The sequence below is a fragment of the Limosilactobacillus rudii genome (assembly GCF_014145455.1).
Taxonomy (GTDB): domain Bacteria; phylum Bacillota; class Bacilli; order Lactobacillales; family Lactobacillaceae; genus Limosilactobacillus; species Limosilactobacillus rudii.
On sequence record NZ_JACIVB010000061.1, the window covers coordinates 1 to 40843 of the forward strand.

Sequence of the window (40843 nt, forward strand, 5' to 3'; positions counted from 1 at the left end):
ATCCAACGACGGTAACACCGGATGAACCAGTACCAAGTGTTCCAGGGTACAAGCCAAGTGTACCAACAGTAACGCCAACTAACCCTGGAGTTGATACGCCAGTTAAGTACGTTCCAAATACGGTTACGCCAAAGCCGGCTGATGATCAAACAGCGATTGTTAACTACGTTGACCAAGATGAAAACAACAAGGTAATTACTACTTCTGGTAACCTCGTTGGTAAACCTGGCAACAAGATTGATTACAGTACGGCAACCACGATTGAAGAACTTGAAGCCCAAGGTTACGAATTAGTGAGCGATGGTTTCCCGGCTAACGCAACGTTTGATGATAATACGGACGTTAACCAAGTCTTCACAGTTGTCTTGAAGCATGGTCACGCTCCAGTTGGACCAAATAATCCACATGAGCCAGGTACGCCAGTCAACCCTGGTGAACCAAACGGACCAAAGTGGCCAGCTAAGGATAACTACACGAAAGACTACACATCTACTGTTCACTTCGTGGATAACAACGGTAACAAGATGCGTGATGATGATGTCCAAACTTCAACTTGGACACGGACGTTGATTATCGACAAGGTTACTGGCGAGATTCTTAACCCTAACGAAAACTGGACTTCTGATAAGGACAGCTATAACGAAGTTAAGGTACCAGTAATTAATGGTTACGTTGCGGACAAGGCTAATGTTCCAGCCAAGAAAGCAGTTCAACGAAACATTGAAGATACAGTAACCTACACTAAAGTTGGTAATATTGTCCCAGTTGATCCAAATGGTAACCCAATTCCAAATGTACCAGTTGTGCCATACACGAATGATCCAACGGATCCGACGAAGGTCGTACCAAACGAACCGGTACCAACAGTTCCAGGAATGACGCCAAATGTCACGACCGTTACACCGGATCGTCCAACAGTTGATACTCCAGTAGTCTACACGACGCCAACGCCGGTAACACCAACTACACCGACTAAGCCACAAGCTTCAACCACGCCAGAAACTCCTGCCCAGCCAGCAGAACCGGCAACACCGGCTGCACCAACAGCTGAAACGCCAGTACCGGCTAAGAAGGCACTAACTCAACCAGCAGCTAAGCAAGAAGCTAAGAAGTTACCACAAACTGGTAACGAAAATAGTAATTCAGCAGCAGCTCTTGGTTTGGCCGCCCTCGGATTGACAGGAATTTTGGCAGCAGGTAAGAAGCGGCGCAAAGAAGACTAAAAAGGTTTCGTTAAATAAAAACTAGTTATGCGGAGAGTTGTGGTTAATTTGAAGATGGTTTATTGCAATGACTTAACAAACAATGCAATGGATAGTGGCTTAACAGATTCATAGCAACAAACTCGAAGCAGAAGAAAAAGCTCACGGCAAAATGTCATGGGCTTTTTTGTTTGGCGTTGGAAGAATCTAGTTTGTTTTCCCGCTACCTTAATAAAAATATGCTGGAACTGTTTTCATTTATTGTGAAGTTAATCCAAGAGTGAATAAAAGCAACATTAAAATTTGATGAGCAAATATCATTGACTTTTAATATTAGCTCGATTAAACTAACAACAATCATTAAACAGAAATAAATTAAAGGAGGCGTTAATGATGGAAAATCAAGTTAGCAATACTAAAGCTAATGCAACATATCAAAATTCATCGAAAGTCAAGGAAGTGGCTTATCGAATTTTTGCGGCGGTGGCAAATGCTATTTTAGTCATTCTTGGTGGCGGCCTGTTAGTTCAAACAATTGGTAACTTGACGGGGATTCATGTACTGACATTAGTCGGTGCAGAAGCTCAAGTATTATTAGCGCCTGCGATTGGGGTTGCAGTCGCATCGCAAATGAATACTAATACATTGGTTACATTTGCATCCATGATATCTGCAACTGTTGGAGCAAACAGTGTTCACTTTACTACTGCAACGGTAAAAGGAGCAACGGCTACTGGGCAAGCCGCGGTAGCAGCAGTCGGTGCACCAGTTTTTACCACTGGACAACCCGTTTCGGCAGTTTTAGCCGCAGTTGTTGCCGTTTTAGTTGGTAAATACCTGACCGGTAAGACACCACTGGATATGGTATTGGTACCGTTTGGAGCTTTAGCAGTCGGCATTGGCTTTGGTTTAGTTGTTGCGGCGGTTGTAACCCCTGCATTATTAGCAGTATCTGCATATATTGCACATACAATGCAGGTATCACCGGTTTTAGGATCAATGGTAATTTCCGTTGTGTGGGCCCTATTTCTGATGACACCTGCCTCGTCAGCTGCCTTAGCGGTTGCTTTGATGCTTGATCCAGTATCATCAGCGGCAGCATTGATCGGGACCACTTCACAATTTGTTGCATTTACTGCGATGTCATTTCGGCAAAATAACCTTGGCGCAAATATTGCCCAGGGGCTTGTAACTCCTAAAGTTCAGTTTCCTAATTTATTGATCAACCCCTACCTATTAGTACCATCAGTTGTTTCAGCAGCTGTTTGCGCACCGGTTGCAACTGTACTATTTGGTTTTCGGTCGACTTATACGTTAGGGGGACTTGGACTTAACTCCTTGATTGCACCAATTGCTTACCTATCACGAGGATGGGCACAATTTGGCACGTATATGCTATTTGGCGTGCTTGTTCCGGCTATTCTCTCTGTTACTTTATACCTTTTCTTGAAGAAGACCGGTTTTATTGGTGAAAAACAGCTCCATCTAGAATTGGTATAGGTATTCTTATAATAAAAAAAGGTTGTCTTATTAACCCGCGTGGTGAAAAGGCAACTTTTTTAGTGCAAAATTTAATTTTTAACGTATTTAAATAATAGGGGGATATTATGTGTGAGGTGACCTATGAAAAGTAACAGCAAAGAGCGATTAGCAGTAAGAAGATGGCAAAAGGCAGGACTAACGAATGATTTCATATTTAATAAAGTATTTCTAGAACCAGATTTAACACAGGAATTACTCCAGCGGATATTTCCAAAGCTAAAATTAGGAGAAATTTCGTTATTGAACAGTCAACAGGAATTTAAGACGACCTTTGAAGCTAAAACAGCCCGGTTTGATATTTATGTCGAAAGTGGTAAAGATTATCGATTTGACGTTGAAATGCAGGTACGTAACTATCATGACCTTTATCAGCGTAATTTATATTATTTGTCTAGTATGATCAGTGATAGTATGGAGCATCGGCAAAACTATGCTGAGATGGGGAATTCATATGTTATTTTCTTTTGCGATTTTGATCCGTTTGGCGATGATGACCAATATACGGCATTTGAGTTTAGAAATTTGCGCCACTTAAAGCGCCACTACGGTGAAAATGCTAAAGTCCTATTTTTTAACATTAGTAGTAAAAAGAAAGAGGTGAATCCGGCGCTACAAAATTTTATTGATTTTGCGGCACAACGAGAATTTGAGAAAGAGGATGATTTTATCGTACAATTGAAGAGAAGGATAGCATATGTGAAGCAGAATCGAAAATGGAGGTTGGAGTTCATGAGACGTTCAATTTACGAAATGGATATTGAAAATGAGAAGAAATGGGCGGTTCGTGAAGGAATTCAAGAAGGAAAGAAAAAAGGGATAGAGGAAGGAATTCGTGAAGGAAAGCGTGAAGGAAAGCGTGAAGGAAAACGCGAAGGATTAAAAGAAGGAATGGAGAAAGGTCAAAAGCAAGAGAGAGTTACAGGTATCTTGACGTTAATTAAATCGTTGAAGAGTTTAAATATTGATGTAAATGTAATTAAGCAACAACTCGCGCAAAACTATAATTTAACTAATGATGAGATTCAAGATTATTTGAATAAAGTAAAGTAATTTCAAGGGCTTCATGAGTAGGGGAAAGGTGACTACTAATGGAGCTTTTTAGATTTAGCTTCATTCAAGGAACTGCTATTGTGGTGATTAATGAATGTGATACAATAGATAAGAATAAGATTATAGATAAGTCTGTCTATAATGATGGCGGAGAACGAAGCCAATCAGTAGAAAAGTTAGTATCAAGCTTTTCTATAAGATAGTTCAGATTTAGATGAAGGAGTTTTATGCTATGATTCAAACAATTGATTTGAAAAAAGGTATGGTTTTTGAACGTGACGGTAAGTTATTAAAGGTTCTTCAAATTAACCACCATAAGCCTGGTAAGGGTAACACTTTAATGCAAATGGACATCCAAGACCTTCGCTCAGGTTCAATTGTCCACACTACAATGCGTCCATCTGAAAAGGTTGAACAAGTTAACGTTGATAAGCGTTCTGCTCAATACCTTTATGATGAAGGTGACTCAGCCGTATTCATGGACCTTGAAAGTTACGAACAATACAGTTTAAGTCATGATTTACTCGGTGATGATAAGAATTACCTTGTAGAAAACATGAAGGTTATTTTAAACTTTGTTAATGGTGATATCATCGGAATTGAATTACCAACAACTGTTGAATTGACTGTTGCACAAACTGAACCAATGATTAAGGGTGCAACAATTGATGGTGGTGGTAAGCCAGCCACAATGGAAACTGGTTTAGTAGTTAACGTTCCGGCATTCATCAAGAACGGTGACAAGTTAATCATCAACACTACTGATGGTAGCTACAAGTCACGCGCTTAATTAATAAGCATGACTAATAATAAGCTGGGGAACTTCCCCGGCTTTTTGTGTACTATGGGAGAATAGAAATGAATAAGAAAATAGGAATGCTAATGGCAACCGGGATGAGTTTATTATTAGTGGGTTGTGGTAATCAAAATAATAAAAGTACTGCCTCTTCCTCTTCGTCAAGCAATAGTTTATTGACAGCAAAAAGTAGTGTTCAAATTAGCAGTAACAATTTAACGCCTCAAGAGACAGTTAGTTTAATTAGTACTTATTGTGGTTTGCGATATGGAGGAGAATGGGCGGCGATGGTTAAGCAGGCTCATGAAAATGGATTACAAGTAAATCTCTATCCAAGTTCAAAATATCGATTAAGTGATAATGGTCAGGGAGTAGCCTATGATGTGACGGCTGGTGGAAAATCACAAGGGCTTGTTTACACGGTGAATAATGATGATATCAATATTTACCAAAATGTCACAGCAAATCGGAAAAATACAAAAATAGCTACGGTATCAAAGGCTGCTATGGCAAGCTATGTTAATCAAAAGAAACAGGGAAAGTTGGTTAATGATTTAGCAGCCAAAGCCCAGGTTGTGGACAAGCGCAATAGTAATACATCGAGTGTAGATAATGATGAAAATGATCATAAGTATGGCCGGCTGGGGGTAACTAGTGTCCCGAGTGAAATGCAGGGAACGTGGTATTCAGCTGATAATGATGCTGATTCAACAGTGGTATTTAGTGCTCATTCTTGTACTTATCAAGATAAGGATAGTCAAGGGACAACTAATTTATACAAGCAAGATCCTCATTTCCTAGATAATGAGGACACTTATCTTAGTAAGCAGGTTCAAGACGCAACAAAAGATTGGGGCCGAACATCTTTCTTTAATCTTGATGGTTTGCGCTGGCTCAACATTAGGGGATGGACACAAACAGCTGGTGATGGCTCTTCATATGCTGTTAAAACTGAAACAGTTGATGGTAAACCAGTCAAAGTTTTAGTAGCCGCAGGTGGTGCTGGAAACTGGACTGAAGCTGTTTACTACCAGTCAAAGGAAATGGCACAGCAAAACGCCGATAAAAAGTTTGATGATCTTCATTACATGGATGATGAATAAAATGAAAAAATGCTGAAGAAAAGACAAGCAAGATTGCTACCTTTCTTCAGCTTTATTTGTTTAAAGTAAATCAATAAAGTGTTGAGTTACTGCTTTACGGTGTGCTTTTTTAGGCCAAACAAGTTGAACTTTTGAATGCCAAGGAGCATAGTTTACTGCCTTTACTGTTTGATTAGCGTATTGTTTAGCTATGGATAAAGGGACTAATGCAATTCCCATTCCACAATCTGCCCATAAAATTGCCGTTCGTGCGTCATCACACTTTACTGCATAGTAAGGGGTAATTCCGTGCTGGGCAAAAGTGTCATTAAATATTGATTCAAAGCGGCGGTAAAGAATAAGTGGCTGGTCAGTAAAGTCATTAATAGAAAAGTTTTCTTGTTTAAACTTAAATTTGTGGTGATTATATACAGCTGCCATTTCATCGGTAGCAAGGTCCTTTTTAGCGAGGCCCTGCATATTAAAGGGGGTCCGAACAATTGCGAAATCAACGAGGTTACTTTTGAGCTTATCAATCAGGCCAAGGGTGTTATCTTCAATAATCTCAAATTTAATATGTGGATAAAACGCAGTGAGTCCTGTTATCTTTTCGTTTGGGATAATATTGCCGGCAGAGGAAATCAGCCCCATTCTAATTGTTCCGCTAACTCCCTTCTTTTCATTAGCTAATTCTTCATTAGTCGCTTTAGTGAGGTTAACGACTTGTTGGGCGTAACGATAAAATATCTTTCCCGCTTCAGTAAGAGTAATTCCATGCGCTTCTCGGGTGAATAATTTAGTTCCCAGTTCCTTTTCTAGCTGCTTCATTTGATAAGAGAGGGGTGGCTGAGCGATATAAAGTAATTTTGCTGCTGAGGTTAATTGTCGTTCTTGGGCGACAACGATGAAATATTGAAGTTGTTTTAGATTCATATTTTCTCCAGATATTTAATTTTTTAATATCTCATATTTTAAAATGGTATTTTATTAATTACAAGCGAGTAGATAAAATGGAAACTAGAATTAACTAATTATAAAAAAGGGAGAAGCCGATGAAAATAAGAAATCACTGGTTATGGTATTTGTTAGCCTCAGTAGCAGCGTTGATCCTTGTCACATTAGGTTACGCATATAAAAGTTGGCATACAACAACGAGTTCGATTATGACGAATACAAGTTCAGCATCAGCGCAAAAAGTAAAGGATGGTCGTCCCTTTAGTGTGTTGATAATGGGAACCGATGTTGGGGCGCTTGGCCGGGGTACTAGCTATGCGGGAAATACGGATACGATGGAACTAATTACTGTTAATCCAAGCAAAAAGAAAATGACGATGATTGCAATTCCGCGAGATACCCTTGTTAAGGTTGATACTAAGAAAGGGGCTGACTATGTAAAAATTAACGCAGCCTATGCAATTGGTGGGGCAAAGCAGGCTAAGAAGCAGGTTTCTGAACTACTTGGGGTACCAGTCGATTATTATGCACTAATGAATATGGGAACCTTAGAGAAAGTAGTAAATGCTGTTGGCGGAGTAGAGGTTAATAATCCGTTTGCGTTTACCTATGAAGGACACCACTTTAAAAAGGGATATCAACATCTGGATGGAAAAACGGCGCTAAAATATTCGCGGATGCGTTATGATGATCCAGATAATGACTACGGGCGACAGCGACGTGGCCAACAGGTAATTCAATCGGCAGTTGACTCCTTTAAGAAGAAGGGTTCAGTTGCTGCAGCAAATAAAATTATGACAGCTGTTCAGGATGGTGTTCGGACAGATGTTCCAGTTAATGATATTGCAAGTTTATACCTTAATTATCATCAGGCAATGCAAAAAACAGATAAAGTCCAGTTTCGCGGAAAAAATGCAATGATTGAAGGCACATCATTTCAAATAGCAACGCCAAGTGAGATAGACCGTGTTTCAAAAATAACTCGTCAATCACTAGATCTTCCAGTAAAAGATAAGATAAATAATAATGAAACGGCAATGTATAACCTTCAAACAAATTGGAATGGAATTAATAACTTGAATTTCGTTTTACCACATCATGCAAAATATAATCAGCCAGGAAGCGGCTATTAATAAAAAACGCAGCTCTAGTAAATTACTAAAGTTGCGTTTTTTTATTTATTGAATTAACCAGCCAAGGGGCCAAGAGAACCATTCGAAAATCTTGTCTACTTTTCGTTGGCTGATTTTTTTATTTGTTGCTAATACTTGGAAAGTCACTTTTTCTTCTTTGAATAGTTTGGGAATTGGGAAAAAGCCGTTACGCTTGTAAAAATTAAGCCGCCGCAAACGTTGCTGGTTATTAGCAGCTGCTGGATCAGGTCGTTCGATATCAAGAACTAATGAATCTTGAGGATAAAGGGTCCGGAGTTCATTGATAATCCGTGTACCATACCCATGTGAACGAACCTGGTCATTTACTGCGAGATATAAAATATAGTGCATTCCGTGACTGTGAATAACGTAAGCAAAGCCAACAAACTGCTCGTGGTCAAAGAAGGCCATGAAGTCTGCACGTTGGTACTTACTCTTGAGGAGAAGCCACGTCCATGGTTCTCGCTCATATTTCGGAAATGCGTGCATATATAATTGTTTAACTTGTTTATATTCTTTTAAACTCAACCTCACGGGCTGTATGTCTAAATCCAAAAAATATCACTCCTTATGAATAAATAGTTTACCAGAAAATTTACTAATAGACAATTTGAAATCAAACGTTTGTTCTGGCATAATAGTAAAGTTAATTTATGAGGAGGGGGAAAATGACAAAAATAGTAGCATTAACACAGGCTGAACGGACTAACATTTTAAATCAGCTTTCACCAATGCAGGTTGAAGCGTTGAACGAATTTACCCGATATGCAATGCTGTCTAGGTTTCATACCCGTCACTATCTGCGACAAACCGATTGGGAATTTCAGGGGATGGTAATCGACCCTTGGTATGATCGTCGCCATGAGCATCGTGGCGATAATCTTTACTGCGATTGTGGTCGACGACTAAAGAATCAGTTTATCCTTCGATCGAAAACGACGGGGCATCATCTTTTTTTAGGAATTTCCCATTTTCAACAGCACGCAAGTATTCCGGCGAAGGTAGAAAGAGAAATTCGGGCGGGTATCAATGAGATAAATTTGTATATGGATGGCATTTTAGTGTTGTATCAGGCTAAAAGAGAGTTTCCGACAGCGATGTTTCAATACGTGGTTACTCATCATGGCTTTAAAAATCAAGAAGGAACGATTCTTTACCAACGTTGTAATTTGTTTCGCCATGTAAACCTGCCGCTTCACCCACGCGATTATGAAGAACTGAAAAAACGATATTTGCAATTAAAGGCCGGAAAAATACATCGGTTAACCAAGAAAGAAATTACCAATTTATTACAAGCTATCGCAGATGATTGGCGACAAGTAGATCAGCAAATTATTCTTTTTAATTATCAATTGCGCCAGGAAAGCATACCGCCTCAAAGCATTCAGCGGATTAAAAGTAATTCGATCAATTATGCTTTGCAACGCCGCCATACTCGTTTCTTTGTAACTAATTATAAGCATATAAAAGATTTAACTTTAACTAAGGCACGAGCGCAATTGGCAATAAAGCTTCGCCAGTTATCCTTTTATATTCAAATAATGGATGACCGACCACGTGCAAAATATCTTTGTGATCAGGCCAGACAGATAATGATCGCTCATGAGACATCGGTTAGCAATTCACACTTCTTTGGTATAAAAGAAGCAAAGAGTCTAATAAATGGAATGAATGTATGTTAGTAAGTCATTAAATTAACACATTATTTGTTAATGTATTTTTACTAATAAAATGATAAATGAATAGGTGGTATTGCTTTGTCCACAATTACGATCATGCTATAATCAACTACGAAAGTTGCATAAAAGATTTCATTGTGGGGTGAAACAATGCTAAATAATAATTATCGTCAAGGAATTGAATATCCGTTAAGCATTCTTCGAGAAAAAGAGTTTCCACAAATTTTATTCTGGTTAGGAATTAAGCCCTTAAATTTTGAAGACTTACAAGAGTTAGTGACTGGTGTTTCGATAAATCGATTGATAAGCGTGATTGAGGAATTACAGGATCATTATTTAATCAGTCCAATTAAGAAGGCTGAATGTTTTACGCTTACAAACGGTGGAGCAGAGTTGGCACGACTTGTTACCTCATTAGGTGTATGGGGACGGCAACAAATGGATGAGAACACAGGAAATGATTCACAAAGAGTTATTTTGCCCGATTCATCAATGAACCAAAGTGACCTGTTAAAGTATCGTAAAGAAATGAGTCAATATATTTAGTAACGAAACGCATTTCAGTGATTTTTCTTCCAATTAGACAATTTTTTGCTGGTGTTTTATATAATTAGACATTTAGCAAGAGAGGGTTCATAATAAAGGCGCATTTTGTACAAAAGGGAAGTAACGGATAATGGGAAAGCCAATTATAACGTTTGACCTTTATGGAACCTTATTGGACCCGACTAGTATCTATCAACACATTGATGACGTTTGTGATGATAATGACTTACCGGCAAATAAGGTAAAAAATTTGTATACAACTGATCTTATGCTCTTTGAAGGACAGGATGATTTTCTCCCCTTTGAATCGTTACTTCAACAGGTATTAGAGTATATGGATATGCAGTTGGATACGCATGTTTTTGCTTCAGAATGGGTTAATTTTTTGATTGAACATATCGGAATGAAACCATGTGCTGGTACCTTACCTGTTTTGACCAAATTGAAGCAGCATGGCTATCAATTAGTTGCTTTGGCAAATAGCAGTCAAAATTTAATAAAGCAGCAAAGTAAACAGTTTGCAGGGCTTATTGATGATTTTATTGTATCTGATGATTTAGGTTGCTATAAACCTTCACAGAATTTTTTTACTAAAACTAGTCAAAAGTTTGGCTTTGATAAACGATTGCATTACCATGTTGCAGTAAATTATTGGACTGATATCATTAGTGCACGTAAGGCAGGATGGCCTACTATCTGGATTAATCAAGATGATTTGGGCGCACCCCGATCACGAGAGCAGCCTTTAATTGTCATTAATACGCTGAGTGAACTTTTAACAATTCACTTATAAGTTTTTATATTATTTATTTTAAATAAAAAGATAGTTATAACTTGATTACTGAGATACCAAGGGTATACCCGTGGTATCTCTTTTTTGCTTTGAAAATATTTTTAAAAATATAAAACTTATTGCTTGTATTTAAATGTATAAATAGTATTATAAAAGTGAATATCAGCGGGCGTGATTAACAAAAATTATTCATGTGTTGATAATCTTATTTCAAGAGAGGAGGAAATAAATTGCATATAAATAGTGGTGATACAGCCTTTATGATGCTTTGCACAGCGATGGTTTGTTTGATGACGCCGGGCTTAGCATTCTTCTATGGCGGATTGGCGCGTAAACGGAGCGTCCTCTATATCATGATGCAATCATTTATTTCGATGGGGATCGTTACTTTAATTTGGGTTTATGGAGGTTTCGGTCTTGCATTTGGGAAAGATGAAGGTGGAGTAATCGGTCGCATATCTGATTACTTTGCACTTGTTCACGTTGGTCTGGTTCCTAATCCAGTCCATGCTGCATCGATTCCTTTTGCCTTATTTTTCTTATTCCAGTTAATGTTCTGTGTAATTACAGTTCCGCTTATTAGTGGGGCGTTTGCCGAACGACTGAATATGAAGGGATACATTCTCTTATTGATTTTTTGGACGTACCTTGTTTACATTCCAGTTTGTCACTGGGTATGGGGTAATGGTTTTCTTGCTAAGTGGGGCTTTGTTGACTTCGCCGGTGGAACCGTTATTCATACCACGGCTGGATTTGCGGCGTTAGCAAGTATCATTGTGCTTGGTAATCGTAAATTGAAGCATGCGGGAATGAAACCAAGTAACTTGATGGCGGCAGCTATCGGGACTGGCTTACTCTGGTTTGGCTGGTTTGGTTTTAATTCCGGTGGTGCATTAAAGGCCGGTGCTTTAGCAACTAAAGCCTTTACTAATACTGCAATCGGGTTAGCAAGCGGTATGGTTGTATGGATTCTTTATGCTAAATTTGTTCGTGGGAAATTTGACTTTATCGATGTTTTAACAGGATCAGTTGCTGGTTTAGCAACAATTACGCCTTGTGCTGGATACATTAATCCGGCATCAGCAGTCTTAGTTGGCCTAGCCGCGGGGATTATTTGTAACCTTGCAGTTAGCCTTCAAGAAAAGATCGGCTGGGATGACGCTCTTGGTGTATGGGGTGTCCACGGCATCGGTGGTTTTACCGGAACAATTTTAATTGGGATCCTGGCAGACCACACAGTAAACGGTATTGCCGGCAGCGGTCACCAATTCTTAATCCAAACTGGTGGTGTTATTTTAGTCGCTGCATATTCGTTTGCAATTACTTTTATTTTGCTCAAGATTTTAGGATCAATTACTAATATTCGTCCAACGGATAAGGTTATTTCTGAAGGACTTGACCAAACCTTATTGAACGAAACAACATACAATATCAATTAAGACTTTGTTGATAGCTCGTCTCAATGAAAGGAGGCGAAAATGAATTGTTAGGTTGTATACTGCTTTATGTCGGCATGGTGCTAATGAGCAATGGCTTTTACGCTGTTGAAGACATAAAGGATAAATCGATTGTGGTTATGAACTTCTTTACTGGTGGTCTTAGTCTAATCCTCAATATCGTGGCTTTATCATGGGGAATTATTAATGATAAACCAGCAAGTTGGTTCTTTGCCAGTGCCACTGGGTTGCTATTCGCGTTTACTTATCTTTATGTAGCATTTAATACTCTTTGTAACTTCGATCAACGTCTGTATGGCTGGTATAGTCTATTTGTTGCAATTAACTCGATTCCAGCGGGAATTCTATGTTTCCAAAACTACGGCGGTAATTGGATTTACGGGATTATCTGGTGGGCCTGGGGAATTCTTTGGTTAACAGGATTCCTAACCAACAATCTAAAAATGAATCTTGGTAAGTTTCCTGGGTACTTGGGAATTATTGAAGGAATTTGTACAGCATGGATTCCAGGATTCCTAATGCTCCTAAACTGCTGGCCTAACTAAATTATTTAGGCAGAAAGGAAGGATGACAATGAGGCTCACAGAACGTGAACGTGAAAAAATGATGATTACCTTGGCCGGAATGATTGCTGAAAAGCGGAAAGACCGAGGAGATAAACTCAATCAACCAGAAGCAGTTGCCTTAATCACTAGTCGCTTAATGGAAGGTGCCCGTGATGGTAAGACAGTTGAAGATTTGATGAATGAAGGTGCCACATGGCTGACTAAGGATGATGTTATGGAAGGTGTTCCAGAGATGATCCCAATGATTCAGGTTGAAGCAACATTCCCTGATGGCACTAAACTAATTACCGTTACTGACCCAATTCGTTAATTACAACGAGAATTTTTAAAGGAGGATACAAAATGGTTCCTGGAGAATATAAATTACAACCAGATAAAGTTCCATATAACGTTGGTTATGATGATATTACACTTAAAGTAACCAACATTGGTGATCGTCCAGTTCAAGTTGGTTCTGAATTCCACTTCTATGAAGCAAATGAAGAAGGACTTCAATTTGATCGTGCTCGTGCATGGGGTAAGCACCTTGATTTGCCTGCAGGGACAGCGGTTCGTTTTGAACCCGGCGAAACCCGTGAAGTTAAGTTAATTGATTTCGGTGGAAAACGTCGTGTCTTTGGCTTCAACAACAAGGTTGATGGTTGGCTTGATGTTGATAAGAAAGCTGACACTTATGACGGTTATCCGATTCATGATAATGACTAAGGCAAGGAGGTAAAAGTATGAGTTTTGATATGGATCACAAGCAGTTTGCCTCATTCTACGGACCAACTACTGGTGATAGTATTCGCCTTGGTGATACTGATTTATTTGCCAAGATTGAAAAGGACCTAACAGTTCATGGTCAAGAAAGTCTCTTTGGTGGTGGTAAAGTCCTCCGTGATGGGATGGGTGTAAGTGCCACAGAAACACGTAAGAATAATCCTAAAGTAGCAGATACCATTATTTCAGATGCAATTATTATCGATTGGACTGGAATTTATAAGGCTGATATTGGTATTCGTGACGGTAAGATTCTTGCTATTGGTAAGGGTGGTAACCCAGATGTCATGGATAATGTTGACTTTATCGTTGGTGCAAGTACTGAAGCCATTTCTGGCGAAGGAATGATTGTTACTGCTGGTGGAATTGACTTACACGTTCACTACATTTCACCATTCTTGACCCATGCTGCTCTTGATAACGGTATTACGACCCTCTTTGGTGGTGGTACTGGTCCAGCTAATGGTACTCGTTCCGCAACTTGTGCACCAGGTGCTTGGCATATGCACCGGATGCTACAAGCGGTTGATAATGAACCACTTAACATCGGGATTATGGCTAAGGGTTCTGGTGATAGTCCAGAATTAATCGGTGAACAAATTGAAGCTGGTGCTGCTGCCATTAAGACCCACGAAGACTGGGGTGCTACGGCTGCCGGAATTGAGAACTCAATTGCTGCTGCTAATAAGTACGATGTTCAATTTGCCGTTCACACCGACTCGCTAAACGAAGGTGGATTCGTTGAAAATACTATCAATGCCTTTGGTGGTAACACGGTTCACACATTCCACACAGAAGGTGCCGGTGGTGGTCACGCTCCTGACATTATGGTTGTTTGTGGTCAAAAGAACGTTTTGCCATCATCAACCAACCCAACTAACCCTTACACGGTTAACAGTTTGAACGAATTGTTCTACATGACAATGGTTTGCCACAACTTAAACCCAAAGATTCCAGAAGACGTTGCCTTTGCTGAATCACGGATTCGGAAACAAACAATTGCTGCCGAAGATGTTTTGCAAGATATGGGTGCTTTAAGTGTTATGACATCTGATGCCATGGCCATGGGACGTGTTGGTGAAGTTAACATGCGTTGTTGGCAACTAGCAAGTAAGATGAAGAAGCAACGTGGTCCGCTTGAAGGTGACTCCAAGTACGATGATAACAACCGGATTAAGCGTTACGTTGCTAAGTACACTATCAATCCTGCAATTATGAATGGTATTTCAGATTACATTGGTTCAGTTGAACCTGGTAAGTATGCTGACTTAACTATTTGGGATCCAAAGTACTTCGGTACTAAGCCTGATATGGTTTTGAAGAACGGTATGATTACTTACGGTATCATGGGTGACGCAAGTTCTAGTTTGCCAACTCCAGAACCAGTCTTAGAACGGGATCTTTACGGTGCTCGTGGTAAGGCAATTGGTGCAACTAACATTACATTCGTATCACAATACGCATATGATCACGGTATTAAAGAAGAATTAGGCCTCGACAAGATTGTACTTCCTGTTCACAATACACGGAGTTTAACCAAAGCTGATATGAAGCTTAACAACTATTGCCCAAGCACAATTCAAATTAACCCACAAACATATGATGTTACAATCGATGGCAAGTTAATCACTTGTGATACGGTTCCATCATTACCATTAACACAGCGTTATTACTTCTATTAATATTAAATATTGATTGAATAAATTTTGCTTTTGGGGGGTGGAACGGAAGATAGAAATGCTTCCCGTTCCGCTCCCTATTTTTGAAGAGGGAGTTTTAGAATGATTTTAACTAAAGTTTATCGAAACGTTGATGATATTCCTAACATTGGTAGCTATCATATTGAAACAGCAATGGTCAAGAGTGATGACCTAATGAAAAATATTTTACGGGTTAAGACTGACCATGGCAATGAATATGGAATTCGGCTTGAAGACGAAAACTCAATCTTGGAAAATGGCTCTGCCTTTAAACTTGATGATAAGAAATTATTAGTTCTTAGTGTTATTCCTGATGAAATTATTGTTATTACCCCTAAGGACATTAATCAAATGGGATTAGTTGCTCATTTCCTTGGAAACTTGCACAAACCTGTTCAAATTAAGGATGGAAAGATCTCCTTAATGTTAGACAAGGTTGTTGTTAAGATGATGAAGAAAAAGGATATCGACTACAAGATTGAAAAGATTAAGCTCGATGAGCCTCTTGAATACTTAGACTTAACAAAGTAAGTAGGATGAAATTATGGATAAAAAGTTAAAAGATAAGCTTAATTATCTAGAAGTCTTCCAGATATGTGATTCAACTTTTCCAATCGGGACCTTTAACCACTCTTTTGGAATGGAGAATTATCTTCGGACAAATGTAATTAAAAAAGCCCCAGAATTCCGAATTTGGCTTGAAAACTATTATCGGTCACAATTTAAATACGGTGAAGGGTTACTTGTAAAGTTATGTTACGAAGCAATTGATAATGGTGACTTTGATAAGCTAGTTGATTATGATGATCAGATTACGAAATCAACATTAGCAATTGAAACACGGAATGGGACAAAGTTAATTGCCCATCAAATGATTTTGCTTATTCAAAAGTTATATGGGGATGATGTTCCCCATCTTAATGAATATCAACAAGCAATTGATGATGGGAAGGCATATGGAAATCCAGCGATTGCATTTTCTATTTTTGCTCATTATAAAAAGCTACCATTAATGGATGCATTTTTGATGTATGGCTATAGTGTCGCTTCAACCCTAGTTTTGAATGCAGTTCGGGCCGTTCCGCTTGGTCAAAAAGAAGGTCAGGTAATCCTTAATGACCTCATTAAGTTGATTGGAAAGCTTTATAAGCATGTGGAAAAGCTGGATGATTCATTCTTGGGTGCTAATGCTCCTGGTCTGGAAATTGCTCAGATTAATCATGAAATTCAGCAATCGCGATTATTTATGTCATAAGCTTGAAAGGAAGTTATTAATTTATGAAACGTGCAGTTAGAATTGGTGTTGGTGGTCCAGTTGGCTCCGGTAAGACGCAGTTAATTGAACGTTTAACTCGACGATTAAAAGACCAATACAGTATGGCAGCTATTACTAATGATATTTATACTAAGTGGGATGCTGAATATATGGCAAGCCACTCCGTATTAGGCAAAGACCGCATTATTGGTGTTGAAACTGGCGGTTGTCCCCACACTGCTATTCGTGAAGATGCATCGATGAACTTAGCAGCAGTTGATGAACTTGAAAAGCGTTTTGATAACAAGCTTGACATCATTTTTGTTGAAAGTGGTGGTGATAATCTTGCTGCTACGTTTAGTCCAGAATTAGTTGACTTTTCAATTTATATTATTGATGTTGCGGAAGGTGAAAAGATTCCGCGGAAGGCTGGTCAAGGAATGATTAAGTCTGACCTCTTTATTATTAACAAGATTGACTTGGCTAAATATGTTGGTGCCAACCTTGAACGGATGAAGGAAGACTCTGAGAAGTTCAGAAATGATGGGAACTTCCTCTTTACTAACCTTAAGACAGATGAAGGCCTTGACGGAGTTGTTAACTGGTTGAAGAAGGACGTATTACTTGAGGACTTGGAATCATGAAAGAAAAATATGATGGCTTGATCGACATGGAATTTGCCGCTCGAGGTAACCACAGTTATGCCAAAAAGACATGGCGAAAAGGAAATTCTTGGATTTCGTTTCGGATTCCAACAACCGGCGAAGTTCCTTACTACTTTTTGATTACGACTGGCGGTGGATATGTTGCTGGTGAAACTTATCGTGAACAAATTAAGGTCGAAGATAATGCCCATGCAATCTTAACCACCCAATCACCTACTTATATTTATGTTTGTCCACATAAAGAAGTAACTCATCAGGAAAATGAACTACAATTGGGAGAAAATTCTGTTTTGGAATTTTACCAAGATGAAGTCATTCCATATAAAGGGTCGTACTTCCACCAGAAGACGAATATCAATATGAAAAAGGGTGCTAAATTGATTCTTACTGACGGCCTATCAAGCGGCTGGTCACCAGATCAAAAACCATTTCAGTATGGTTCAATCGGATTGCAAACAACAGTTAATTATGACGGACGATTAGTCTATAACGATCATATGTTAGTTGATCCAGAGACCGATCCGATGCAAGAAATTGGTTACTTTGAAGGTAAACAAAACTTTAATTCGGTTGTAATTATTGACGAAAATGTCACGCAAGAAACGGTTGAGGAATTACGAAATTATCTTGATAAGATTGAAACGAATGTTCATTACGGAATTTCGTTATTAGAAGAAGACGGCTTTGTTCTCCGGCTCTTAAGTGATAGTTCTTTTGAAAATCATAAATTGATGTGGGACTTCATTAGCTACTATCGTGAGGAAATCCTTCATTATCCAGTATTAGATTTGCGGAAGAGTGAACACCTGGAGAGAGAACGAGCCTAATTAAAAATGGGATGGATGATATAACAATGAATGTGATAATTACTGATTTAATTGCCGCCGGTGTTGGTGCATTTTTTGGCGGCGGTTTACGAAGTTTATTATCTGATGAGCTGAATACAGACTTTGATCATTATCGCTGGGGTACAATTATGGCTAACCTAATTGGTTCTCTTTTGATTGGGGTCTTTGTCGGCATGGTCACCAGTGATGAGCTACGTAACACGATGAATGTTCTTTTAGCAACCGGTTTCTGTGGTGGCCTAACAACTTTTTCAACGTTTTCTCTTGAAACATTAAAATACTTTAAGTACGGTCATAAACTAATGGCTTGGACTTACTGGGTCGGAAGTGTCATTGCCTGTATTTGTTGTGTTTATGTTGGATTATGGCTACATTCGTGGTTATAGGAAGGAGAAAGCAGAATGACAAATGGAATAAAACTATTCATTGTTGGTCTAGGTTGCTTCTTTGGTGGTGCCCTCCGCTATGCTAGTGAATTAATAGCTGGGCAATATATTAATCCACCGTTTGCTGATCCGCTAGCGGTTTTAATTGTTAATACTCTTGGTTGCTTTATTATCGGCCTATTTACTGCGTGGGTATTGAAAAAGCTTGTTTCGCCTAAGTGGAATAAGTTTGTAACAACTGGATTTTGTGGCGGCCTTACTACCTTTTCCTCATTCGCTCAGGGAATAACAGCATTATTTATCGGTAGTCATATTTGGGTTGGAATTATCTATATTTTAGCTAATATGCTACTCGGCTTATTTGCTGTTTATCTTGGTATTTACCTTGTAATGGGCAAAGAGTATGGAAAAGAGTTGTTGAAATAGTAACAGTTAGTCAAAGGAGTGGGTTTTAGTGCATATTCCAGATAACTATTTGAGCCCGGCTACTTGTGCAGTGATGTTTGCAGTCGCTGCTCCCGTGGTGGCGGTCTCGGCTAAAAAAGTAAAAGTTCAGCTTAAAGAGCACCGCGAACTCGCGCCAATGCTTGGAATTGCTGCATCATTATCATTTTTAATGATGATGTTTAACGTTCCAGTACCAGGTGGAACCAGTGCTCACGCGGTCGGAGGTACGCTGCTTGCAATCCTGATTGGTCCGTATGCCGCGTCAATTGCGGTGACCGTCGCCTTGATTTTACAAGCATTTTTATTTGGCGACGGTGGAATATTAGCGTTAGGTGCAAATATTTTTAACATGGCGATTATTATGCCGTTTACTGGATATTGGATTTATAATTTTATGCGCAAACACCATCACGCAAGTTTAGGAGCGATTATCGGGTCTTACTGCGGGATTAACCTAGCCGCATTAATGGCTGGTTTTGAGTTGGGAATCCAACCGCTTATTGCGCATACGGCGAGTGGGGCCCCTCTCTATAACCCGTATCCATTAGCAGTGACAATTCCAGCAATGTGTTTTGCTCACTTAGCAGTTGCTGGATGGATTGAGGCCTTTTTCACCTATGTTGTTTACTCTTTTGTAAAGCGAGTTGCTCCGAATGAAATCTATCATAATAATAGCCAAAAAGAAGCTAAAAAAGGTTCAATTAAGTATTTGGTATATGTAATTATTGGATTGGTTATCCTTTCACCAATTGGTCTGCTTGCTAGTGGAACGGCTTTTGGTGAATGGGATAATACTGAATTACTCCAGCGGCTAAAAGTAGAACATATTGCAAATTCAGTTCCAGCAGGAATGAGTCATGGTTTTAACTATACGGCTTTATTTGGCGATTATGCTATTCCGGGAACGAGTCTACCAATTGGCTATATTTTGAGCGCAATTACGGCAATTTTGATTTTCTTCTTAATAAGTAAGGTGCTGATGTCAATCTATGGTTCAACAAACAAAGCCACAAATAAGTAGCAAAGCTGAAGCGAAATCAGCAGAAAAACTCCCGGTATGGTTGATGAACCCGGAGAGACACCAGGTAGAGTTAACCAAGGGACGGTTGGTTCAAGATAATTTAAGTAAGTTTGCGACATTAGTTGCCTTCCTTACTCGTGTAACGCCGGTTTATACTGCTAAAAATTCACCATGGGTGCGGATTATTGAGTTAATTGGCTTAACGATTTTAATTGTTTTATCATCACAGGTTTTATTTTTATGGCTAATTTTGATTCTCATGTTAGTTCACCTGGTTATTTTGCCTGGTTCCGTAATAATTACAATTAGTAAGAAACTCTTTAAGTTAATGCTCGTTTCACTAATTGTATTACTCCCGAGTTTGTTGTTACAGGCGAATAACATTAGCCTGTTTTTAGCACGGGTTGCTCTCATCATGTTAAATATTTCCATATTCTTGAGTATTACCTCTTGGCCCCAATTTATTCAGGGACTTGAACAACTACATCTTCCTAGTGTCATAATTTTAACCCTTGATATCACAATGAAATATGTCTATACCCTTGGTGTTTATATCCAAGAATTATTAAGTAGTATAAAATTGAGGACGTTTGGTCAGCACGTAAATCGACGTGTCTTGGGTGTTATTATTGGCCAGGTTTATCTGTCGGCCAAGAAAAGGACCAGCGATCTTTATCAAGCAATGTTATTACGCGGCTATAATAGTAATAATGTTGCTAGTTGGAAGCTTAGCTGGAATAAATATGATTTGATTAGTATGGGAGAATTGTTATTTGCAGTTGTTGCATACTTCTTAATACGAGGAGTGGTTGCATGATTAAAATAGCTAATGGCGCTTATACTTACGGAACGCAGACAGGTTTTCACGATGTAGATATCGAGATTAATCGTGGGGACGCCGTATGTATTATGGGTCCGAACGGCTCTGGAAAGTCAACGTTATTAAAGACGATTGTTGGTCTCTTTAGTTTGGAAAATGGGCAGTATACATTTAATAACCAAATTATTGATAAGAAGTTCTTAAAAGATTCAACTAAAACTGGTCCATTTTACCAAAAATTTGGCTTTGTCTTTCAAAATAGTGAGATTCAACTATTTAATACAAGCGTGGCTGATGAGGTTGCTTTTGGTCCGCAGCATCTCGGCCTTCCTCAACATGAGATTGATCAGCGGGTAACCGACTGCTTAAAACTATTGAAGATTGAACGTTTGCGCGATCGTGTTCCTTATCACTTATCTGGTGGGGAACAGAAGCTTGTTGCCATTGCTAGTGTACTAACAATGAATCCCGATATTATAATATTAGATGAACCGTTTAATGGATTATCACCTAAGTATCGAACGTTAATCTCGCAAATAGTTAGCCAATTGCATAGCGTTGGGAAAACAATTATTATTTCTAGTCACCACTTTAACCAGATAAGATCATTGGTTGATCGGGTTTATGTTTTTTCCGAGGATCATACAATTACCCGGGAAATAACAGCTAGTCAATTAGATAAAATGCCCCAATTCGTTGATTATTTGGATAATTTATAGTGTCTGCTTAATAAAAACAGAGTGTTAATTGACAGAAGGCCTGTCACTAACACCCTGTTTTTGTTTTAAATAAATTTATAACCAAAGCCGCGAACCGTTAGTAAATGAACGGGATGCTGCGAATCATCTTCTAGTTTATCGCGAAGGTGGCTAATATGAATGTCAACGATTCGTGAAGTATCTAATATATCGTATCCCCAAACACCATCAACAAGCTGATCTCGACTAAGAACTTGTCCGCGATGATCAACCAAGTATGAAAGTAATTGAAATTCTTTGGGGGTAAGGGCAATTATTTGCTTATTTTTAGTTACGGTATAATCTTTGCGGTTAATCTGCCATGCCCCGGCAGTAGTAATAGTTTCTTTAGATTTTTCCTTAGTATGGAGCGCATGAAGCTGGCGATAATGATAAGTCCATAGGCGCTGTTCAATTAGGGGACGAAAGACCTCAGCATTAATAGGTAATGGTAAAATATCATCGATCTGTGCCCGATATAGTTTACGTTGAGTTCGGTTAGTAACTTGCGGAGTGAAAACCGTGATTGGCCCTTTAACCTGTGAGCGGATGAGGGTCATTGTTGCGATTGTCGTATCAAGACTTACTTCGGTCATGTCCCACCATATTCCGCTGATTACCTGTTGTTCAAGGGCAACGACTAAACCGGTCGGGGTTGTTACGAGCTCGAATTCCCAGTGTGCTTTTTTACATATTATACGTAATTGCTGGACAAGGTCATCTTGCCGACTCATTAGCAAAAATCTTTTAACCATAATAATTCTCCAAAATTTACATAACCTTTACATTACAAAGATTAAAAATTTACATCGACTTGTTATTCTCTATTTGTATCATACGAAATATGTGAATACAACTAATAAGTTAGTAGGGAGTAGCAATGAAAAAATTAATTATTAGCATTGCCTTAATTGCGGTTGCTTGTTGGCTCGGTGGATCATGGGCACTTGCTAAGCAACAATCGGCACAAGATAAGGTTACTATTGTTGGTTCGACAGCTTTGCAACCACTGGCAGAAGCGGTTGTCAACGATTACCAGCATTATCATCCGTATACCAGTATTATTGTTCAAGGAGGCGGCTCTGGGACAGGGTTAAGCCAGGTACAAGAAGGGGCTGTTAATATCGGTTCTGCTGATATTTTTGCTGACCAGCAAGATGGGATTGATGCTCATAAATTAAATGATAATATCGTTGCTGTTTCAGGAATTGCTCCGGTTGTAAATGAGCAATTGGGGATAAAGAATCTGACAATGGTCCAACTCCGACAAATTTTTACCGGTCAGATTAGGAACTGGAAAGAAGTTGGTGGTCCTGATTTACCAATTACTGTGATTAATCGTGCACATGGTAGTGGAACACGGGTGGCTTTTGAGCAATCTGTTTTAAAGCCTGGAATGCACGCGATTAATGCTCAAGAGCAGGATTCAAATGGAACTGTTAAGGAGATTGTTCATAATACACCGGGAGCAATTAGTTATATTGCCTTTGCTTACCTTAATGACCAAGTTCAAGCGGTGAATATAGATGGGGTAGCAGCAACAGCAGAAAATGTAACGACGAATAAGTGGAAGTTATGGTCATATGAGCATATGTATACCCAAAAACAACCTTCAAAAGCAACAGCAAAGTTTATTAAATACATGCAAAGTAAAAAGGTTCAAAAATCATTAGTGAATGCGGCACGTTACATTAGTATTCACGATATGAAAGTCGAAAAAACACCAGACGGTAAGGTAACTGAAAGGAAATAATATGGAAAATTTACGACATCGATTGACTCGGCCATCTGTTGAAAGTAAGCAGGAATTTTCGGGGAAAATAGTGAGTTATGTTGCAATTATCCTAATCGGTGGCTTGGTAGGGACAATTTTAGTTTTTTTAACTCTCAAGGGAATTGCTCTTTTTACTGGAAATCATTATTCGCTATGGCAATTTTTGGTGGGAAGAAATTGGTCACCGAGTCAGCACTTATTTGGTGCACTACCAATGATTGCAACATCATTTAGTGTTACGGTCTTGTCAGGAATCGTTGCCTTGCCGCTAGCACTTGTGGTGGCAATTGCCATCACAGAAATTTTGCCGTCAACGACCTATAAGTTCTTTCAACCGGTAATTGAACTACTAGTTGGGATCCCGTCCGTAGTATATGGTTACGTTGGCTTGACGGTTATCGTACCATTTTTGCGCCGCTTTTTTGGTGGGACCGGTTTTGGAATTTTAGCAGCAACATGTGTGTTATTCTTGATGATTTTACCAACAATGACATCGATGACGATTGATAGTTTCAAGGCGGTACCTAAACAGTACCGGAATGCTTCTGCAGGGTTAGGGGCTACCCGATGGCAAACCATTTCCCGGGTAATTATTCCAAGTGCTAGAAGTGGCATTTTAACGGCAATGGTGTTTGGAATGGCTAGGGCGTTTGGCGAAGCGTTGGCAGTCCAAATGGTGATTGGAAACACAACGGTAATGCCAACGGGCTTAATGCACTCGGCGGCTACACTTACTAGTGTTTTGACAACGGGGATTGGAAATACGGTAATGGGGACAATTTCAAATAATGCGTTGTGGTCACTGGCATTGATTTTATTAGTGATGTCGTTAGCCTTTAATTTATTAATGCGGCTAGTTAGCCGGAAGGGAGCGAAATAATGCGTCCAGAAAGAATTGATCGTCTGGCAACAATTATCATTTTGACCTTGACTGGGATGGTGGGTTTAATTTTACTTGCCTTATTAGCATATTTATTGTTATCAGGACTTCCTCACATTTCATGGCACTTTTTAACTAGTAGTGCTGAATCCTTTAAGAGTGGTGGTGGAATTCGTGACCAACTGTTTAACTCGCTATATTTAGTAGTGTTAACCCTCTTAGTTTCAATTCCGTTAGCATTGTGTGCAGCAATTTATCTTAGTGAGTATGCACCGGATAACCGTTGGACTAGTTTTCTCCGGCTAGCGATCGAGGTATTAAGCTCTTTACCGTCAGTAGTTATTGGATTATTTGGCTACCTAATATTTGTATTGCAATGGGGGTTAGACTTTTCATTGCTTGCGGGTGCATTATCATTAACAATTCTTAATTTGCCAATTTTAACGCGGGCCTGTGAAGATGCCCTTCGCCAGGTGCCATATCTACAACGGCAAGCAGGGCTAGGATTGGGGATGTCAAAATGGCATGTTACTACCAAGATTGTTTTACCCGCAGCATTACCAGGGATTATTACCGGAGCTATCTTGAGTGCCGGCCGAATTTTTGGCGAGGCGGCGGCGTTAATTTATACGGCTGGGCAAAGTTCACCAGCCATTAGTTATACCGATTGGAATCCATTTAGTCCAACAAGCTTTTTAAACCCGCTGCGTCCTGCAGAAACACTCGCTGTTCATATTTGGAAAGTTAACAGTGAAGGATTGGTGCCCGATGCACGTGCGGTGTCTAATGGATCAGTAGCTGTCTTAATTTTAACAATTTTAATTTTTAATTTACTTGCCAGGTATATTGGCTACTTAATTAAGCGACGACTAGTAAAGTGAGGATAATGAAAATGCAAAATTCAATTGCCCTTGAAATAAAAAATTTAGAAGTTTTGTATGGGGAAAAACATGTTGTTCATAATGTTTCAATGAAATTTCCCCGAAATAAAATAACAGCACTAATCGGGGCTTCGGGGTCAGGTAAATCGACGTTATTGCGGAGTCTAAACCGGATGAATGATGATTTAGCAACGGTTAACGGTGAAATTAATTTTCATGAAATAAATATTAACCAATCTAAAGTGAATGTATATCGAATTCGGCAACAGATTGGGATGGTCTTTCAGCAGCCGACGCCCTTCCCTCTTTCCATATATGAAAATGTTATTTACGGTCTTCGGCTGGCGGGGGTAAAAGATAGACAAGTTCTTGACCAACGGGTTGAAGAAAGTCTTCGTCAGGCAGCGCTATGGGATGAGGTGAAAGATCAATTGAAGGGTAGTGCTCTGGCGCTTTCAGGAGGGCAGCAACAACGTCTTTGTATTGCGCGGACTTTAGCGGTTCAACCGGAGATTATTTTAATGGATGAACCGACAAGTGCACTTGATCCTGTTTCAACTTCGCAAATAGAGGATACTTTAGTACAATTAAAAGAGAAATTTACTATTATCATGGTGACGCATAATATGCAACAAGCATCACGTTCAGCAGATTGGACGGCCTTTATGCATCAGGGAACGCTAATTGAATTTAATCAAACTGCTGATGTTTTTATGAATCCGCAGCAACAACAAACGGCAGATTATCTTAGTGGAAAATTTGGATAGGAGGGAATTAATTATGGGAGCAATTTTTGATGATGAACTTAAGCGCCTTCGTAGTCATTTCATGGAAATGGGAATCGATGCAAGTGAACAGATTTATCAAGCAACCAAAGCTTTTACCGATCATGATGTAGAGCTTGCTAATCAGGTTTTAGATACAGATATGAAAATCAATGATGAAGAGATTCACCTAGAAAAACAGGCACTTAAGTTAATGGCATTACAGAATCCCGTTGCAACCGATTTTCGTAAGATTATCAGCATTTTAAAAGCCAGTACTGATATTGAGCGGCTTGGTGATTATTCAACCCATATTGCGCGAGCAGCAATTACATTGAGTAAGTTTGAACATCATGAGGATATTGAGCAGCCGATTGAGCAAATGATGATGGTTGTTCGAAAAATGCTTGAAAGAATCTTAGATGCCTATGTTTATACCGATGAGCAGGTAGCTTATGAAGTAGCTAATGATGACTTAAAAGTCGATTTGATTTATGTTAAGTTTCAAAAGAAAATTATAAAGGCTCTGGTAAAAGGAGGAGAAGATGTAAAAGCCTACGAAAGTTATTTAGTAGTTCTTCGTAATCTTGAGCGAGCAGGCGATCACATTGTTAATTTAGCTGAATGGATTATTTACAGTGCGTCGGGAAAGCTAGTAGAATTAAACCCAGGTAAGGCGGATCCGACATTAGTTCGTCGTAAGCTAGCAGAAAATCAAAAATAAAAGAGGTAATTATGGGTGAATAGCGCACAGGAGACTTTCTTATTTAAAAATGAGATTAGGAGTGATGTGAAACGGGCATGGTTGGCAGATATTTTTACGCATCACTTACTAGTTGTTGGTCAAACCGGTAGCGGTAAAACAACGACAACATTATCTTTGCTTAATCAACTTCAGGCTCTTAATCAGACGACGATTGTTCTTGACCCTACTGGGGAATACGCCCAATTACCCAACGCTATTACCTATCAACTTGGGGTTAATGCCTACCTTGAAGCGGGAACATTGTCAGCAGATGAGCTTCAAGAGGTCCTCCAGCTTCATTTACCAGCTCAAATTCGTAATAAGCTTGTCCAAGCAATCACTGCCCTACGTGTCCAACATAATATTATTGAACGAGATGGGGTATACAAAAAATGTGGCCAGGAAATTGATAGCTACCAGCAAAAACTTGCGCAATTAGCGCCGTGGGCAATGGATTATCAAGCGCAAGATTTATTTAAGCAGTTAATCGAGGAATTTATTATTCCCTATGATAATGAAAATGCAAATTACCGTTTGCTAGGGCAACAATATGATCGTAAAGCAATCGCTAGGAATTGGGATATTTTAACAACAATTAGGGAGCGATTAGCTAGCGAAATGTTTGCAACAATCTTTGATACGCGACGACACCCCGGTAAGTTTAAGACAGAGTTAAGTTTTGTTTTCAACATGTTTTTAAATCAGCGTAGCACTCATCGGACGTTGGTAATAGATTTATCGGCGCTAAAGGGTTATGAAGAGAGTCAGCGGGTATTAATCTCATTTTTAATGAAAAAGATATTGCAAATGCGGCTGCAACGACCAAAGAATATTCCGGTAAATGTAGTATTGGATGAGGCCCATCGCTATTTACCGCAAAGGGAAGAGAAACTAGCAGATAATGGGATATTTCAGGTATTACGGGAAGGGCGTAAGCTACACTTAAAAGTACTTTTGACAACTCAATCCCCACTAGATTTGCCACCTCGCTTGCGTTCACAGTTTAATAATATAGTTATTCACCGGCTAATGGAGAATGATGAGATAAAAAGTTTAGGGATCATTACTTCACCAGTAGAAATAAAAAAATTAGGGGTAGGAAAAGCCGGCTTAAAAATAGGCGATCAGCTAACGAAAGTTCAAGTAGCCATGCCTAACTGGTGGAAATAAAAAGCAATCTTAACGTCGAAAAAACGTTAGGATTGCTTTTTTACAATTAGAAAGTTAAAGAGTTACCTAAATAGAGATTGCTTTGTAATTACGTATTAATGAATATTCTATTTAGTAAGGACAAACAACAGCGTTTCTAAAAAAAGACAGAGAAACACTAAAAGAGGTCAAGTTAAATAAGAAACAGCAGCGTTAGTAATCTTTAACAGTATTATGATAAAGGAAGAAAGGTAGCTATAGGGTTAAAGGTTGTTTACTTAACAAATGCTGAAAGTTATTTAACAAAGCGAGTCCCAAATAACTCGCTTAGATGAAAATGATAAATAAAAAACACAAAGGAGAATAACTAAAGGGGGTTAGTAAATTCTCTATATGTTGGCTAACCAAATGGGGTAATCAGCTTTAATAAATCCATTACTTTTAAATAAATTTATTGAATTCTATTTATCACCCTAATAATACCTTTTTTTTTTTTTTTTTTTCAAGACCGATTGCATAAAAATATTTATTTTATTTTTTAATAATATTAAATGGCATATGTATAATTGAAGTTGTTAAATAATTTGCCTAAATATGTCAAAAACTTTTGAATTAGTTTTTCATACAAGTATTATGTGCGATATGTTTTTGATATTGTCTATCCTATTGTGAGTTAAATCACTGCTAAATATTTTTTATAATAATTGTTATAGTAGCCTTTTTCTAAAATAAATTGAATATTTGAAATAATTAGTTAACACTTTCACAATTGTTGTGATATAATACTTACAAACAAGATATCTCCTTGTTTGCTTTAAGCTAAATATTATAAAAACTTATCATTGAAACAAGCGCATCCCTTTATCCAATTAACATCAACAACATTATTTGTTTCATGATAGAGTTTAATTAATAGAAAACCTGACTTTCTTGCACCAAGTAAAGTCAGGTTTTTTGTGTAAAAATGGAATTTACTTATCAAACTACAAAAATAAACAAATTTGTTTTACTTGTTTATAAATTTAAATATTATACAAAGACGATTTTATAATGGAAATTAGTACATTATAAAATGATAAGTAGATTCACAAAGTGGTTTAAAATGCTGATATACCAACACTTTAAACTAGTGAAAAGAGAAAAAACTTATGCTAAGATATTAGCTGCTCATTTTAACGGGAGGGAAAGAGCTATGATTCGACATCATGTTGTAGAAGCGGGAATTACCGCGCTTTGTTCAGTCATCATTATTGTTGTCTTAATGATGTGGTGGGCCGGACAATTTGCACAGTTCGTGACCACAGCGATGATGGTAATGATTATTTTAGGATTGATTGTGGGAAGCTTGGTTCCTAATATTATTATTACTTGGTTGATTATTGGATTGACGACGATTGGTAGTGCAATCTTATTATTGGGATATATCGTAATGGAGACACCATTAAAGTTAGCATTACTGGCAGCTTTTCCGTTGATGGCTACGTTAGCTTATTTTAGTCGTTACATAATTGGCGAATGGGGATGGTTAGATCGTAACCGCCAAGATATTGAGAGTTATGCTGCCTACTATAACCAGATTGTAAAACTTCAGACTGGATATAATGCTAATAAAATCTACCAGAAAGAAATTAGCTTTATTATTAAAGAACAGGTCGCTGACTTATGGATCGATGTTACTGCAATTCACTGGGTCCATAGTCAACAAATTCGGCAATTTCATCACGATGATTAGAACCGTGCTCTCCAACAAATTGCACGAGTATTAAAGGAACGGCGACTGCCTTCAGAAGCATTATATTACCTGGGAAATGGAACATTTTTAATTTTGTCATATCACTTGCCTAATATTACTTTTGCTTACCAGAACCAAAGTACGCGGGAAGGACTTGCGGATTTGCAAATTGGTAATGCAACGCCCCAATTTAAATGGGGGCATTTAAAGGTGGATGACCTTAATGTAACATCATTTAAGACATTAGATAGTGCGATGCGTCATCTTGAACGAGATATGGAAACTGATATTGTTGTTGAATATTTAAAAGGAGTTCGTGAATAAATGGTCCGGTTATTTTTTTGGCTAGCACTTATTATTACGCTTATCTTTTTTGTGTTAGCAATGATTTTTGCAATTTTCCAATGGATAATCTATTTTCGAGTTGAGTATACAACTTTACACACTAATAGGGATGACAAAAGATAATGCAAGAATTAATAATGATTATAACGCTATTATCGATTTGGAGTTCGTTGTTAATGGCCTCATTGACAATCGCAGGGGCAGTTCACTTTTGGCTAGTACATAGTAAGAAAATTGTCGATATCAAACCTCTAGACCGCTATCCGTTAGTTACGGTTGTTGTTCCTGCACATAATGAAGAAATTGTGATTGCGCAGACAACTAAGGCGATATTAGATTTAAATTATCCAGCTGACAAAATAGAGTTGCTGATTTTTGCGGATAATTGTAGCGATCAGACTGCAAGAAGAGCAAAAGCAGTTTTACAGATGATTAAATACAAACAGCGTGATGCCCGAGTGATTGTGCGTCATGGTCAAGGCGGAAAAGCTGGTGTTTTAAATGATGCCCTTAAAATTGCTAAGGGCGAGTATATTGCAGTTTATGATGCAGATGCAATGCCAGAAAAGAATGCCTTGTACTTTTTAGTCCGTAAGGGATTAGAGAACCCGGAAAAATATGTGGCTGTTTTTGGTCGAAATAAAACACGAAATGCTAAACAAAACTTTTTGACCCGGTGTATTAACCAAGAAATTGTCGTTACTCAGCGAATCCAGCATTGTGCTATTTGGCATTTATTTAAAATCGGCCGAATTCCAGGAACTAATTTTATTATAAAAAAAGAATATGTTAAATCGATTGGTGGATGGGAAAACGGCGCGCTAACCGAGGATACTGACATTTCATTTAAAATTATGCAAAGTGGAAAGTTAATTGCCTTGGCTTATAATTCCGAAGCATTTCAGCAAGAACCTGAGCGGTTAAGTGATTATTATTATCAACGCTTAAGGTGGGCAAAGGGAAATTATCAAGTTGTCTTAAAAAATTTTAAGCATTTATTTGACCATAGTAATTGGCGGGTAAAGTTAGAAACATTTTACTATTCTTGTACCTTTTTCTGGTTTAACGCTGCAATTGTCCTATCTGATGTTATTTTTATCGCTAATGTTGTTTCTTGGATTATCCATATATTTAATCCACACGTGTTAATTCCATTTACATTTGGTGAAAGTAATATTCTTATTGCGCAGTTATTGCTATTCAATTGGTTGCTGATGATTATTCTATATGTATTGCAAATTACAACGGCCTCAGCAACTCAATTTGGTCAGGCAACAAATCAACAAATTTGGCTAGCGCTTGCATCATATTTTACGTATTCACAACTATTTATTGTTGTTTCAATTAATGCGGTAATTTCAGTAAGTATGGATAAGTTGCTACACCGTGACGGAACAAAATGGATAAAAACTAAAAGATTCGCTGATTAAAAATAGATTGAGGAGAGAATGGGGATGAAACGCCCGATATATATATGGTTATTAACAATTTTAGTCGTACTTTTGTACACTACAACGCTCATATTTATACGGATCAAAAATCCAGAATATATTCAACACCAAGCCTATAATCGTTGGCGTAGTGGATATTTAATAACTAAGAATGACAGCCAGGCTTTTGTTAATACAAGTAATAATAAGACGAAGCCGATTGCTTTATCGGAAGCGCAGGGATATGGCCTTCAGATTGTTGCATATGCTGGAGAAAAGGGATGGGCGAGCCAAAAGGATTTTGAAAAGTTATTAAATTATTATTTAGCGCATCGTGATTACGTAAATAATCATCAAACTTATTTAATGTCATGGCGGCAGACTTATGATAAGCAAGGAAAATGGGTAAACGATTCTAATAGTGCTACGGATGGTGATTTATATATTGCAGCAGCTCTTCACCATGCGGCAACAATATGGCCCGAGCAATCAGCTTATTATCAAAAATTAGAGTGTAAAATTGCTGCAGATATTTTACGATATGAATATAACCCAACCACACAAACGTTAACAGTTGGTGATTGGGTTTCAAAAGATTCAAAGTATTATTATTTATTACGGACATCAGATGTTATGCCGGAAGTATTCGATGATCTTTATGAAAGAAGTCATGATATTCAATGGCAAATTGTTAAAGATAATATGCTTGATCGTCTTGTCGCATTAAGTAACCAGCATCGGACGGGACTTGTTCCAGATTTTGCATGGGCGTATCACAATACTACTATTGCAGTAAAACCACGGACCGTCGCGAGTGCTCATGATGGAGACTATGGGGCGAACGCTTGTCGTGTACCGATGATGCTTGCTCAAAGTAATGATCCACGTGCCCAAAAAGTCTTAACTAAAATGATGAAGTTCTTTAGTGATCAGTATTACATTACAGCAGGGTATTCATTAGACGGCCATCGTTTAGTAAAATATCAGTCAAACAGCTTTAGTGCCCCAATTTTCTATGCTGTCAGCTATAACCGTAATAAGGGTTATGATAATCTATTTGCTAGTCAAAAGTATATTTTTAGCAGACCAGTGACAACAAAGAATTATTATGATGCGACATTAACAACGTTAGCCGCATTAGGAGGAATAAATTAACCGATATTTTCATCTGTGCAGAGACCTTGCTGATGTAAAACTTTCATGATTTCATCGCGTTTAGTATAATGCTGGTCAAGTTTTGGCCCCGCAATTTGGTTGGTAAATGAATCGACGCGTCGATTGGCATCACGGAGGTCGTAATAGGTTGTGACTATTTGGTCGTAATCTTTTAAGTCGTCAATATTGACATCACGAGGATAAGAATTGTCGAATGTGGTAAATTTTAAAGGCAATCGTGGCTTTAATTGTGGTTGCTGGTCAGGAATACCGATTTGTAAACCTAGGACCGGAAAAGTCATTTTCGGTAAGTCAAGAATATCAATTAATTTTTGCGGATCATTTTTGATTGAACCGAGGGGGACAACGCCTAGGTCCATACTTTCTGCAGCAACGATGACATTTTGGGCTGCCATAATCGCGTCATCGACTCCTTGAAAGAAGATATCAGCGGTGTGTAAACGCCCGTCGTCTTTACCCTTTTGATGACGAATCTGCTGGTTACGATAAAGGTCTACGAGAAAGATAAAGAGATCGCCATTTGCGCCTACGTATGGCTGCTTGCTGACTTCTCGAATTGCTGTTCGCTTGTCGGGATCAGTAATATGCATGATCGACATTTGTTGCATAAACATACTAGTGGGAGTATGGCTAGCAACGGAATAAAGAATATTCAATTGTTCCTTAGTAAGTGTTTTTGATTTAAAGGCCCGAATTGTCCGGTGGTTAAGTTGATGATTAATTGTACTATTTTTAATCATGATGATGACTCCTTTGTAAAAATAAGATAATAGTTGAAAAAAATAGTTATCCTACTTTGACGAGATTGAAAACAAACGTCAAAAACTGGCTCTTAGCCAATTTTTGGCGTTTGCTGCATTACAGTAGGTGCTGTTCTTTCATTAATTCACCAATCCAATTCTTTTTAATTTTCCTTAATAGTGGCTTTTCAATAAGTTTTGGAATTGGTAGGTCCATATCCTCAAGTGGCTTTTTGTCATTCATATAGTACATTGCCCGGATAAGTTCACGAATATCATAAATGGAGTTAAAGACTTCAGGGACTCCGCGGTCAACATTTAACAGGGAGTAGACAGCTTCCATTGCTGTTCGGACAGAATATTCAGTCGTGAAGACAGTATCACGGGTTGGGGATTCTGCAAAATTACCGATAAAGGCTAAGTTTGCAGAACCCTGAGGAACGACATCAGGACGGTCGCCTTTAACTCTTGGCATAAAGTAGCTAGTAATGAATGGCATATATACAGGAACGGTATTGATAGATTCTTCTGCTGCTAATTCATCAATTAATGCTTCTGGTACGCCGAGGTGGTAAAGCCATTCCTTGGTAATTTCTTCGCCGGTACAATCGACAATTCGTTTCTTGATATAATTACCTTCTGTGTCCGAGTAAAGGCCATAAATCCAAACGATTGTTTCATTAGGTTTTTGGTTCTTAAAGTGTGGTTGACGGTGGATTGTCCAACTAAGCATCCAGTTAGAATCTGTAACAGTAATAATTCCACCAGTGTTTACTTTTCCATCGTGAAGGTCACGTTTAGTTAATCGTTCAATGTATGGTTCTACCTGTGGATTTTTAATTGTGGCTGTTGCCGAGATAAACCAGCTACGGTTAGGAATATTTTTGCAAAAGACGTCAGGATGACCAAATGCTGGAGATTGTTTTGCAATATTTTCCCAAAGCTTCCAGCTACCACCTAATGCACTAGTTGGCTGGGCAACTTGGTGGTGACTGCCATAGTTTGAACTTTCGGTGATGGAACCGTTAGTGACAAAGACAATATCATCATCAGTAAGGTCAATTGTCTTGTCTTCGTTATCCTGCTTGAGAATAATTTTCTTAGCATGCTTTTCGCCATTTTTGGTATCAATAAGAACATTTTGAACTTGGGTATTATATTCAAACTTAACCCCGTGATCTTTAAGGTAAGCAAGAAGCGGTTTGGTCATTGATTCATACTGGTTATACTTATTAAATTTAAGGGCAGTAAAATCAGGCAAACCGTCAATATGGTGAATAAAACGCATTGCATACCGCCGCATTTCAGCGAGGGAATGCCACTTTTCAAAAGCAAACATTGTTGACCAATAGATCCAGAAATTACTCTTAAAGAAATCTTCTGAGAAGTAGTCGCCAATTGTAAGGTCACCGAGTTGGTCTTCAGGTGTAAGAATTAATTTCATTAGTTCCTTAGTCGACTTTCCAAGGAGGTACTTGCCGTCTGTTGGAACTTCATTACCACGGTTATAAGTTAAACGACAGTTAGAACTATTGGGGTCATCTTTATCTAGCCAGTAATATTCATCGAGGTAAGATGCACCGGGAATTTCTAATGATGGAATTGAGCGGTACATATCCCACATACATTCAAAATGGTTTTCCATTTCTCGACCACCACGGGTAACAAAGCCAACATCAGGGCGATCTTGACCATCTAATGAACCACCGGCAATTGGCAGTTCTTCAAAAATATGAATATTTTCACCGGGCATTTGTGCATCCCTTATTAAGAAGACGGCGGCAGAAAGTCCGGCTAATCCGGCACCAATGATATAAGCGTGTTTTTTATCAACGCCGGCTGGTTTGCGTGGCCGGGCAAAGGCTTCATAGTTTCCATTAGAATAGTACATAAAAACGTCTCCTTCCAGACAAAAACAGTACATGTATCCACTAACATTGTATCGCTTTCTAAGAATGATTTCCTGGGAAATAAATTCAGGGTACAGAATTTATTAAAAACGCTTATAATTAGTTGAGTAATATTATTGGAGGAGGGTTAGAAGTGATTGAAATAAATAAGCATAAGTATACATTTCCCAAAATACTTACTTTTGGTTTCCTTATTGTTATCCTTATGGGAACTATTTTACTTTCATTACCATTTGCGACCCGCACTGGTGAAACGACTAATTTTATGACCGCTTTTTTCACATCAACGAGTGCGACCTGTGTTACCGGATTAACCCTAGTTAGTACGGCAACTCATTGGACATTATTTGGTCAAATTGTAATTGCAATTTTAATAGAAATTGGTGGGTTAGGATTTATGACCTTCGCAGTTATGATGTCACTACTTGTTCGGCAAAGAATGCGGATGTCGACACGATTGCTGACCCAGGAAGCACTAAATCTTGATCACTTGTCACAGCTAAATGTAGTGTATCTGATTATCAAACTTTCATTGCTGATTCAGCTAACCGGTAGTATTTTTTTGTTTTTTGATTTTTATCCCCGTTATGGGTTGAAAAAGGGAATATGGTTTAGTATATTTCATTCAATTTCTGCTTTTTGTAACGCGGGCTTTGACTTATTTGATAATAGTATTGCTAATTATGCGAATGATTCTTACATGCTTTGTGTGTTGGCAGTATTGATTGTTGCAGGCTCTCTTGGCTTTTTAGTATGGAAAGATATTTTAAATTATCCTAAATACCATCGGTTATCGTTACATACTCAGCTTGCTTTACGCACTGGGGCAGTTTTATTTGTTTTATCGATTATTGTTTACTTTATTACAGAAAAGAATCTTGCCCAGTTAAGTGATAAGTTGAGTTTTTCGCACCGAATTATCAACACGATCTTTATGGCAATTACTCCACGGACGGCAGGTTTAGTAACTTTTCCATATACGGAACTGAGTGCTGCTGGAATTGCATTCACGGTTATTTTAATGTTTATTGGGGGAACGCCAGGATCAACTGCGGGTGGTGTAAAGACAACGACAATTGGTTTATTGACAATCCAGAGTTTTGCAACGTTACGCGGGCAGCGGGATACTACTTTTGCTCACCGGCGTTTTACGCAGGAAAATATTTATCGGGCATTGACCTTGTTATTTGTTGCGTTATTTATTTTATTAGTTTCAATTTTACTTTTGGTTGAAACGCAGGACCTACCGAAGCACGATTCGCTTGCATACGTTACTTTTGAAGCGGTTGCGGCGTTTGGAACAACGGGAATTTCATTGGGAATAACAACCCACCTTAATCTGCTTGGACAATTAATTATTATGTTCTTAATGTTTGTTGGGCGGGTTGGGATCTATACAGTTATGTTCTCAATTTTAAATGCAAATTCTGCCACAAAGAATTATCGATATCCAGAGGAGAGTGTGTTAATTGGCTAAAAAAGAAAGTTATGCTGTTATTGGAATTGGTCAGTTTGGAGCATCGATATGTGAAGCCCTAGTGCAAGCAGGCCAGGAAGTGTTGGCAATCGATGCTAACGAGGAGGTTGTTAATGAATTTGCTGGTTCAGTTATGCGTGCGGTGATTGCAGATGCACAAGATGAGGATGCACTGCGGGACCTTGATATTGGTAGTTTTGACCACGTGTATATTTCAATTGGGAAGAATGTTGAAGCTAGTATCATGGCAACTCTAATTGCAAAAGAGTTAGGAGCACCAGATGTGATTTGCCGAGCGGAAAATGTTAATCATGCTCGAGTCTTGGAGCGGGTTGGCGCTGACATGGTTGTACGTCCGGAGCATGATTTGGCTAAACGATTAATTTTCCAGCAGTTAAACCCAAGTGTAGTTGACTATGTTACCTTGAGTAAGGAAATTACATTAGCAGAAGTTAATATTAATAATCCAAAATTCTTTGGCAAAACGCTTGATGAACTCGATTTTCGGAATCGCTATAATGTTAATGTAATTATTATCGTTAGCAAGGACGATGAGGTTAACCAGATGCCGCAAGCAAATGACGTTATTCAGCCTCATGATAAGATTACAGTTGTTGGTAATATAAAGGATATTCGGAAGCTAAACGATATTGTTAGTTAATTATAATTAGGTGAAGAGAATTGAGAATTATAGTTTTGATTATCGCGATTATTGCTGTTATAATCCTTGCTAGTGCTTGGGGGATGTTTCAAAAACAATTAGCGTGGAAAGTAATTAATAATGAATTAAGGGCAAAAAATGATATTAAAGTCGTTGATATGCTAGTCAACAATGGGAAAAATATTGTGACAATTGCCCAACAGTTGGTAACATCGAGTAAAATCTTTGAAGTAGTAGGCGATGTTAAGCAAGCGCAGAAGTTAAAAAGCAAGATTCAAGCAGCAGCTGTGGCAGATCGTGCAGAGATTATAACGGATGACGTGGCCAATCTAGGTTTCAAGGACCATTCAGTTAACTATGTAATTATTAATAATCTTCAGCAAATAAAACCAGCAATTACTCGCCAACGCATTTTACAGGAAGCAATTCGAATCTTAAATGTTGATGGGACGATCTTTATCATTAATTCAAGCCACCTTAATGATTATCATCGTTTGCTAGAATATTATGGATTTAAAAACGTTCTTATAAAACGAATTGGTAGCAGTAAAATAATGGTGGTTAAAAGAAATTAAAATAATAAAATGGTGATTATAATTTGCGGTATTTACCCATATTAATCACCATTTTTATTTATTAGTTTAAATACTTTTCGACTTGCTTATCATCTAAGTTAAAACTACTTTTAACGCTTTTTTTGATGCTATTATTATCGATTCCAGCATCTTGCAAACCTTTAATAAAATTATGAATTGCATTTTCTTGTGACTCTTTTAAATTATTCCAGCTTGCTACTAATTTACCTTGCTCTTTGGTTAATTCAGCTTGTCCCTTTGCCATTTGCTCTTTCTGTTTCTCCATCGCTTCTTTCTGCTTTTCTATTTCATCTCTTTGTTTCTCCATCTCCGCTTTCTGCTGCATTGTCTCTTCTCTTTGCTTTTCTATTTCTTTTTCCAGCTGCATTATCTCTTCTCTTTGCTTTTTCATTTTCTCTTCTCTGATTTGTTGATCCATTTCATACATTGAGAGTCGCATATATTCCGCCCTCCATTTCCGGTTCTGCTTTACTTTCTCCATCCTTTCTCTTAATTTTACGACAAGATTATCCGGCGTTTCAACTTTCCGCTGTGCAATTATATCAAGAACTGCCTGCATTTTAGTATCAACCTCGTGCTTGGTTGAGGGAATGTTGAATAAGATATCGGATTGACCGTCGCAAACGATATGCTCTGGGGCGTTGTCAATATGTTTATGTAAGGTATAGCGTTGGAAGCCAAGATTAAAGGGATCAAAATTACAAAAGAAAATAACATAGGAATCATCAGCGGTATCATAGCTCTTTCCCTTATCGTATGACTCCATCGTACTAGCTGCTTGGTAGTACCGAATCCGTTTGGCGAGATTGTGTTTGTTGACGACTTGCATTTCAATATCGTAGTGATTATTATGCTCATCGGTGGTGTAAATATCAAAGCGAACTGCTTTTGCATCTGGTGCGGGTGCAAGTTCTTGCTGGTTATTAGGAAACTGAATGTCTTTTATGTTTAAGGTCGGCAAAATCCTACGCAATAATTCCAGACAAATATCCTTATCAAGCATAACCTTATTGAAGATATAATCATCAGTTAGATCAGCATTTTCCCATCTTTTACGTAATGTTAATTCGTTGTTCATCCATGTTCTCCTATTATATAGAATCAGAGGAACACCCTCTAATAATATATATACGTAATAAATTAGCGATTGCATTATTTTATTTAAGGGACGGAAAAGTTGATTGCTGAAGCTAAGGAGAATTCGCTGAAAGGGTATTGCTCCCCCCCCGAAAAAATAATATTATCGGCTTGTAATCACTATCGGGTGATTAAGATTTGAAATGGGAGGATATTATAATGAATATGAAAAATAAGTTGATGTTGTCAGGTGTTTCATTAGTAGCTGCGTTAACTTTAGGTGCTACGACTGTTACAGCTCATGCTGCTACTTATGATGAAATGAATGCAAAGTGGAACCAGAAAATGGAAGAAGGTAATAAGAAGGGGCTTGTTAATGCGCCGTGGCTCGACCTACAATCAGCAGCTGAACAAGGTGATCCTGAAGCACAAGCATGGATGAAGCAAGTCGATGGTAACAAAGGTAACGCCCAGTCACAACCGGCTCAAAACACCCCATCACAAGGTCAAAATACCAATGGTGCAAATACTGCTACTGTAAGTGCCGGGAATAATTCAGCACAAGGTAATACTTCAGTGCAAAGTAATAGTACTGCTCAAAATAATCAAGCCACTGTTGTAACTAATAAGGTGGCAAGTGCTAAGACGACTACTCCAGCTAATCTTGCAACATCAAATGTTACACCAGTTAAGGCTGACAATGGGATGAAGACTTTACCACAAACTGGTAATGCTAATACCCAAGCAGCAGTCACAACTGGTTTAGGCTTGGCAACACTCGCTGGAATGTTTGGTTTAGGTTACATGAAGAAGCGGGCTTAAGCAATTATCTAATTTATCTTTTCTAAATAAAAATAGAGTCAAACGCAATTACGTTCGGCTCTATTTTTTTGGTTAAGTTGCAAAATCATATTGGTAAAAGAATTGCACCATCGTTAAAATTTATTACTTAATTACTCTCCCAAAAGCAAGTAGTGACAATTTTTTACCTTAGGATGTCTAACAAAAATTAAAAGAGATTAATCATCGTCAACATCATTATTAGTATCGACATTTTGGTCATCGCTCGGCTGATCTGCTGAATTACTATCGTCGTCATCATCATCGTTTTGATCAGATGAACTATCATTGTCGTCATCGCCAGAATTGCTTTGATCACTATTATCCGAAGAACTATTACCGCCCTTGAAACTTTGGGCAACTGCTTGGGCATTACTCTTTTGTGAATCAGTTTTATAGTACTTATTGATTAACTCTTGAAGTGAAACTGTAGAAGAAGTATAGCTAGCTTCTGCATCACTTGCACCACCAGAATGATCCATTTTATAGATGGTTACCTGGTCGCCATTGATGGAGAAAGAAAATGTTCCGACAGTTGATCCTGAACTGACCAGGTATTGGCCATTATTCCCATTACTATTACTAGTATTTGTACCAAAGGATAGTTCATCGCTAGGACTTGGCGCACTGCCAAATACTTCTTGATAGGCAAGAACTCCGATAATCTTCGGGTCAGATAAACTAGTAGTTTTTTCACTGGAGCTTGCTGAAGAGGAGTTCTTCTGCCGTACAGGTGATTGTTGTGGTTGGCTCGTTTTCTTAGCACTTGAGGTAGATGAGTCCACTTTCCCGTCTGAAGAATCATTGCTACAGGCAGCAAGGCTAATTCCTGCTAGTAGTGTCATGCTAATTGCAATAATTTTTTTCATATTCAATTACTCTCCCAAAATATGTTATCAGAAATATAGTATATGTTTATCAGAGTTAAAATAAATAGCTTTTCAGGAAAAGGCAGTTAGGTTCAGTAAAAAGTAGTAATAGTCGAATTATATCTCAATCAGATTCCTGAAAATAATAAGTGTTTCCTGAAAAGTGGTTGATAAGAACGATAACTCTCTTAAAATACTTAATTGTAAGCAAAATAAAAAAGATTTAGATAGCAAAAGATAAATTATTTATTATGGGGAGCAATGTATGATGAAAAATACCAAAAAATTTCTAACTACCACTGCTGTTATTGCTACCGCATTAACTGGGGGGGGGG

Annotated in this window: 42 protein-coding genes and 1 pseudogene; 36 read left to right on the top strand and 7 right to left on the bottom strand. The window is 38.3% G+C overall.

Going from position 1 to position 40843, the window contains the following annotated elements:
* The 5 genes from H5S39_RS08975 to H5S39_RS08995 form a co-directional block, all read left to right on the top strand.
* Positions 1 to 1223: mucin-binding protein (locus H5S39_RS08975; protein WP_182596832.1), on the top strand; the 1223-nt coding region annotated here is incomplete at its 5' end.
* 369 nt (positions 1224 to 1592) lie between these two features.
* Entirely contained in the window at positions 1593 to 2702 is a 1110-nt protein-coding gene (locus tag H5S39_RS08980; protein ID WP_182596833.1) for a PTS sugar transporter subunit IIC, read from the top strand.
* Positions 2703 to 2825: 123 nt separating this feature from the next.
* The gene (locus H5S39_RS08985) at positions 2826 to 3794 is read left to right on the top strand and encodes an Rpn family recombination-promoting nuclease/putative transposase (RefSeq protein WP_182596834.1); all 969 of its coding nucleotides are present in this window, start codon (positions 2826 to 2828) and stop codon (positions 3792 to 3794) included.
* Positions 3795 to 4026: 232 nt separating this feature from the next.
* Positions 4027 to 4584, top strand: a complete 558-nt coding sequence (gene efp, locus H5S39_RS08990; RefSeq protein WP_182596835.1) for an elongation factor P — start codon at positions 4027 to 4029, stop codon at positions 4582 to 4584.
* 68 nt (positions 4585 to 4652) lie between these two features.
* Entirely contained in the window at positions 4653 to 5693 is a 1041-nt protein-coding gene (locus tag H5S39_RS08995; protein WP_182596836.1) for a hypothetical protein, read from the top strand.
* A gap of 60 nt (positions 5694 to 5753) precedes the next feature.
* On the opposite strand, the gene H5S39_RS09000 is transcribed toward H5S39_RS08995, so the two are convergent.
* Entirely contained in the window at positions 5754 to 6605 is an 852-nt protein-coding gene (locus tag H5S39_RS09000) for a LysR family transcriptional regulator (protein ID WP_182596837.1), read from the bottom strand.
* 119 nt (positions 6606 to 6724) lie between these two features.
* On the opposite strand from H5S39_RS09000, the gene H5S39_RS09005 reads away from it, so the two are divergent.
* Entirely contained in the window at positions 6725 to 7759 is a 1035-nt protein-coding gene (locus tag H5S39_RS09005) for an LCP family protein (protein ID WP_182596838.1), read from the top strand.
* Positions 7760 to 7804: 45 nt separating this feature from the next.
* Here the strand turns inward: H5S39_RS09005 and H5S39_RS09010 are convergent, their stop codons facing one another.
* Positions 7805 to 8335, bottom strand: coding sequence for a GNAT family N-acetyltransferase (locus H5S39_RS09010; RefSeq protein ID WP_182596839.1), 531 nt, complete (start codon positions 8333 to 8335; stop codon positions 7805 to 7807).
* A 113-nt stretch (positions 8336 to 8448) separates the two neighbouring features.
* Here H5S39_RS09010 and H5S39_RS09015 point away from each other — a divergent pair, with 113 nt between their 5' ends.
* From H5S39_RS09015 to H5S39_RS09095, 17 genes are all read left to right on the top strand, one after another.
* Positions 8449 to 9462, top strand: coding sequence for a hypothetical protein (locus H5S39_RS09015; RefSeq protein WP_182596840.1), 1014 nt, complete (start codon positions 8449 to 8451; stop codon positions 9460 to 9462).
* A 147-nt stretch (positions 9463 to 9609) separates the two neighbouring features.
* Positions 9610 to 10005, top strand: coding sequence for a hypothetical protein (locus H5S39_RS09020; RefSeq protein ID WP_182596841.1), 396 nt, complete (start codon positions 9610 to 9612; stop codon positions 10003 to 10005).
* A 130-nt stretch (positions 10006 to 10135) separates the two neighbouring features.
* On the top strand, positions 10136 to 10798 hold the full coding sequence (locus tag H5S39_RS09025) for an HAD family hydrolase (protein WP_182596842.1): 663 nt from the start codon (positions 10136 to 10138) through the stop codon (positions 10796 to 10798).
* A gap of 260 nt (positions 10799 to 11058) precedes the next feature.
* Positions 11059 to 12237: an ammonium transporter gene (locus tag H5S39_RS09030; RefSeq protein WP_231832886.1), complete on the top strand. Its 1179-nt coding sequence runs from the start codon at positions 11059 to 11061 to the stop codon at positions 12235 to 12237.
* A 44-nt stretch (positions 12238 to 12281) separates the two neighbouring features.
* Complete coding sequence (locus tag H5S39_RS09035; RefSeq protein WP_182596844.1) at positions 12282 to 12800, top strand: AmiS/UreI family transporter; 519 nt, start codon at positions 12282 to 12284, stop codon at positions 12798 to 12800.
* 28 nt (positions 12801 to 12828) lie between these two features.
* A complete protein-coding gene (locus H5S39_RS09040) occupies positions 12829 to 13131 on the top strand; it encodes an urease subunit gamma (RefSeq protein ID WP_182596845.1) in 303 nt (100 codons plus the stop codon).
* Between the two features lie 32 nt (positions 13132 to 13163).
* A complete protein-coding gene (locus tag H5S39_RS09045) occupies positions 13164 to 13526 on the top strand; it encodes an urease subunit beta (protein ID WP_182596846.1) in 363 nt (120 codons plus the stop codon).
* 17 nt (positions 13527 to 13543) lie between these two features.
* On the top strand, positions 13544 to 15265 hold the full coding sequence (gene ureC / locus H5S39_RS09050) for an urease subunit alpha (protein WP_182596847.1): 1722 nt from the start codon (positions 13544 to 13546) through the stop codon (positions 15263 to 15265).
* A gap of 99 nt (positions 15266 to 15364) precedes the next feature.
* Positions 15365 to 15814, top strand: coding sequence for an urease accessory protein UreE (locus tag H5S39_RS09055; RefSeq protein ID WP_182596848.1), 450 nt, complete (start codon positions 15365 to 15367; stop codon positions 15812 to 15814).
* Between the two features lie 13 nt (positions 15815 to 15827).
* Positions 15828 to 16538 carry an urease accessory protein UreF gene (locus H5S39_RS09060; RefSeq protein WP_182596849.1) on the top strand — a complete coding sequence of 237 codons (711 nt, stop codon included), beginning with the start codon at positions 15828 to 15830 and terminating at the stop codon, positions 16536 to 16538.
* A 23-nt stretch (positions 16539 to 16561) separates the two neighbouring features.
* Positions 16562 to 17182, top strand: a complete 621-nt coding sequence (gene ureG, locus H5S39_RS09065) for an urease accessory protein UreG (protein WP_182596850.1) — start codon at positions 16562 to 16564, stop codon at positions 17180 to 17182.
* On the top strand, positions 17179 to 18030 hold the full coding sequence (locus H5S39_RS09070) for an urease accessory protein UreD (protein ID WP_182596851.1): 852 nt from the start codon (positions 17179 to 17181) through the stop codon (positions 18028 to 18030). Before ureG ends, H5S39_RS09070 begins: the two co-directional genes overlap by 4 nt.
* Before the next feature lie 26 nt (positions 18031 to 18056).
* On the top strand, positions 18057 to 18437 hold the full coding sequence (locus tag H5S39_RS09075) for a fluoride efflux transporter FluC (RefSeq protein ID WP_182596852.1): 381 nt from the start codon (positions 18057 to 18059) through the stop codon (positions 18435 to 18437).
* A 15-nt stretch (positions 18438 to 18452) separates the two neighbouring features.
* Entirely contained in the window at positions 18453 to 18863 is a 411-nt protein-coding gene (locus tag H5S39_RS09080; RefSeq protein ID WP_182596853.1) for a fluoride efflux transporter FluC, read from the top strand.
* 28 nt (positions 18864 to 18891) lie between these two features.
* Positions 18892 to 19905 carry a cobalt transporter CbiM gene (cbiM, locus tag H5S39_RS09085; RefSeq protein WP_182596854.1) on the top strand — a complete coding sequence of 338 codons (1014 nt, stop codon included), beginning with the start codon at positions 18892 to 18894 and terminating at the stop codon, positions 19903 to 19905.
* Complete coding sequence (locus H5S39_RS09090; RefSeq protein ID WP_182596855.1) at positions 19874 to 20722, top strand: energy-coupling factor transporter transmembrane component T; 849 nt, start codon at positions 19874 to 19876, stop codon at positions 20720 to 20722. Before cbiM ends, H5S39_RS09090 begins: the two co-directional genes overlap by 32 nt.
* A complete protein-coding gene (locus tag H5S39_RS09095) occupies positions 20719 to 21444 on the top strand; it encodes an energy-coupling factor ABC transporter ATP-binding protein (RefSeq protein ID WP_182596856.1) in 726 nt (241 codons plus the stop codon). Before H5S39_RS09090 ends, H5S39_RS09095 begins: the two co-directional genes overlap by 4 nt.
* A 65-nt stretch (positions 21445 to 21509) precedes the next feature.
* Here H5S39_RS09095 and H5S39_RS09100 read toward each other — a convergent pair whose 3' ends face one another.
* On the bottom strand, positions 21510 to 22217 hold the full coding sequence (locus tag H5S39_RS09100) for a winged helix-turn-helix transcriptional regulator (RefSeq protein WP_182596857.1): 708 nt from the start codon (positions 22215 to 22217) through the stop codon (positions 21510 to 21512).
* 125 nt (positions 22218 to 22342) lie between these two features.
* Here H5S39_RS09100 and H5S39_RS09105 point away from each other — a divergent pair, with 125 nt between their 5' ends.
* The 9 genes and pseudogenes from H5S39_RS09105 to H5S39_RS09145 all read left to right on the top strand — a co-directional run bounded on the left by H5S39_RS09105 (position 22343) and on the right by H5S39_RS09145 (position 32317).
* Positions 22343 to 23215, top strand: coding sequence for a phosphate ABC transporter substrate-binding protein (locus H5S39_RS09105; protein WP_182596858.1), 873 nt, complete (start codon positions 22343 to 22345; stop codon positions 23213 to 23215).
* Between the two features lies 1 nt (position 23216).
* A complete protein-coding gene (gene pstC, locus H5S39_RS09110; protein ID WP_182596859.1) occupies positions 23217 to 24116 on the top strand; it encodes a phosphate ABC transporter permease subunit PstC in 900 nt (299 codons plus the stop codon).
* A complete protein-coding gene (gene pstA / locus H5S39_RS09115) occupies positions 24116 to 24997 on the top strand; it encodes a phosphate ABC transporter permease PstA (RefSeq protein WP_182596860.1) in 882 nt (293 codons plus the stop codon). The genes pstC and pstA overlap by 1 nt, the downstream gene beginning before the upstream one ends.
* Before the next feature lie 11 nt (positions 24998 to 25008).
* Positions 25009 to 25764 (top strand): phosphate ABC transporter ATP-binding protein PstB, encoded by a 756-nt coding sequence (gene pstB, locus H5S39_RS09120; protein WP_182596861.1) that lies wholly within the window; start codon positions 25009 to 25011, stop codon positions 25762 to 25764.
* Between the two features lie 13 nt (positions 25765 to 25777).
* Positions 25778 to 26485, top strand: a complete 708-nt coding sequence (gene phoU, locus H5S39_RS09125; protein ID WP_182596862.1) for a phosphate signaling complex protein PhoU — start codon at positions 25778 to 25780, stop codon at positions 26483 to 26485.
* A gap of 15 nt (positions 26486 to 26500) precedes the next feature.
* Positions 26501 to 27676 (top strand): ATP-binding protein, encoded by a 1176-nt coding sequence (locus H5S39_RS09130; protein ID WP_231832881.1) that lies wholly within the window; start codon positions 26501 to 26503, stop codon positions 27674 to 27676.
* A gap of 1171 nt (positions 27677 to 28847) precedes the next feature.
* Positions 28848 to 29711 (top strand): annotated as a pseudogene (locus H5S39_RS11715) (hypothetical protein).
* Between the two features lie 143 nt (positions 29712 to 29854).
* Positions 29855 to 31162: a glycosyltransferase family 2 protein gene (locus tag H5S39_RS09140; RefSeq protein WP_182596863.1), complete on the top strand. Its 1308-nt coding sequence runs from the start codon at positions 29855 to 29857 to the stop codon at positions 31160 to 31162.
* 24 nt (positions 31163 to 31186) lie between these two features.
* On the top strand, positions 31187 to 32317 hold the full coding sequence (locus H5S39_RS09145; protein WP_182596864.1) for a glycosyl hydrolase family 8: 1131 nt from the start codon (positions 31187 to 31189) through the stop codon (positions 32315 to 32317).
* On the opposite strand, the gene H5S39_RS09150 is transcribed toward H5S39_RS09145, so the two are convergent.
* Both H5S39_RS09150 and H5S39_RS09155 read right to left on the bottom strand, forming a co-directional pair.
* Positions 32314 to 33078, bottom strand: coding sequence for an NADPH-dependent oxidoreductase (locus tag H5S39_RS09150; RefSeq protein WP_182596865.1), 765 nt, complete (start codon positions 33076 to 33078; stop codon positions 32314 to 32316). The genes H5S39_RS09145 and H5S39_RS09150 overlap by 4 nt on opposite strands.
* Positions 33079 to 33196: 118 nt before the next feature.
* Complete coding sequence (locus H5S39_RS09155) at positions 33197 to 34969, bottom strand: oleate hydratase (protein WP_182596866.1); 1773 nt, start codon at positions 34967 to 34969, stop codon at positions 33197 to 33199.
* Positions 34970 to 35121: 152 nt separating this feature from the next.
* On the opposite strand from H5S39_RS09155, the gene H5S39_RS09160 reads away from it, so the two are divergent.
* From H5S39_RS09160 to H5S39_RS09170, 3 genes are read left to right on the top strand one after another with little or no spacing between them, the layout of a single operon-like run.
* A complete protein-coding gene (locus H5S39_RS09160; protein WP_182596867.1) occupies positions 35122 to 36465 on the top strand; it encodes a TrkH family potassium uptake protein in 1344 nt (447 codons plus the stop codon).
* Positions 36458 to 37126 (top strand): potassium channel family protein, encoded by a 669-nt coding sequence (locus H5S39_RS09165; RefSeq protein ID WP_182596868.1) that lies wholly within the window; start codon positions 36458 to 36460, stop codon positions 37124 to 37126. Before H5S39_RS09160 ends, H5S39_RS09165 begins: the two co-directional genes overlap by 8 nt.
* A gap of 20 nt (positions 37127 to 37146) precedes the next feature.
* A complete protein-coding gene (locus H5S39_RS09170; protein ID WP_182596869.1) occupies positions 37147 to 37701 on the top strand; it encodes a class I SAM-dependent methyltransferase in 555 nt (184 codons plus the stop codon).
* A 61-nt stretch (positions 37702 to 37762) separates the two neighbouring features.
* Here H5S39_RS09170 and H5S39_RS09175 read toward each other — a convergent pair whose 3' ends face one another.
* The gene (locus H5S39_RS09175) at positions 37763 to 38800 is read right to left on the bottom strand and encodes an Rpn family recombination-promoting nuclease/putative transposase (protein ID WP_182596870.1); all 1038 of its coding nucleotides are present in this window, start codon (positions 38798 to 38800) and stop codon (positions 37763 to 37765) included.
* A 218-nt stretch (positions 38801 to 39018) separates the two neighbouring features.
* Between H5S39_RS09175 and H5S39_RS09180 the strand changes: the two genes are divergently transcribed.
* Positions 39019 to 39621 carry an LPXTG cell wall anchor domain-containing protein gene (locus H5S39_RS09180; RefSeq protein WP_182596871.1) on the top strand — a complete coding sequence of 201 codons (603 nt, stop codon included), beginning with the start codon at positions 39019 to 39021 and terminating at the stop codon, positions 39619 to 39621.
* 197 nt (positions 39622 to 39818) lie between these two features.
* On the opposite strand, the gene H5S39_RS09185 is transcribed toward H5S39_RS09180, so the two are convergent.
* Positions 39819 to 40508, bottom strand: coding sequence for an Lreu_0056 family protein (locus H5S39_RS09185; RefSeq protein ID WP_182596872.1), 690 nt, complete (start codon positions 40506 to 40508; stop codon positions 39819 to 39821).
* Between the last annotated feature and the right edge of the window lie 335 nt (positions 40509 to 40843).

Bases quoted from the DNA above. Each gene is read 5' to 3' on its own strand.
- H5S39_RS08980 (WP_182596833.1), top strand. From the start codon at position 1,593: ATGATGGAAAATCAAGTTAGCAATACTAAAGCTAATGCAACATATCAA.
- H5S39_RS08985 (WP_182596834.1), top strand. From the start codon at position 2,826: ATGAAAAGTAACAGCAAAGAGCGATTAGCAGTAAGAAGATGGCAAAAG.
- efp (WP_182596835.1), top strand. From the start codon at position 4,027: ATGATTCAAACAATTGATTTGAAAAAAGGTATGGTTTTTGAACGTGAC.
- H5S39_RS08995 (WP_182596836.1), top strand. From the start codon at position 4,653: ATGAATAAGAAAATAGGAATGCTAATGGCAACCGGGATGAGTTTATTA.
- H5S39_RS09000 (WP_182596837.1), bottom strand. From the start codon at position 6,605: ATGAATCTAAAACAACTTCAATATTTCATCGTTGTCGCCCAAGAACGA.
- H5S39_RS09005 (WP_182596838.1), top strand. From the start codon at position 6,725: ATGAAAATAAGAAATCACTGGTTATGGTATTTGTTAGCCTCAGTAGCA.
- H5S39_RS09015 (WP_182596840.1), top strand. From the start codon at position 8,449: ATGACAAAAATAGTAGCATTAACACAGGCTGAACGGACTAACATTTTA.
- H5S39_RS09020 (WP_182596841.1), top strand. From the start codon at position 9,610: ATGCTAAATAATAATTATCGTCAAGGAATTGAATATCCGTTAAGCATT.
- H5S39_RS09025 (WP_182596842.1), top strand. From the start codon at position 10,136: ATGGGAAAGCCAATTATAACGTTTGACCTTTATGGAACCTTATTGGAC.
- H5S39_RS09030 (WP_231832886.1), top strand. From the start codon at position 11,059: ATGATGCTTTGCACAGCGATGGTTTGTTTGATGACGCCGGGCTTAGCA.
- H5S39_RS09040 (WP_182596845.1), top strand. From the start codon at position 12,829: ATGAGGCTCACAGAACGTGAACGTGAAAAAATGATGATTACCTTGGCC.
- H5S39_RS09045 (WP_182596846.1), top strand. From the start codon at position 13,164: ATGGTTCCTGGAGAATATAAATTACAACCAGATAAAGTTCCATATAAC.
- ureC (WP_182596847.1), top strand. From the start codon at position 13,544: ATGAGTTTTGATATGGATCACAAGCAGTTTGCCTCATTCTACGGACCA.
- H5S39_RS09055 (WP_182596848.1), top strand. From the start codon at position 15,365: ATGATTTTAACTAAAGTTTATCGAAACGTTGATGATATTCCTAACATT.
- H5S39_RS09060 (WP_182596849.1), top strand. From the start codon at position 15,828: ATGGATAAAAAGTTAAAAGATAAGCTTAATTATCTAGAAGTCTTCCAG.
- ureG (WP_182596850.1), top strand. From the start codon at position 16,562: ATGAAACGTGCAGTTAGAATTGGTGTTGGTGGTCCAGTTGGCTCCGGT.
- H5S39_RS09070 (WP_182596851.1), top strand. From the start codon at position 17,179: ATGAAAGAAAAATATGATGGCTTGATCGACATGGAATTTGCCGCTCGA.
- H5S39_RS09075 (WP_182596852.1), top strand. From the start codon at position 18,057: ATGAATGTGATAATTACTGATTTAATTGCCGCCGGTGTTGGTGCATTT.
- H5S39_RS09080 (WP_182596853.1), top strand. From the start codon at position 18,453: ATGACAAATGGAATAAAACTATTCATTGTTGGTCTAGGTTGCTTCTTT.
- H5S39_RS09090 (WP_182596855.1), top strand. From the start codon at position 19,874: ATGGTTCAACAAACAAAGCCACAAATAAGTAGCAAAGCTGAAGCGAAA.
- H5S39_RS09095 (WP_182596856.1), top strand. From the start codon at position 20,719: ATGATTAAAATAGCTAATGGCGCTTATACTTACGGAACGCAGACAGGT.
- H5S39_RS09100 (WP_182596857.1), bottom strand. From the start codon at position 22,217: ATGGTTAAAAGATTTTTGCTAATGAGTCGGCAAGATGACCTTGTCCAG.
- H5S39_RS09105 (WP_182596858.1), top strand. From the start codon at position 22,343: ATGAAAAAATTAATTATTAGCATTGCCTTAATTGCGGTTGCTTGTTGG.
- pstC (WP_182596859.1), top strand. From the start codon at position 23,217: ATGGAAAATTTACGACATCGATTGACTCGGCCATCTGTTGAAAGTAAG.
- pstA (WP_182596860.1), top strand. From the start codon at position 24,116: ATGCGTCCAGAAAGAATTGATCGTCTGGCAACAATTATCATTTTGACC.
- pstB (WP_182596861.1), top strand. From the start codon at position 25,009: ATGCAAAATTCAATTGCCCTTGAAATAAAAAATTTAGAAGTTTTGTAT.
- phoU (WP_182596862.1), top strand. From the start codon at position 25,778: ATGGGAGCAATTTTTGATGATGAACTTAAGCGCCTTCGTAGTCATTTC.
- H5S39_RS09140 (WP_182596863.1), top strand. From the start codon at position 29,855: ATGCAAGAATTAATAATGATTATAACGCTATTATCGATTTGGAGTTCG.
- H5S39_RS09145 (WP_182596864.1), top strand. From the start codon at position 31,187: ATGAAACGCCCGATATATATATGGTTATTAACAATTTTAGTCGTACTT.
- H5S39_RS09150 (WP_182596865.1), bottom strand. From the start codon at position 33,078: ATGATTAAAAATAGTACAATTAATCATCAACTTAACCACCGGACAATT.
- H5S39_RS09155 (WP_182596866.1), bottom strand. From the start codon at position 34,969: ATGTACTATTCTAATGGAAACTATGAAGCCTTTGCCCGGCCACGCAAA.
- H5S39_RS09175 (WP_182596870.1), bottom strand. From the start codon at position 38,800: ATGAACAACGAATTAACATTACGTAAAAGATGGGAAAATGCTGATCTA.
- H5S39_RS09180 (WP_182596871.1), top strand. From the start codon at position 39,019: ATGAATATGAAAAATAAGTTGATGTTGTCAGGTGTTTCATTAGTAGCT.
- H5S39_RS09185 (WP_182596872.1), bottom strand. From the start codon at position 40,508: ATGAAAAAAATTATTGCAATTAGCATGACACTACTAGCAGGAATTAGC.